34 protein-coding genes and 1 tRNA gene are annotated in these 45,281 nt (G+C 50.0%); 24 read left to right on the top strand and 11 right to left on the bottom strand.

Translation table 11 applies throughout. The annotated features are described in order from the left end of the window. Positions 1 to 238: 238 nt before the first annotated feature. From HMPREF1548_RS22155 to HMPREF1548_RS22140, 4 genes are all read right to left on the bottom strand, one after another. Complete coding sequence (locus HMPREF1548_RS22155; RefSeq protein ID WP_021638853.1) at positions 239 to 664, bottom strand: VOC family protein; 426 nt, start codon at positions 662 to 664, stop codon at positions 239 to 241. Positions 665 to 757: 93 nt separating this feature from the next. Next, entirely contained in the window at positions 758 to 2,470 is a 1,713-nt protein-coding gene (locus HMPREF1548_RS22150) for a [FeFe] hydrogenase, group A (RefSeq protein WP_025490439.1), read from the bottom strand. 132 nt (positions 2,471 to 2,602) lie between these two features. Next, complete coding sequence (locus tag HMPREF1548_RS22145; protein ID WP_021638848.1) at positions 2,603 to 4,540, bottom strand: NADH-quinone oxidoreductase subunit NuoF; 1,938 nt, start codon at positions 4,538 to 4,540, stop codon at positions 2,603 to 2,605. Further along, on the bottom strand, positions 4,530 to 5,018 hold the full coding sequence (locus tag HMPREF1548_RS22140; protein ID WP_021638847.1) for an NADH-quinone oxidoreductase subunit NuoE family protein: 489 nt from the start codon (positions 5,016 to 5,018) through the stop codon (positions 4,530 to 4,532). Before HMPREF1548_RS22140 ends, HMPREF1548_RS22145 begins: the two co-directional genes overlap by 11 nt. Before the next feature lie 605 nt (positions 5,019 to 5,623). On the opposite strand from HMPREF1548_RS22140, the gene HMPREF1548_RS22135 reads away from it, so the two are divergent. The 5 genes from HMPREF1548_RS22135 (at position 5,624) to HMPREF1548_RS22115 (ending at position 10,187) form a co-directional block, all read left to right on the top strand. After that, the gene (locus HMPREF1548_RS22135; protein WP_021638844.1) at positions 5,624 to 6,382 is read left to right on the top strand and encodes an alpha/beta hydrolase; all 759 of its coding nucleotides are present in this window, start codon (positions 5,624 to 5,626) and stop codon (positions 6,380 to 6,382) included. 159 nt (positions 6,383 to 6,541) lie between these two features. Continuing rightward, complete coding sequence (locus HMPREF1548_RS22130) at positions 6,542 to 7,069, top strand: RNA polymerase sigma factor (protein ID WP_021638843.1); 528 nt, start codon at positions 6,542 to 6,544, stop codon at positions 7,067 to 7,069. Continuing rightward, positions 7,059 to 7,814: a hypothetical protein gene (locus HMPREF1548_RS22125; protein WP_021638842.1), complete on the top strand. Its 756-nt coding sequence runs from the start codon at positions 7,059 to 7,061 to the stop codon at positions 7,812 to 7,814. The genes HMPREF1548_RS22130 and HMPREF1548_RS22125 overlap by 11 nt, the downstream gene beginning before the upstream one ends. A gap of 184 nt (positions 7,815 to 7,998) precedes the next feature. Beyond that, positions 7,999 to 8,943 carry an ABC transporter ATP-binding protein gene (locus HMPREF1548_RS22120; RefSeq protein ID WP_051358457.1) on the top strand — a complete coding sequence of 315 codons (945 nt, stop codon included), beginning with the start codon at positions 7,999 to 8,001 and terminating at the stop codon, positions 8,941 to 8,943. Then, positions 8,940 to 10,187, top strand: coding sequence for an ABC transporter permease subunit (locus tag HMPREF1548_RS22115; protein ID WP_021638840.1), 1,248 nt, complete (start codon positions 8,940 to 8,942; stop codon positions 10,185 to 10,187). Before HMPREF1548_RS22120 ends, HMPREF1548_RS22115 begins: the two co-directional genes overlap by 4 nt. Before the next feature lie 99 nt (positions 10,188 to 10,286). Here HMPREF1548_RS22115 and HMPREF1548_RS22110 read toward each other — a convergent pair whose 3' ends face one another. Continuing rightward, positions 10,287 to 10,883 (bottom strand): uracil-DNA glycosylase family protein, encoded by a 597-nt coding sequence (locus HMPREF1548_RS22110; protein WP_021638839.1) that lies wholly within the window; start codon positions 10,881 to 10,883, stop codon positions 10,287 to 10,289. Between the two features lie 252 nt (positions 10,884 to 11,135). On the opposite strand from HMPREF1548_RS22110, the gene HMPREF1548_RS22105 reads away from it, so the two are divergent. Next, entirely contained in the window at positions 11,136 to 14,396 is a 3,261-nt protein-coding gene (locus HMPREF1548_RS22105) for a DEAD/DEAH box helicase (RefSeq protein WP_021638838.1), read from the top strand. Between the two features lie 81 nt (positions 14,397 to 14,477). Continuing rightward, positions 14,478 to 16,646: a glycoside hydrolase family 95 protein gene (locus HMPREF1548_RS22100; RefSeq protein WP_021638837.1), complete on the top strand. Its 2,169-nt coding sequence runs from the start codon at positions 14,478 to 14,480 to the stop codon at positions 16,644 to 16,646. An 85-nt stretch (positions 16,647 to 16,731) separates the two neighbouring features. On the opposite strand, the gene HMPREF1548_RS22095 is transcribed toward HMPREF1548_RS22100, so the two are convergent. Beyond that, positions 16,732 to 17,505: a helix-turn-helix transcriptional regulator gene (locus HMPREF1548_RS22095; RefSeq protein WP_021638836.1), complete on the bottom strand. Its 774-nt coding sequence runs from the start codon at positions 17,503 to 17,505 to the stop codon at positions 16,732 to 16,734. A 201-nt stretch (positions 17,506 to 17,706) separates the two neighbouring features. Between HMPREF1548_RS22095 and HMPREF1548_RS22090 the strand changes: the two genes are divergently transcribed. From HMPREF1548_RS22090 to HMPREF1548_RS22075, 4 genes are all read left to right on the top strand, one after another. Next, positions 17,707 to 18,957 (top strand): extracellular solute-binding protein, encoded by a 1,251-nt coding sequence (locus tag HMPREF1548_RS22090; RefSeq protein ID WP_021638835.1) that lies wholly within the window; start codon positions 17,707 to 17,709, stop codon positions 18,955 to 18,957. 27 nt (positions 18,958 to 18,984) lie between these two features. Continuing rightward, the gene (locus tag HMPREF1548_RS22085) at positions 18,985 to 19,896 is read left to right on the top strand and encodes a carbohydrate ABC transporter permease (RefSeq protein ID WP_276945963.1); all 912 of its coding nucleotides are present in this window, start codon (positions 18,985 to 18,987) and stop codon (positions 19,894 to 19,896) included. A 34-nt stretch (positions 19,897 to 19,930) separates the two neighbouring features. After that, complete coding sequence (locus tag HMPREF1548_RS22080; RefSeq protein ID WP_021638833.1) at positions 19,931 to 20,773, top strand: carbohydrate ABC transporter permease; 843 nt, start codon at positions 19,931 to 19,933, stop codon at positions 20,771 to 20,773. Between the two features lie 98 nt (positions 20,774 to 20,871). Further along, a complete protein-coding gene (locus HMPREF1548_RS22075) occupies positions 20,872 to 22,938 on the top strand; it encodes a beta-glucosidase family protein (RefSeq protein ID WP_021638832.1) in 2,067 nt (688 codons plus the stop codon). A gap of 399 nt (positions 22,939 to 23,337) precedes the next feature. Here the strand turns inward: HMPREF1548_RS22075 and HMPREF1548_RS22070 are convergent. Beyond that, positions 23,338 to 23,411 (bottom strand) — tRNA-Arg (locus tag HMPREF1548_RS22070). Positions 23,412 to 23,806: 395 nt separating this feature from the next. Between HMPREF1548_RS22070 and HMPREF1548_RS22065 the strand changes: the two genes are divergently transcribed. Further along, on the top strand, positions 23,807 to 24,652 hold the full coding sequence (locus tag HMPREF1548_RS22065; protein WP_021638829.1) for a hypothetical protein: 846 nt from the start codon (positions 23,807 to 23,809) through the stop codon (positions 24,650 to 24,652). Positions 24,653 to 24,767: 115 nt separating this feature from the next. Here the strand turns inward: HMPREF1548_RS22065 and HMPREF1548_RS22060 are convergent, their stop codons facing one another. From HMPREF1548_RS22060 to HMPREF1548_RS22050, 3 genes are all read right to left on the bottom strand, one after another. Further along, on the bottom strand, positions 24,768 to 25,226 hold the full coding sequence (locus tag HMPREF1548_RS22060; RefSeq protein WP_035323403.1) for a hypothetical protein: 459 nt from the start codon (positions 25,224 to 25,226) through the stop codon (positions 24,768 to 24,770). Between the two features lie 96 nt (positions 25,227 to 25,322). Continuing rightward, positions 25,323 to 26,009 carry a M56 family metallopeptidase gene (locus HMPREF1548_RS22055; RefSeq protein ID WP_157065727.1) on the bottom strand — a complete coding sequence of 229 codons (687 nt, stop codon included), beginning with the start codon at positions 26,007 to 26,009 and terminating at the stop codon, positions 25,323 to 25,325. 196 nt (positions 26,010 to 26,205) lie between these two features. Next, positions 26,206 to 27,579, bottom strand: coding sequence for an MATE family efflux transporter (locus HMPREF1548_RS22050; RefSeq protein WP_035323401.1), 1,374 nt, complete (start codon positions 27,577 to 27,579; stop codon positions 26,206 to 26,208). Positions 27,580 to 27,804: 225 nt separating this feature from the next. Here HMPREF1548_RS22050 and HMPREF1548_RS22045 point away from each other — a divergent pair, with 225 nt between their 5' ends. The 8 genes from HMPREF1548_RS22045 to HMPREF1548_RS22005 all read left to right on the top strand — a co-directional run bounded on the left by HMPREF1548_RS22045 (position 27,805) and on the right by HMPREF1548_RS22005 (position 37,693). Next, positions 27,805 to 29,160, top strand: coding sequence for an MATE family efflux transporter (locus HMPREF1548_RS22045; RefSeq protein ID WP_021638824.1), 1,356 nt, complete (start codon positions 27,805 to 27,807; stop codon positions 29,158 to 29,160). A 415-nt stretch (positions 29,161 to 29,575) separates the two neighbouring features. Then, on the top strand, positions 29,576 to 30,526 hold the full coding sequence (locus HMPREF1548_RS22040; protein ID WP_035323400.1) for a family 43 glycosylhydrolase: 951 nt from the start codon (positions 29,576 to 29,578) through the stop codon (positions 30,524 to 30,526). Between the two features lie 235 nt (positions 30,527 to 30,761). Continuing rightward, positions 30,762 to 32,252, top strand: a complete 1,491-nt coding sequence (locus tag HMPREF1548_RS22035) for an alpha-N-arabinofuranosidase (protein WP_035323399.1) — start codon at positions 30,762 to 30,764, stop codon at positions 32,250 to 32,252. Between the two features lie 26 nt (positions 32,253 to 32,278). Beyond that, positions 32,279 to 32,536 (top strand): DUF6171 family protein, encoded by a 258-nt coding sequence (locus HMPREF1548_RS22030; RefSeq protein ID WP_021638821.1) that lies wholly within the window; start codon positions 32,279 to 32,281, stop codon positions 32,534 to 32,536. 104 nt (positions 32,537 to 32,640) lie between these two features. Next, complete coding sequence (locus tag HMPREF1548_RS22025) at positions 32,641 to 33,561, top strand: ArsR/SmtB family transcription factor (protein WP_021638820.1); 921 nt, start codon at positions 32,641 to 32,643, stop codon at positions 33,559 to 33,561. A gap of 442 nt (positions 33,562 to 34,003) precedes the next feature. Beyond that, the gene (locus tag HMPREF1548_RS22015) at positions 34,004 to 34,363 is read left to right on the top strand and encodes a BlaI/MecI/CopY family transcriptional regulator (protein ID WP_035323397.1); all 360 of its coding nucleotides are present in this window, start codon (positions 34,004 to 34,006) and stop codon (positions 34,361 to 34,363) included. Positions 34,364 to 34,367: 4 nt separating this feature from the next. Next, complete coding sequence (locus HMPREF1548_RS22010; RefSeq protein WP_021638817.1) at positions 34,368 to 36,044, top strand: M56 family metallopeptidase; 1,677 nt, start codon at positions 34,368 to 34,370, stop codon at positions 36,042 to 36,044. Between the two features lie 98 nt (positions 36,045 to 36,142). After that, on the top strand, positions 36,143 to 37,693 hold the full coding sequence (locus tag HMPREF1548_RS22005; RefSeq protein WP_021638816.1) for a hypothetical protein: 1,551 nt from the start codon (positions 36,143 to 36,145) through the stop codon (positions 37,691 to 37,693). A gap of 103 nt (positions 37,694 to 37,796) precedes the next feature. Here HMPREF1548_RS22005 and HMPREF1548_RS22000 read toward each other — a convergent pair whose 3' ends face one another. Further along, positions 37,797 to 40,226: a glycoside hydrolase family 94 protein gene (locus HMPREF1548_RS22000; RefSeq protein ID WP_021638815.1), complete on the bottom strand. Its 2,430-nt coding sequence runs from the start codon at positions 40,224 to 40,226 to the stop codon at positions 37,797 to 37,799. A gap of 518 nt (positions 40,227 to 40,744) precedes the next feature. Between HMPREF1548_RS22000 and HMPREF1548_RS21995 the strand changes: the two genes are divergently transcribed. From HMPREF1548_RS21995 to HMPREF1548_RS21980, 4 genes are all read left to right on the top strand, one after another. Further along, the gene (locus HMPREF1548_RS21995) at positions 40,745 to 41,758 is read left to right on the top strand and encodes a LacI family DNA-binding transcriptional regulator (protein ID WP_025490463.1); all 1,014 of its coding nucleotides are present in this window, start codon (positions 40,745 to 40,747) and stop codon (positions 41,756 to 41,758) included. A gap of 31 nt (positions 41,759 to 41,789) precedes the next feature. Then, positions 41,790 to 44,165, top strand: a complete 2,376-nt coding sequence (gene yicI / locus HMPREF1548_RS21990; protein WP_021638810.1) for an alpha-xylosidase — start codon at positions 41,790 to 41,792, stop codon at positions 44,163 to 44,165. A 152-nt stretch (positions 44,166 to 44,317) separates the two neighbouring features. Beyond that, a complete protein-coding gene (locus HMPREF1548_RS21985) occupies positions 44,318 to 44,794 on the top strand; it encodes a DUF1700 domain-containing protein (protein ID WP_035323396.1) in 477 nt (158 codons plus the stop codon). An 82-nt stretch (positions 44,795 to 44,876) separates the two neighbouring features. Then, positions 44,877 to 45,086, top strand: coding sequence for a hypothetical protein (locus HMPREF1548_RS21980; RefSeq protein WP_021638808.1), 210 nt, complete (start codon positions 44,877 to 44,879; stop codon positions 45,084 to 45,086). Positions 45,087 to 45,281 lie beyond the last annotated feature (195 nt).

Raw genomic sequence — 45,281 nt, 5'->3', positions numbered from 1 at the left:
CACGGCTCCTACGCGGATGCGTTTATCCTGTTTAAGCTGCATGATATTGTAATAGTAACGGAACATAAAAATAGTATCTTAAAAAAAGTTAAGACCTCCGGTGCGTATTTTTATTAAATACATGACCGGAGGCCTTATTATTTACGTTCTGCCGATAAATGGAAGTTTGCTGAAATGTAATTATCACGGAGGCAAATTACAAGAAACATATAAAATCTATTGCTGGACAGTTCTGTTTTTAACGAAGCGTCTGTTCTGTCATGATTTCCCACCGGTTCCCGAATCTGTCTATCAGAGAAAGAAAACAGGAGCTGTAGGTGGTGCTTTGCGGCGGCGAAAGGATTTCTGCACCGTCCTTCATTGCCTCAAATGCCTGCATTACCTGCTCCTTCGTGTCCATTGTCACGACCAGGGAAAGCGGCAGATAAGACGGACGCTGCGTCGGTACCGCAGGCTCCATATCCGACAGCATGATTCTTGTGCCGTGCAGAAGCATTTCCGCATGGTATATATAATCGTCCCATCTGCTGTCGGCGGAATAATCCTCCGGATTGGCATCCCGATAGCGGAGCATGCAGGTGATTTCTCCGGAAAAAGCCTTCTGGTACAGCAGCATGGCTTCTTCACAGTCTCCATGAAAATGAAAATTCGGTGTAACCAGCATTTTTTTATCCTCCCGGTATATGATGGGAATCCATGGATGCAGTGTATGAAAGCACCTCCCGCCATTTTTCCCACCACTTTCTTCCTGCGGCTATTATTCCTGCGGCTGTGCCCCTTTATAGTGCACATGCAACAGCTCATGCTCTCTGCCTTCCAGTAGCCCGCCGTGATACAGATTGTAAATCACGGGGTTTTCTTCACTTCTCTTGATGGGGGCGGCTTTATCGGAGCGGTACATGCCTGCCATACGCTCTTTTTTGTCCACCTTATGGCAGAAGGGCTGGCCGGCGCCGGCAATACATCCGTAAGGACAGGCCATGACTTCCACAAAATCAAAATGCTCTTCGCCGCTCTTAATTTTTTCAATGAGGTTATCGGCATTTCCCAGCCCGCTTACCACGCCGATACGGAGGGTGCGGCCGTTCAGCTCCAGGACGGCTTCTTTGACGCCTTCCATGCCGCGGATGCCGGAAAACTTGATATCACGCAGCGACTGGGTGCTCTTTTCCTGAACCAGGCGGCGGAGTGCGGCTTCGGTTACGCCGCCGGTTACGCCGAAAATAACGCCTGCGCCAGAGGAGATGGAGAAGGGCATGTCGGGGGCCTCCGGATCGATTTCATCAAACTGGATGCCGCTTTCACGGATCATGCGGATCAGCTCCTTGGTGGTGATGACATAGTCGATGTCCGGCACGCCGTCCCGGATGAATTCTTCGCGGACCGCTTCCATCTTTTTGGCTACGCATGGCATAACGGCCATGGAGATAGTTTCTTTTCCTTCCTCTTTATCTTTATCCTTATAATACTCCTTCAGGACAGCGCCGAACATTTCCATCGGGGATTTACAGGAGGATATGTAGGGCATGATGTCGGGATGCTTCGTTTCTGCAAAACGGATCCAGGCGGGGCAGCAGGAGGTGAACAGCGGGAAACGGTCGTCTCCGCTTTCCAGTTTTTCACCCAGCTCCTTTGCCTCTTCCATAATGGTCAGGTCAGCGCCCACGCAGGTATCGTACACAGCGTCAAAGCCCAGCATACGGATGGCGGTAAAGATTTTGCCAATGCTGTCTTCGCCGGGAGCAAGACCGAAGGCTTCGCCCAGGGCGACACGGACGGCGGGAGCAACCTGTACGACGACACGTTTGCCTGGATCGTAGAGCTGACGCCATACCTTATCCAGGTTGGTTTTTACCTTGATGGCGGCGGTGGGGCATACGGCGGCGCACTGGCCGCAGTTTACGCAGTTGGTTTCCGCCAGCTTCTTGCCGAAGGCCGGGGTGACAATCATGGAGGAACCGCGGTTTGCAAAATCAATTGCCCCTACGTGCTGTACCTCATTACATACCCTGACGCAGTCGCCGCAAAGGATGCATTTGCTGGGATCCCTGACGATGGAAACTGAGGAATCATCCACGGGCTGTGCTTCTCTCGTATTGGGGAAACGGACATCAGTAAGGCCAAGGCGGCCCGCCAGCTCCTGAAGACGGCAGGTCTGGTTTTTCTCACAGATGGTGCAGTCGCGGCAGTGGGCGGCGAGCAGCAGCTCCAGAATCATTTTCCGGTGGTGCTGCAGCCTGGGGGTATTGGTGCGGATGACCATTTTATCCTTGGGAGGAGTGGAACAGGAAGCAATCAGATTGCCCCGTTCGTCCTCCACCATGCACATACGGCAGGCGCCGTATATGGAAAGATCGGAATAATAGCAAAGGGTGGGAACATGGATGCCTACGCTGTTGATTACCTGCAGGATGTTTTTTTCCTGATCGAAATCCGCCCTTATGCCGTCAATTATCATGTATTTTGCCATTTCAAATTCTCCTCTTAGCTTTTCATAACGCGTGCAAATGTCTGATTATGTACCGCAGCCGTATCTGTGGGTAACTGTCCAATACTTTCACAGTTACCGGTGAAGATACCAACAGTATACCTGCGGCCCAAATCAGCTGATTGCATGGAACGGGCAGCCTTCCTTACAGGCTCCGCACTTGATGCATTTGCTGACATCGATGGTGTGAGGCTTTTTCAGTTCTCCGGTAATGGCGGAGACAGGGCAGAGCCTTGCACATTTGGTACAGCCCTTACACAGCTCGGGATCGATCTGCAGGTTAACAAGCGCCTTGCATTGTCCGGCAGGGCATTTTTTATCCACAACATGGGAGATATATTCGTCCCTGAAATATTTCATGGTGCTGACAACAGGGAATGCCGCGGTTTTTCCAAGGCCGCAGAGCGCGGTATCGGAAATGGTCTGGGACAGTTCCTCCAGCATATCCAGATGCTCCATGGTTCCCCGGCCTTCCGTGATATCCGTAAGCAGCTCCAGCATACGCTTGGTGCCTTCACGGCAGGGTACGCATTTGCCGCAGGATTCGTTCTGGGTAAAATTCATGAAGAAGCGCGCAACCTCTACCATACAGCTTTTATCGTTCATGACCACCAGACCGCCGGAGCCGATCATGGCGCCTACTTTTTTGAGGGAATCAAAATCCAGGTGCATATCCAGGTGATCCTCAGTGGCGCTGATGCACAGGCAGCCGCCGGAGGGGCCTCCGATCTGGACGGCCTTAAAGCTGCCGCCTTTTACGCCGCCGCCAATGTCGAAAATAACCTCGCGCAGCGTCGTACCCATGGGAACCTCAATAAGCCCGGTGTTATTTACGTTTCCGGTGAGGGCGAAGGCCTTGGTGCCGTGATTGTTTTCAGGCCCCATGGTCTTATACCAGTCCGCGCCCTTTAAGATAATGGGGGCGACGTTACAGAAGGTTTCCACGTTATTGAGTACGGTAGGCTTCTCAAACAGGCCTTTTTCCACGGTCCTGGGGGGCTTTACGCGGGGCATGCCGCGGTTGCCTTCGATGGAGGAGGTGAGGGCGCTGCCTTCACCGCATACAAAGGCGCCTGCGCCCTGGCTGATTTTCACGGTAAAGCCGAAGCCGGAGCCAAGGATATTATCTCCCAGAAGCCCCATTTCCATAGCCTGGTCGATGGCGTTCTGCAGTCTGGAAACGGCCAGCGGGTATTCCGCACGCACATAGATATAACCGTAATGTGCGCCGGTGGCAATTCCTGCAATGATCATGCCTTCCAGGACGCGGTGGGGTTCGCCTTCCATCATGGAACGATCCATGAATGCGCCCGGGTCGCCTTCATCACCATTGCAGACAACGTACTTGATTTCTTCAGGCTGACGGAGCACCTGCGCCCATTTCCGGCCGGTGGGGAAACCGCCGCCTCCTCTGCCCCGCAGGCTGGAGTCCGAGATCTCGTCCACGATCTGCTGGGGCGTCATATCAAAAAGCGCCTTTGCCACGGCGGAATAACCGCCTACGGCTATGTATTCCCTGACGGATTCCGCGTTGATATGTCCGCAGTATTCCAGGGCAACGCGCGTCTGCTTTTTATAGAAGGGAATGTCCTCCTGTCTGGGATAGGATTTCAGGGACTGATCCTGATAGACGAGACGTTCCACAATTTCATCCTTAAGGATGCTTCGTTCAATAATTTCTTCGCAGTCCTCCACCTTTACCTTAATGTAAAGAAGGCCTTCCGGATCGATGCGCAGAAGGGGGCCCATTTCGCAGAAGCCGTGGCAGCCGCTTTTTTTCAGGCCGATACGCGCGCCTTCGGGGGCGGATTCTTCACAATGGCAGGTGTGTCCGGCGCCGTCTGCATGTTCGTGGGGCTCTTCCTCAAGAACTACCTCACAGCGGATGCCCTGTTCCTCCATCAGCTCTTTTAAGCGGGCATAGATTAAAAGGGAGCCGCCCGCAACACAGCCGGTGCCGGCACAGACGAGAATCCTTTTAGTCTGCGCATGAAGCCTGCTGCTGTAAAATTCCTGCAAGTGGTTTAATTCTTCGCGGCTGTTAATTTTCATCTGCTGCTTCCTCCCTCAGTTCTTTAATGAGTTCCCGTGCTTTTTCCGGTGTCATGGCGGCATGGACCTTGTCGTTTACGGTGCATACCGGCGCCAGGCCGCAGGCTCCCAGGCAGGATACGGTTTCCAGGGTAAAAAGCATATCGTCCGAATTATGCTTGGTTTCGGACAGCCCCAGGATATTCCGGAATTCCTCCAGGATGGGAATTGATTTGCGGACATGACAGGCTGTGCCATCGCATACTTTGATGACATATCTGCCCTTTGGTTCCAGAGAAAAGTTTTCATAAAAGGTGGCTACGCCATAAATTTTGGCTTCGCTCATCTTCAGCTTCCCGGCGATATAGGTCAGCGCCTCCTGGGGAAGATAGCGGTACGTTTTCTGGATGTCCTGCATGATTGCAATAACGGATGCGCTGTCGTAATCATGGCTTGAAAGAATCTCATCGAGGCTGGTGATTTCTTCGTGCGTCAACATGTGAACTCCTTTCGTTCTTGCGGACAAATCTGTGGGATGGGCGGCGAATGCCGCGCTGTGATAAATATAAGAATCCCGGCAGCTGCCCGCAGGGTAACTCCCTGCTTTACATTATTATTCCAGCTGTCAATACATAAACGCCTGACCTTGATGAAAAGGCAGACGGACGGCAACAGCTCAGATCACTGAACTGTCTGTTACGGTGACTAACAACGGTTTTAATATTTTACCATGAATAAGTGGAGTAAGCCATAAAATTTCTATGAATTTTGATAAAAAAACTCATTTTATACACAAATTAAAGAAGAATATACAATAAATACAATCAAAATATAAAAAAATATGCATATTGCACTAATGTTAAAAAAGGAGAAAACGGGTATCGTTCTGGCGGGATTCCCTGGCTGTTGGAATATGCAGCAAAAGCAGGTATCGGGCCCATCGCACATCGATTTTAAACGGCAGGATGCCTGTAACAGTCCGGTTGCCTGAACTGTTATGGAGGTTGGTGTTGCCCGAACGCCTCTTTTTCTATAGAATAATAAAAAAATAGTTAACTGTGAACTGGGCGGACAGTTACAAAAAATGAAAAAGAGGGATCAGACGTGAAGGAAAGAAAACATGGCACAGGAAGAAAAATCATCATGGGAGCACTGGCTGTCCTGTTATTTGCGGCGGCAGGAATTTTTATTTATATCCAGGCTTATTACCATGCGCTGCCGGATATTCAGGAGGTTTTTGCACAGGGCGGCGGGGAGCAGATACAGGTGGATGCATTGGATGCGTGGATTACGTATGGGGATACAAAAAGCGGGCGCGGTTTTATTTTTTATCCCGGCGCAAAGGTGGAGGAAGAGGCTTATGGCCCTCTGATGCGCGAAATTGCAGCTGAGGATTTTTTCTGCGTGCTTGTGCGGATGCCGGGACGGCTGGCGGTGCTGGGAAGCGGCGCGGCTGAGGACGTGATGTCGGCATATCCTGAAATAGAAGTATGGTACCTGGGCGGGCATTCCCTGGGCGGAGCCATGGCAGCGGGCTATGCGGCGGAGCACGCAGAGGAGCTGTCCGGGCTGGCGCTTTTGGCCGCTTATTCCACAAAGCCGCTTCCGGAGGCTCTGCCGGTGCTGTCTGTGTATGGCAGCCGGGACAGGGTGCTGAACCTGGAAAAGTATGAGGAGTGCCGGGTAAATCTTCCAAAGACGGCAGAGGAGTATGTGATTGAGGGTGGCAATCATGCCGGCTTTGGCTGGTATGGGGAACAGAAGGGCGACGGCAGTGCGGAAATTACGCCGCAGGAGCAGTGGAGGCTGACGGCGGCAGAGATTGGCAGATGGGCCGGGGACAGCAGGCAGCGGGAGCAGTGACCTCAGGATTACAGCCGGGAAGCGGTCAAAGATGTCGATTGAAAAGCCTGGAACAATAACAATGCTTCGTAAGCTTTGAAAAAAATAAATAAAAAAGTAATCATTTACATTCCTCCCATACGTTTCAATCTATGAGGGGACGCCCTCAGGAGGAAAAACTTGACGCGTGAAGATGAAATATTCAGAAAAATAGAACAGGGGGACAGCGGCGGGCTGGATGAGCTGGTGAGCCTTTATTACCCTGAAATACTGCGGTACTGCAGATGGCATACGCCGGATCAGGCAACGGCGGAGGATGCGGCGCAGGAAACCTTTCTAAAGGCGGTGCGGCATTTTGACCGGTATGTACATAAAGGCAGGTTCAAGGCCTTTCTTTATCAGATTGCCGCCAATACCTGTGTGGACATGTGGCGGAAAAAGAAACCGGAGGCCCTGCCGGAGGAGCTGGTATATACGGAACGGGAATTTGACCGGGCCGAGCAGGAGGCAGATCTCGCCCGGCTGGTGGAACGGCTGCCCGAAAAGCAGAGGGAAATCGTGCTGCTCCGGTTTGCCCAGGATCTTACGCTGCGGGAAACCGCCGATGTCCTGGGGCTTCCGCTGCGGACGGTACAATCGCGGCTGCGCGCCGCATTGAAGTACCTTAAGAAAATTCTGAAGGAAGGAGGAGAGACAGATGCAAAATAACTGGGAAAAAGAGCTGGGAAGGGCATTGAAGGAGAGCGTCGGGGAACCGGACGCCGAACGGATGGCCATGACAGCGGAAGCGCTGCATAAAGCTTACCGGGGAAAACACAGGGAGCGAATCGGTTTTACAGGCTTTCTGCTGCGGCAGATCCGGTTTAACAGCTGGAAAATATGGCTGATGCAGGGTGTGCTTCTTGGCCTGCTGCGCTTAGTACTGACCTTTACTTATGGCAGCCTGAAGGTGGTGAATCAGGAAAAAATCCCGCTGCTTCTTTGCTGTATATCCGTTCTTATCGTGATGACGGCGGTACCGTTTTTATGGCGTTCCCTGCGTTATCGGATGTTTGAAACTGAAATCGCCACGCGGATGTCCATGGGCAGGCTGACAGGAGCATGGCTTGTTCTTGCGGGGCTGGGGGATGCGGCAGTTCTTTCCTGCGTATTTTGGTACACGGTGCGCAGTACCGCCATAAGCCGGAGCGGCGCGGTATTATATTTGCTTGTGCCGTTTCTTCTTGCGGCGGCGGGACTATGCTATCTGCTGGGCCATGTGAGGCCGGAACGGTTTTGTGCGGGCTGTGCGGGAATGTGCGCTGCGCTTCTTCTTCTTTTTCTGGCTGCCGGCGAGTATTGCCCGGTGGTGTTCCGGCAGAACTTCAGCCTTGGCTGGGGCGGTATCTGTCTCTGCCTGCTGGCCTTTGGGGCACGGCAATGCCGCTTTATCCAAAAAAGGTATGCGCTGTAACCGTTCAGGCCGGTCTGTGCATTCACTGCACAGACCGTGAGAAAACGTGGAGGCATCAGGCGTCCGCCCCTCGCCGAAGGCGACTCTCATGGGCGGATGCAGTAACAGTTCGGCCGAAGGCTGAACTGTTACTATGCGTTCTGTGGTATGGATTTATAAGCGGTAAACGGAAAGGAGAATGGAAATGGAATTATGCTTGGAGCATGTATCCAGGGAATTTAAAGATAAAAAAGCAGTGGATGATGTGAGCCTGCGGATCGGTCCCGGCGTCTGGGGGCTTCTGGGAGCCAACGGCGCGGGAAAAACAACGCTGATGCGTATGATAGCCGGTATTTTAAAGCCAGGTTCAGGACAGATAACCTATGACGGCATCAGAATAGAAGCGCTGGGGGAGGCATACCGGGATATTTTCGGATATCTGCCTCAGGAATTCGGCTTTTATCCGGAGTTTACAGTAAAGGATTATCTGGAATATATTGCGGCCCTGAAAGGGCTGACTGTAAATAATACAAATAAAAAAATAGCTGAGCTGTTAGAAACACTGACGCTGTATGAGGTGAGGAATAAGAAGATAAGCAAGCTGTCCGGCGGTATGAAAAGAAGGGTGGGGATTGCCCAGGCGTTGCTGAACGAGCCGGAAATCCTGATTCTGGACGAGCCTACCAGCGGGCTGGATCCGGGGGAGCGCGTGCGTTTCCGGAACCTGCTTTCGGAGTTCGCCCATGACAGGATCGTCCTGATTTCCACACATATTGTGCCGGATGTGGAATATATTGCCATGCAGAACGCCATCATGAAGGACGGGCGCATTATTGAAACTGGGACGACGCAGGAGCTGGTGGAGCGGATGAAGGGGAAGGTTTGGGGCAGCACGATTTTGGCCCGTGAGCTTCCTTCCTGTGAAAAACGCCTTCGCATCGTCAATCTGAAGAATGAACCGGACGGCCGGATAACGATCCGTTATCTTTCCGAAGAGCCGGAAACGGAAACCGCCGTGGCTTTGGAGCCAAGGCTGGAGGATCTGTATCTGTGGCTGTTCCCGCAGGGAATGTATCCTGAGGATCAGGCTGCTGCGGAAAAAGAATCCGGGATAAAGAAACCAGGAAAAAAAGGAGGAAGCGGCAGATGAAATTATTTACTCTGGAAATCAAACGGGTCCTCAGGACGAAAACCACCTGGCTGCTGCTTGCGGCATCGCTGGCGCTTTCCGGAATCATGGCATGGCTGCCGGTCACTTTTGAATCCCGCTATATCGGCGGGCTGGACGGTATAGAGCAGACAGAGGTCAAAGGCATGGCTGCCATACGGCTGGTCAGGGACGCACAGGCGGATCTGGGCGGCGTGATCACCCAGGAGCAGCTGAGAAATGTGCTGGAAACGGCGCAGAAAACGCTTAATGATTCCGGAAAAGCCTATACCTATCAGCTGTCTCCCAGTATTTATCAGGAAAATATCCTCCCCATAGCTCCTTTGCTGTCGCGGATTACCGAGGTCTATGCAGATCCGGAAACCGGGATGGCGCCAGGGCTGACAGACATTGCACCGAAGCAGCTGGATCATTATTATGAAAGCTGCGCCACACATCTGGATGATTTAATGAAGCTGGAGCAGAAGGAGCACCCGGCTGCACAGGAAAAGGCCAGGGCCTTATATGCGAAGGTAAAAATGCCCTTTGTGTTCTATCCGGGCTACAATACGAATGCCTATGACTATCAGATGCTGCTGATTTTCCTGGTGGTTCTATTTTGCACCGTCATTGCTGCGCCGGTATTTTCAGCGGAATACCAGACCCAGGCGGATGACATCCTCCGGTGCACCAAATATGGAAAAGCCAGGCTGGCAGTGATTAAGCTGCTGTCAGCGCTTTTCATAACATCGGCTGCCTTTCTTTGCTGTGCGGCGCTGTATCTGGTGCTGTCCAACAGCTTTTACGGCTGGGATATGCTGAAAACCTCCATACAGCTTATCTTTTCCTCTGTAAGCCTGGGCAGCATGAACATCGGGCAGCTGCAGCTGGCGGTGACGGCCGCGGGATGGGCCAGCCTGCTTGCCACCATCAGCTTTACGCTGTTTCTTTCCTCACGCTGTAAAAATACGGTCACAGCCCTTTCCCTGGCCCTGCTGTTTTTCCTCGCGCCCATCATCCTTTATATGGCTTCCTCCGGAAACGCCGTATCCTGGCTGAGATGCCTTCTGCCCTCCGGCGGCGTAAGTATACTGGGGGGATTTGCGGGAGAAATGACGGATTTCAATTTCCTCCACCTGGGAAATTTCAGCGTATGGTCCCCTTATGTGATAGCAGCGGCATCACTGATTGAAATCCCGGTATTTCTTGCGGCGGCGTCCTGGTCCTACTGCAGGCATTCGCAATAATAAGGAAAACTGGACAGCAACAGGCTGTTCGGGACATGGGATTATTGGAATTATCTCTTTCCCTGGGTAACCGTTACCTGCCGGTTATCCAGGGATTTTTTACTGCGCAATAATCCGCCCCATAATGGCAAGATCCTCTGATGCCATTTCCACCTTTGACTTTTCAATCAGAATATTTCCGCCCGTCATAATATAAGACGGCATGATGCGGATGCCGTTATAATATATTTCACTGCTGCGCAGCTTATATGTGGAAACGGCAGGAACCGCATTTTTCTTTGACTCTTTTTTGGTTATCATATTAAAGGCTTTTTTGGCCACATCGCCCATAAGCATAATCACTTTTTTATTGGGGAACAGGGCCAGTTCCTTTTCCAGATAGGGCAGGCTGCCTTCTATGGTGCTTCGGGCAATTGCATACTCGGTTTTCGGTGTTTTGACCGCGTTGGTAATGTAGATTCCCAACTGTAAGATATCCTGGATGCTCTGGACCTTAAAACCTGCCTTTTGAAACAATGGTATCGTTGTTGAAAGGTAGGCGGCATCCTGCCGGCCGTAGAAATCCTGGGAAGGATCACAGGGAACCGCTTCATTTATCAGGATTGCCCTGATTTTCAGAGGGTCAAGTTCCAAATCATTCAGCTGTATATGCTGCGCCGCCCCCAAGGCGTTTTCCAGTTCTTTTCTGACATTCATGTGATATCCTCCAGGTTGGCCCCATTGTATTTTTACAGTTCTAAAGAAATGTTATACACAGCCGTCTGTTCTGCATACCATCAAGCGGCTGCGGCCGGTGTATTTATGATTTGAATTATAGCATGGTAAACCTGACAACAGTATGTCATATTTTATGCCAACAAGGATATTTTTCTGGTGGATGTTTGTGCATGAAAATGGTATGATTAATCCGTCCCTGACAAAGGAGAAAATCACGAAAGGAAGCAAGCCATGCTGAGCAGAACCGATATCCGCCGCGAATGCCATAAAGTTACGTTTCTCAAGGGAGATGATCTGAATCAGCGGGGAGCAGTGCAAAATCTGCACTGGACAAAGGAGCTGGAGGACGGCTTTGAGGTGGTATCCATGGAGGCCAGCGTCAGCGGAAGCCATGGAAATCTGTACGATGTTAAATTAAAAATAGATGAGGATTACAGAGAAGTTCTGGAAAGCGACTGTGAATGCCCGGCGTTTTACAGCTACAGCGGACTGTGCAAGCATTGTGTGGCTGTGCTTCTCGATTATATAGAAGAAAGAAAGGAACAGAGAATGCGGCCGCGCGCGCTTTCTGCGGTTCCTGCGGCGCCCCGTCCCAGAACCTCAACCTATGGCTTTGACGGGATTCTCAACCAGTATGTTTACCGCGACAAGGTGAATCTGATGCAGCCGGATATTCTGGGCAGGGTGCGGCTGGAGCCGTATTTTTATCTGCCTGCGGAAAACATGAGGGTGGAATTTAAGATCGGATGCACCCGGATGTATGTGCTGAAAAATATCGGTGATTTCGTGAATGCTGTTGCCAGGAATGAACAGGTATTCTATGGTAAGGAGCTGGAATTCTACCACCATCCGGAGGCCTTTACCCCGGAGAGCAGGCCGTTGGTACGTTTTCTCCAGTATTCGCTGCTCAAGGGCAGCAGCTATATGGGCAATTATCTTTCCACCGTATATAAACGGGATCTGAATGTCACTCCGGAACTGATCGATGATTTCCTGGATGCCGCTGGCGCAGGGCCGCTTATGGGAGAGACGGCGGATGGGATTGCCAGGGAATGGTCGTTCCGGGAAGGGGAGCCGGTGCGGCGTTTGGAAATAAGCGGCGATTCTTACGGGATTTCCGTAAAGCTGCAGCGGATGCAGATGGTGACCGGGAAGCGGTATGGGTACTTTTTCGACGAGGGAACCATATGGAAAACGGATCGGGAACGGATAGAGGAAATCAGGGAGTTCCTGATTTATATGGACAGCTTCGGCAAAAGCGGCCTGTATGTGGCAGGCACGGAGCTTCCGGCTTTTGCCAGGGACATGCTGCCGGTCCTGCAGGAGCATTTTGAGGTGGAAATGAGGAATTTTTCACCGGAGGAATACCTGCCGGAGGAGGCGTCCTTTGAAATCTACCTGGACGCGCCCCAGAGGGATCTGCTGACCTGTGAGCTTTACGCGGTGTACGGGGAGGAAAAATATAACCTGTTTGACAGCCTGGATCTGACCGAGCGGAGGGATGCGCGGCGGGAAATGCTGATGAAGGGCCTGGTGGGGGAATTTTTCAACGCCTATGATCCCGGCAAGCGTCAGATGGTGCTCTCTTCGGATGAGGAGCGGCTCTTTCTCTTTTTGCAGGAAGGGATCCCCAGGCTGCAGGAGCTGTGCGAGGTATATATTTCCGATGCAGTCAGAGCCATGCGCGTGCTGCCCGCGCCGCATGTGAGCGTGGGCGTATCCATAGCGGGGGATTTGCTGGAGCTTACGCTGCAGTCGGAAGAAATGCCCATGGATCAGCTGATTTCCATTCTGTCCCGTTATGACAGGAAAAAGAAATACTACCGGTTGAAAAACGGCAGTTTTGTGGATTTGGGCGATGAAGGGATCCGCACGCTGGCACAGCTGAAGCAGGAGCTGATGATAGCCGATTCCGCCATGGAGGACGGCGTAGTCAGCCTGCCCCGCTACCGGGCCATGTATCTTGACGGCAGCCTGAAGGAAGACAGCGGCCTGTCCCTGCAGAAGGGAAAAAGCTTCCGCGCGCTGGTGCGGAATATGAAGACCGTGGAGGACAATGATTTTGAGGTGCCTCCGGAGCTGGACGGTATTCTGCGCGGATATCAGAAGCAGGGCTTTCTGTGGATCAAAACCCTGAAGGCCAATGGTTTCGGCGGGATTCTGGCGGACGATATGGGTCTGGGAAAAACACTGCAGGTAATTGCTTTTCTTTTATCAGAGTGGAAGGAGAGCGGGGGAAATCCGGGACGGCCCTGGCTGATCGTGTGTCCGGCTTCCCTGGTCTTCAACTGGAAAAGCGAAGTGGAACGCTTTGCCCCTGTGCTTCCGGTTTATGCGGCGGCAGGCGGGGCCGGAGAGAGAAAGCAGCTTCTGGAGCAGGCGGCGCGGGAGAAAAAAGGTGTGATAATCACCTCCTATGAGCTGCTGCGCCGGGATATTGATATTTATACCGGCATGGATTTCGCCTGCGAGGTAATCGACGAGGCGCAGTTTATCAAGAACCATTCCACCCAGGCGGCCAGGGCTGTGAAACAGGTCCCCGCAGGCTTCCGGCTTGCGCTGACGGGAACGCCGGTGGAAAACCGGCTCAGTGAGCTGTGGAGCATTTTTGATTACCTGATGCCGGGCTTCCTGTTTTCCTACAGCCGTTTCCGGGAGGAGCTGGAAACGCCAATCGTATCCAGGGAGGATGAGGAAACCGCGGTGCGCCTCCATAAAATGATCCGTCCGTTTGTGCTGCGCAGGCTGAAAAAGGATGTGCTCACCGACCTTCCGGATAAGATCGAAAAGCCCATGATGGCCGTGATGGAGGGCGAGCAGAGCAGCCTGTATGACGCCCATGTGCAGCGTCTGATAGCTGTGCTCACCAAACAGACGGATCAGGAATTTGCGGGAACGCAGATACAGGTGCTTTCGGAGCTTACCAAGCTGCGGCAGATCTGCTGTGATCCGGGGCTTTTGTTTGACGGCTATGAAGGGGACAGTGCCAAAACAAGGCTTTGTATGGAATTGATACGTAATGCGGCGGAGGGCGGGCATAAGGTGCTGCTTTTCTCCCAGTTCACCTCCATGCTGGAACGGCTGAAGAGCGCGCTTGCCAAAGAAAAAATCTCTTATTACACGCTGGACGGCAGCACGCCCAAGGTAAGGCGCCTGGAGCTGGTGGAGAGCTTCAACAAGGATGACACGCAGGTTTTCTGTATTTCCCTTAAGGCAGGAGGGACAGGCCTGAACCTGACGGCGGCGGACATCGTGATTCATTTTGATCCCTGGTGGAACGTGGCTGTGCAGAACCAGGCCACCGACCGGGCGCACCGTATCGGCCAGAGGAACGTGGTGACCGTTTATAAGCTGATTGCAAAGGGCACCATAGAAGAAAAAATAACAGCCCTTCAGGAAAAAAAGAAGGCGCTGGCGGACAGCATTCTGGGCGGGGAGGAAATGGAAAGGGCATCCTTTACCAGGGAAGAGCTGATGGAAATTTTAAAATAGCCAAAGACCCGCTGCGGCCGTAAAAGGCAGACAAGCCTGCGCCTGGCTGGATACCTGCGGGAATAAAAAGGAGTACGGACGATGAATGAAATGAAGCTGTGGTACGTAAGGAGCGCAGAAAAATGGGAGGAAAGCCTGCCCATTGGAAACGGGAGCCTGGGCGCCATGATTAAGGGCGGGACCGACGAGGAAATCCTGGGATTAAATGAAGAAAGCCTGTGGTCGGGCTATTATAAGGACAAAAACAACCCGGGAGCAGCCGCGCAGCTGGAGGAGGTGCGCCGCCTTATTTTTGCCGGGAAAAATAAAGAAGCGGAGCGCCTGATCCAGAAAAGCATGCTGGGGGAATTCAATGAATCCTACCTGCCCCTGGGCAGCCTCAGCCTCCGGTTTTCCTATGAAGGGGAGACTGCGGCAGCGGATTACCGCAGAGAGCTGGATATTGATCATGCATGTGCCCGGGTAGCCTATAGCTGTTGCGGCACGCACTATGAAAGAGAGTTTTTTGCCAGCTATCCGGCAAGGGCCATCTGCATCCGTCTGAAGGCGGATCGGGCGGCGATGGATTTTACCATGTCCTTTGCCTCCGAACTGGAGCACACCTGCGAGGCAAAGAAGGGGGGACTTGAAATCGCAGGAAGATGTCCGGAGCATGTGGATCCTTCCTATATTCCCCTCCGTGAGGATTCGGTGGTTCAGGGAACCAGAGGGAAAGCGTTTACGGCAGCTGTCCGCATTCTGGAATGCGACGGCCTTGTGGAAAATACAGGGGACAGGATCCGTGTAAGCGGCGCATCCGTCTGTGTCCTCATTTTGTCGGCGGTAAAGGAGCCGGCCTTACCCGAAAATGCTTCCTACGACTCTTTGAAGGCGGAGCATATCCGGGATTATGAAGCGCTTTACGGCAGGGTGGAGCTGTATCTGGGAGAGCAGAAGGCGCTTCCCACGGATGAACGCCTGGAGCTGTTAAAAAAGGGAGAAGAGGACAATGGTCTTTACAGCCTGTTTTTCCAGTACGGAAGGTATCTGCTCATTGCTTCCTCCAGAGAAGGAAGCCTTCCCGCCAACCTGCAGGGAATCTGGAGCTGGGAGCTGCGCGCCCCCTGGAGCAGCAACTGGACGATCAATATTAACACCCAGATGAATTACTGGCATGCCCAGAGCTGCAACCTGGGAGAGTGCGCGGAGCCTTATTTCCGCTTTATGGAAAAAATCTGTGAGGAAGGAAAGAAAACGGCTTCCGTCAACTATCACTGCAGAGGCTTTGTGGCGCATCATAACATCGATTTCTGGGGGAATACCAACCCGGTGGGACTGCTTCCCGGACAGACAGAGGGCGGCGACGGCTGCGTGAACTGGGCATACTGGCCCATGGGCGGCGCATGGCTGACCCAGGAGCTGTTCCGCGCTTATGAATACAGCCAGGATGAACGCTATCTGAAGGAGGTGGCGGCGCCGATTATCCGGGAGGCCGCGCTGTTCCTGAATGACTGGCTGGTGGAATATCAGGGCGAATACGTGACCTGTCCCTCCACCTCTCCTGAAAACCAGTTCCGCCTTCCTGACGGACGGACCACAAGCGTAACCTATGCTTCCTCCATGGACATGGCCATTGTGCGGGAGGTATTTGGGAACTATATGAAAATCTGTGAAATTCTGGGCACACAGGATTCCCTGCTGGATGAAATCAGGGAAAAGCTGCCCCGCCTGGCCCCCTTTCGGACAGGGAGCTTCGGACAGCTTCTGGAATGGCATGAGGAGTATGAAGAACCGGAACCCGGCCATCGTCATATTTCCCATTTATATGGATTGTTCCCTTCAGAGCTGTTTGCAGGAAATGAAAAGCTGACGGAGGCCTGCAGGATATCCCTGAAGCACCGGCTGGAAAACGGAGGCGGGCATACCGGCTGGAGCTGTGCCTGGATCACCAACGTATTTGCCATTCTGGAGGATTCGGAAAATGCCTATGCCTACCTGCGCACCCTGCTCACCAGATCCACCTATCCCAATCTCTGGGACGCCCATCCGCCGTTCCAGATTGACGGGAATTTCGGCGGCACGGCTGCCATTGCCAACATGCTGGTGCAGGACAGGGGCGGAGAGGTGAAGCTGCTTCCGGCGCTGCCCAGGCAGTTTAAGGATGGCTATGTGAAGGGGCTTTGCATTAAAGGAAGAAAATGTGTGGATATTTCCTGGAAGGACGGGAAAGAAGAAACGCATAGGATTTACAGCAGGGAAGAAGCCAGATAACACAATAAATATAAGCGGGAAAAAGATTCTTTTGAAAAAGGGGCCGGATACAGTGATTATCGCTGTTTCCGGCCCTCTTTATGATCTAATACTTCTTTTTGTAAGCGGTTGGAGAGATCCCATTAATCTGCGAAAAAACACGGTAGAAGGTACTGAGACTTTCAAAGCCTGCCAGATAACAGATTTCAGTAACCGGAAAATCGGTGGCTGTAAGCAGTTTTTCCGCGTGCTGTACACGCAGGGCATTCAGATATGTGCTGAAATTACACCCGATTTTCTGGGAAAAGAAACGGGAGATTTGGTATTTGCTCACACCAAGATGATGCGCCAGATTATCGAGAGTCAAAGGCTCCATAAAGTGCTTTGACAGATAAGTCAGCAGCTCAGGTAAAAAGGAAACTGTTTTTTCCCTTTCAACCAGTTCTGTATGATTTAGAATCTGTCCCAGAATTACGGAAAGATAACCCTGCAGAAGACGTTGATCTAAAGTCCAGTAACGTTCTACCGCAATGGTATTAAATGCGTTAATTATATCAGGATGAATCTGTCCGGCAGACAGAAAAGGGCATTTTGGCTGCCGGGAAAAAAGCAGCTGGTGATAATTTTCAACCAGTTCAGGTGAGAATATTACCGTGAGTACATAATTAGGCTGTGTGGAGTGATAGGAATGTACGATATTAGGAAATACAATGGAGAGTTCCCCTGCATGCAGGGTTTTGCTGCTGCTGCCGATCGTGATTGTGACTTCCCCTTCGCATAAGTAAATAATTTCCAGTGTTTCATGGATATGAGGATAGAAATCCATGGGGACAAAAAAAGCCTCAAAGCTGATATCCCTTTTTTCATATATGATAGCCATGTTTCTTCCTCCACGCAATATTTGGGAAAGTTAAAATTTGATTTAAGAAGAATTCTACTATAAAAGTATTATATAGTAAAGGCACAAAGCGAAAGAAGCACAGGCGAATAAAGGTAAAGTGCAGGTGCGGATTCTAATTGTCTATAGAAACTGTGCACAGTAAGGGGAACATGTAAAAAGATTCAGGTGGGAGGATACATAATGTTTTTAAAGAAGATTAAAAAAATATTTTGCGGGGCGGCTGTCATGACTATGATGGCTATGATTATAAGCGGCTGCGGAGAATCCAAGGAAATTGAATTCTGGAATCTTTGTACAGGGCCGGACGGAGAAAATATGGTGGCGTTAATTGATGGTTTTAATGCCACAAATCCGGAGTATAAGGTCAAAAATGTTACAATGGAGGGAGGTGATTTATACACCAAGATTCCTACCGTTGTAAATTCTAAAAAGGGAATACCGGACCTGGCTTTAATAAATGATATATCCAGGCTGCGTATGTTTTATGAGCAGGGTCTGCTGGAACCGGTGGATGACACACTGACGGTTCACGTGCCGGAGCTTTCCGGGGACAGCTACAGGGCAGCCGCCTGGGATGTGGGGACCTGGGATGGAAAGCAGTATTCTATTCCGCTGGATGTAGGTGTGACAGGAATTGTATACAATAAGGATCTTGTGGATAAATATGCGCCGGGTGCGTTGGATGATAATGTGATTACAGTAGCGGAAATGATGGAAATCCTTCCGAAGGCCAAGGCTGACGGGCTGAGAACCCATACGCCTGCATTTTTCCCATATGAACAGATGGTATCCCTGGCAAAACAGCAGGGGGGAGAGCTTTTTGATGAAAATGACAATCCTACAATAAACACACCTGAATTCAAACAGGCGCTGCAGACATTAAAGGATATTATTGACGCCGGCGGCGGAAGTGACAATGGTGAGGATAACCTGCAGCTGTTTATGTCTGAAGGATCCGTATTCACCCATACCGGTGTATGGGATAAAAACTCACTTGATAAGGCGGAGAATCTTAATTGGGGAATGTGCAATACTCTGGCTTATGATCCGAATGTTTATTATAATGTTTCCTTTACAAATCAGTTCATTATGCTGAAGGATGATAAGAGAAGCGAGGAAAAAGAAAAGGTAATTGCAGATTTCCTGAATTATGTGAGAGAGCATTCCGATGTCTGGGCAAGATCCGGGCAGGTTCCGGCGAGTAATGCCGTGGACAATATGGACGAATTCAAGAGTATGAAGCAGTATCTGTTTATTGAATCTCCCGCAGAGGAAGAGGCAATCGTTATCAATACCTTCCGTTACGGCGGATATGCAGGGGATGCTTTCGGCGCAGTTCTTAATGATGTGTTATATGGAAATATGGACATTGATGATGCGCTTGTACAGGTTCAAAAAGAGGTGGAAGATAAAATAGCGCAGGCCCGGTAATGGGTCTGCAGAACAGGAGGAGCCGCCTTGAGGGCAGAGTCTGATAAAACATCAAAACAGATATCGATGAAGACAAGACGCAAGATTTTACCAATTATGTTTATTACGCCTCATTTGATTTTATTTCTTGTCTTTGCAATGATTCCGATTATCTATGGATTGTATATTTCCTTTACAAAATGGAACTTCTTAGGCGCACCGGAATGGGTTGGACTGGCAAATTATAAAGAGATCCTGCTGAATACGGAATCTACCTATTACCGCCAGTTTATGAACGGCCTGAAAAATACATTCCTTGCGGTACTCTTCAACGTGCCGCCCAGTATTGTGATTCCGCTGATACTGGCAATCGCACTGAATGTAAAGGTGCGGGGAAATAAAATATTCCAGTCCATATTCTACCTTCCCTGTCTGCTTTCCTTGTCAGCAGTGGCCATTATATGGATTCAGATATTGAATAAGCGTTTTGGTGTTCCCAGCGTTTTTGGCATCAATGCGGCTCTGACTGTCGAACAGCCGTGGGCATGGCTGACGATTGTAGTGATGTCAACCTGGTGGGGAATCGGGACCAATATGGTTATTTTCCAGGCAGCGCTTGGCGGCGTACCGAAGGAACTATATGAATCAGCGGCTATGGACGGGGCAGGAGCGGTGAAGCGTTTCTTTTACATAACAGTGCCGTCGATCCGTTTTCAGCTTCTGTATACCATTGTAATGACTACGATTGCCGGTTTCAATATTTACGGGCAGCCCCTGATGCTGACGGAAGGAGGACCGAATGGGTCCACTACAGTTCTGATTATGGAAATACGAAAGCTGGCCTTTGGCACGGGGCAGCCGATTGCCGGTATGGCTTCTGCCATGGCAATATGTCTGGGAATTGTAATTCTGATTATATCAGCCATACAGTTTTTTACGATAACCAAAAAGGATGATTGACGTTGGCGGCAAAATAGGAGCGTGAAATAAAGTCATGAGTAAGCATGCAAAAACAGTAAAAATCCTGACCTTTCTTTTTCTGGCGGTACTGGCCTTTATCTGGGTATTTCCTCTTATATGGGGAGTATGTACTTCCTTTAAGCCGGAGTCGGAAATTAAAACCATGGGCTTCCATGTAATTCCGGTGGAATGGGTGCTGGATAATTATATAAAGGTAATATGGAACAAAAATAATTTTCCGGTGATAAGGTGGTTTTTCAATTCCACGCTGATGGCCGGTGTATCCACTGTAGTATCCTTATTCCTGGTTTCCATTACGGCATATGGATATACAAGGTTTGATTTTCCATTCCTGGACAAAATGTTTTACCTGATAATGGCGGTATCCCTGTTTCCATCTATTGTAAACCTGATACCCATGTATCAGATCGTATCCTCGCTGGGATGGGTTAATACCATACTGGCCGCTATTGTTCCCGGGTTTGCCGGAGTGACGAATATCTTTCTGGTACGGCAGTTTCTGCTGGGTATTCCAAAGGAATTTGATGAAGCTGCGCGGACGGATGGAGCGAATGAGATTAAAACCTTTGCGTTCATTCTCGTGCCAATGCTGAAACCGGTGCTGACAGTGGTTGCTCTTTTTAACTTTACCGGTGTATGGAATGATTTCCTGTGGCCCACAATTGTTTTCAATGATGTGGAAATGATGCCCATTACGGCGGGCCTGCAGCTGATGAGAGGACCCTATAAAACCTTTGATATGGGAGTAATACTGGCAGCCGCTATTATTGCAATCGTTCCTACATTTGTCATTTACCTGTTTTCACAGAAGTATTTCCTTAGTTCCCTGTCTCTGGGAGCAGGAATTAAAGGATAAAATCAGTAAGCTGGAAGGGAAAGTCTCCGGTGTCAGGTGTCTTAGCAGGACAAAGGCATCGGGGACTTTTTGTCTCAAAAAATGAAAGGATTTGAATTATGAAATGTACAAAAAAATACAGACTTTCCTATACGGAGCGGGCGGAAAGAATTGTTGCGGGGCTGAGTCTGGAGGAAAAGGTCAGTCTGATGGGAGGAAACAGCGGCAGGATGGAGAGTCCCGCAGATTCCGGACAGGATCATTATAATTATACTCCGTTTCCGGCAGGGGGCATTGATAAGGCGGGAATTCCTGCCATGCTGTTTTGTGACGGACCCAGAGGAGTGGTATGTGGTACCGGAAAAACAACATGCTTTCCGGTAAGTATGCTGAGGGGAGCCACGTTTGATGTGGAATTGGAGGAAAAAATCGGCAGGGCAATCGGCAGGGAGACACGTGCTTCGGGAGGAAATCTGTTTGCGGGAGTATGCATCAATCTCCCCTATCATCCGGGCTGGGGCAGGAGCCAGGAAACGTATGGGGAAGACAGTTTTCACATAGGAGAAATGGGGAGCGCCATGGTGCGGGGCGTACAGGAAGAAAATGTAATTGCCTGTCTGAAGCACTTTGCATTTAATTCCATGGAAATTTCCCGTTTTAAGGTGAATGTTTCCTGCAATGTCCGTACGGAGCGGGAGATTTATCTGAGGCATTTTGAAAAATGTATCAGAGCCGGCGCAGGAGCAGTTATGAGTTCTTATAATAAATACCGCCAGGTATTCTGTGGACATAACCAATATCTTCTCAATCAGGTTTTGAAAAAGGAGTGGGATTTCGACGGTTTTGTTATGAGTGACTTCAACTGGGGCGTTCGGGATACCGTAGAGGCTGCCAACGGAGGGCAGACGATGGAAATGTGTGATACCAGGTATTTTGGACAGAAGCTGGTGGCCGCAGTACGGGAAGGTAAGGTGCCTGAAAGCCGGATTGACGACGCTGCCGTACGGATTGTGCGGACACTTCTTTCTTTTACGGAGGCAGATAGAAGAACCTATTCCAAAGAACTGCTGGGCTGCCGGGAACATGTGGACTTGGCGCTCCAGTGCGCGAGGGAAGGCATCACTCTGATTCAGAATAGAGGAAGGGTACTGCCCTTTCAGGAGACGCATACGAGGACTGTTGCTGTGATTGGCGGGCTGGCAGCCAGTGAGGTGACGGGAGATCATGGCTCCAGTAATGTCTTTCCGCCTTATGTAGTGACTATTCTACAGGGAGTAAAGGACCGCATGCCGGAAGCAGAAATAATATATGATGACGGTTCAGATCCAAAACGCGCCGAAAAGACTGCAGCACAGGCTGACGCCGTGGTTTTTGTAGTCGGCTTTGATTACAGAGATGAGGGCGAATATGTGCTGAAGGATGAAAGAAATACAGAGCTGGGCGGTTACGGAGGCGACCGGACGGAGACACTCGGACTGCACAGTAAAGATATCGAACTGTTGAAGCAGGCAGGTCCCGCCAATTCCAACAATGCGGTGGTTCTGATTGGAGGAAATACGATTCTGACAGAAGAATGGAAGGACTTCGTGGGAGCTGTTCTGATGGCCTATTATCCCGGCATGGAAGGAGGAAGGGCAGTTGCGGAAATATTGTTTGGTGATGTGAATCCCAGCGGAAAACTGCCCTTTGTTATTCCGGTTAGGGATGGAGATCTTCCTGCTGTGGTATGGGATACAAGGGAACAGTGGTATTCATATTACCATGGCTACAGAAAGCTGGATAAGGAAAAAAAGGAACCGTCTGTTCCTTTCGGCTTTGGGTTGTCCTATACGGAATTTGCTGTTACCTCTCCTTTGTTTACGGTTGACGAGGAAGCTGTGGAGGCAGAATGTGAGGTAGAGAATACCGGTGGCAGGGAGGGAACGGAAGTGATTCAGTTTTATGTTGGATTCAGCGCTTCCCGGCATAAACGTCCTGTCAAAACATTATGCGGTTTTCAACGGGTAACAATCCAACCCGGAGCGCGGAAAAAAGTCGGAATTATATGTCCGCTTGATGAATTGGCCTGGTATAATCCGGAATATGGCTCCTGGGAAGTAGAAGAGATGGTTTATGAAGGCTTTATTGGAACAAGCAGTCTGGAACGTGATCTGCTCAGCGGCTGTTTTGAAATCCGAAAAAACTAAGACTTGAATCCGTAATATATAACACGGAAAGACAAGCTTTAAAATCAGATAAAAAACGTTGGAAGGCTGAAGATAAAAGGCGGTATATCAAAGCTTTCCAGCGGCTTTTTATTCCCGCAAGCAACGAGCCAAGTAGCCATGCTTGCATGGATATTTGGCGACTGCCGCGAGGGGTGCTATGTGCCAGTGGCACATGTTTTGCACCGACCGAAGCGGAGTGTAGACCAAATACCCCGCTGCTCTGTAGCGCTGTAAGTTTGAAACCTCGTTGCTTGCAGTGGGGTCTTTGATTTAATCAGTTTCGTATATGTGAGGTGAACCGGTATTGTCGCCTTGAAAATAAAAAAACCATTCCTTCATGACCGATTCAACAGCCAATCCACAATGGTTTTTTATAAGCGTGCGCGAGAAGATTCGAACTCCCGGCCTTCTGATCCGTAGTCAGACGCTCTATCCAGCTGAGCTACGCGCACATCTTGTTGCCAATTAACTCCGACAACGTTTTATATTCTAACCGATGTGGAAGAGAATGTCAATAGGGTTACAAGAAAAAAATAAAAAAGGTAGAAACTGTTGTAACAGTCCAGACAGGACTGCGCATTTACTGTGCAAACCGTGAGAAAACATGGTGGCAGCAGGCATCCGGCCATACGCGTGGCAATTTCATTAGCCGGGTGGGTAAGGATTCAGCAACCTGCGCTGTTAAGCAGCAGCCTTAAATGCTATCCTGATTTATAATATTGCAAAACGTACAAAATATCGTAAATATTTTTGCTTGACACTCTTGCAGACCCATGGGAAAATAATAAAAGAACGGTTGTTTTTTTTCTGACTTTTTTAGAAAAATAATTTTCAAAGATCAGGGAAAATGGCTGAAAATGTTAAGAAGCGGAGTTATGACATCATGCCAATCCATTTGAATACCAAAGAACTGACCAAGCTGACGGAATGCTATAAGGAAGCGAGAAAGTCTACGGCGGCAATCCTTTCAGGAAACAGAGGTTTGGGAAAGTCCTGGGTCATCCAGAACTTCTGCCAGCAATGTGAGAATGTCATCAACATTTCCCTTTTGGGAGAGGGGAACTACGGGATAAGGTCGTTTGCCAATGACATTAATGCCTACATACTCACCACTCCGGAACTGGAGGGCAGCATCCCCCTGATTTCCATGAACTCTGCGGATGAGACCCAGCTTACGGATGAAATAAAATACACGGTGCTTAAGCTTTGCACCAGGAAAAGAACCGTGCTCTGCTTTGAGAATATCATGGGGCTGGAGCATTCCCTGCTTTTATATATCTGTGATCTCATCAAAATGATACTGACTTATTATTCCCGGTTGAACACTTTTGTTTTAATGGAGATCGATACGAACAGGGAAGGGGAAAGTGTTTTTAACGAGGTGACGAGACATCTGTATTCCATTACCCCGGATTTTGTATTCATTCCCTTCCGGCCCCTGGAGTATCAGCAGATGAAGGATTATTTTTATGCCTCCTTCCGTAACCTGATCCGGATTGAATCCGAGGATCTGAATATCATCCTTACCTCCTCCTTCGGTAATATTATGTGCCTGAATGCGATTATCAATTATCTGAAGCAGTCGGGGATCATAGAAAAGGAAGAGGGCCATTACATCTGCAAAAGGCTGAGCAGGGGTTATCTGGATCAGTTTATGAAGACTTATCGGGAGAAGCCGGAGACGGACAGATAGGCGGATGCGTTTAACCCGGGTAGGGAACGGGAAAAGGAAAAAGCTATTGCAAGGATCAGACTTTCCGGATCCACAATAGCTTTTTTTTATTAATAACAGTATGGCTGACGATAAGTTAATGAATACATTTCGGATAGTAGGCTTCGCTAATAAAATTTCCAATAATCAAAGTTCCGCATTCCTTACATCGCTTTGCATTATAATTTTTAATTTTGCAGCTCCCGTCATTATGTAATTCATGTTTTTGATAAGTTCCGTCAACAGTGACAGTGTGGGAACAGGAGTTCCTGACAGTTTTATCCGCCTCAAATATGTTGCCGTTTTCATCTACAAATTGCTCTTCCAAATTCTCTTCCTGGCCGACCATTTTCAGCACCTCAATCGGTTCTCCATAAGCTAATGCAGTCATTGAACAGCTGACAACAAGAAATATAGAAATAAAACAAGTTAGATATTTCACTATTTGGGGTACATAATTATCATTCATCAGATAGGTGAGTCTTCTTTTTATTTCCTTGTAACCTCCTTTTAATGGTGAAATAAATAAAATCTGCTTCTGTTTACTTGTCGCCATTTCAATAATTAACTCGCAATATAACCGGCATTCTTCCTTGCTTAAAGTTTTCGAAGCTTTCTTGTCACAGCAAATTTCGTTTGATTCATTTATCATTTAAAAAAACAAATAGGCAAGCGGATTAAACCAATGAATGCATAGAATTAGCAATGCCGCTCCCTTTACCAGTAAATCTTTGTTTTTTATATGTATAAGCTCATGGAGAAAAATCAATCTCAATTTATCTTTATCCATATTTGCAGGCAGCACTATCAGAGGATGAAGAATGCCCATAGAAAAGGCTTCTTTTCTAAAAGGAACTATATATAACTGGATTTTGGTGTTTATCCCTGTTTCTTTTTGTAAACTGCTTAACATTGCAAACAGTTCCTTATCTGATACTCTCGGGAACTCAATAAAAATCAGGGTTTTGTATTTTTTGTATTGCCAAATATATTTAACAAGGATAAAGAAAGCCACTATTAACCAGATAACCACAATTCCTATGTATATTTTCCCCGGGATATTTACCACCCATTTTGTATCGTAAAACAGTATTGCGGCATGCTTTCCTGTAATTAGAATAGCTTCGGATTGGGCAGAACTCTCTGGAATAAACAAATGCCGCAGTCCCTGATAGAACCATTTCACAAATGGCAGCGGAATCATAAAAAAGACGGCAGAAAGCTTTAACAACAATGCCTGCCATTCAATTAAGCCATACTTGTTTATAAATGGTTTTAGTAACTGAATGGCTATTACTATTATACTGCCCGTCAGTGACATAATGAAAATGGTTTTCACTCCTTCTCACCAATTATTCCCATAAGACCAGAGGATTTTTTACCATGACAAAAAATGTGGAGGATGCTGTCAAGGAATTTGAAGAAATTGTTAAGAAATCAGGGCTGGATTATGTTTATTTTCCATTGCCTGAGTAAATCCCTGGTTATAACCAACGGATACTTCTTAATATTTTTTTCAGTAATGGGATAAAATATTATTCTTTCTGTTCCGCCATTTTAAGTTCTTTCCGGACAACAATCAGCATAGTAACAAAACAGGCAGTGCCGCCGATAAAGTTGGAGATGGGTTCTGCCAGGAATACGCCGTTTACAGCAGGGGAAATCCATCTTGGCAGCAGGATGGTAAGCGGGGCGACAATGACAACCTTACGCAGGACGGAGAAGAAAATGGCATATTTCGCCTTCCCCAGCGCCTGAAATACAGTCTGGCCTGAAAATTGCAGGGACATCATAAAAAAACCAAAATAATAAATCTGCATGGAGGGGACCGCCGCTTCCACCAAATCCGCCTGGGTATTGAAAATATGGATAAAAAAGACGGGGAACAGGTGCAGGATACCCCAGATTGCGGTAGTATAAACGATACAGCTGACGGCCATGAAACGGATGGCCGTTTTTATCCGATCATATTTATCCGCGCCGTAGTTAAAGCTGATAACCGGCTGGGAGCCGTTTGTAACGCCGGACACAGGCATGGAGACGATTTCGCGGATGGAGTTGATAACCGTCATGACGCCTACATAAAGATCCCCACCGTAGATGGAGAGCGTGGCGTTGCAGACCACCTGCACAATACTGTTGGTGATTGCCATCATGAAATTGGACAACCCCAGAGTGGTGATATCGCGGATGGTTTTGCCGCAGGGACGCATACAGGATACGCGGATGCGCAGGATGGCCTTCGGGCTGGTAAGGAATCGCACGGTCCAGGCTGCGGAAGCTAACTGTGAGATAACGGTGGCGATTGCCGCCCCCTGAATTCCCATACCCAGTGTAAAAATAAAAAAGGGATCGAGAATTATATTCAGCACAGCGCCGATGAGCGTGGTGACCATACCCACCCGGGCAAAGCCCTGGGCATTGATATAGCTGTTCATTCCCAGGCTTACGGTGACAAAGACGCTGCCCAGCAGGTAAATGGAAAGGTAGCTGTCCGCAAAGGGAAACGTAGCGTCACTGGCGCCGAAGGCGTATAAAAGAGGTTTTTTAAACAGCAGCCCTATGATGGTGAGCAGCAGCCCGGTGCACAAAAGCATGGTAAAGGCGTTGCCTACAATTTTTTCCGCACCCTTTGTATCCCCCTTGCCTCTGGCGATGGAGCAAAGCGGCGCGCCGCCCATCCCGAACAGATTGGCAAAAGCGATGACTACCGTGATGATGGGCATGGAAAGCCCCAGTCCGGTAAGGGAAAGCGTGGCATGCTCAGGGATGCGTCCGATATACATACGGTCAACGATATTATAAAGAATGTTAATCAGCTGGGCGAGGGTCATCGGAAGTGCCAGTGAAACGATATTTTTAACTACGCTGCCTTTGGAAAAATCATTTTTTGTATTTTCGGGAATCATAATCAGCCTCTTTTGTTTTTTTATAATTTCTGTTATAGTGTGATTATATGCTTGCATTTTGCCTTTGTAAAGGCGGTGCAGGTTTCCTTTTGCCCGGAAGCGTGACGGCAGTGCGGGTTCTCTTTGTAGCTTACGGTAGCTGAAGATACCGCAGCCGTGTGGGGGAAGGGCCTGTATCCTATGGGGCGCTGCATAGATAACACATCAGAAAGACGAGGTTTTTAAATGGCAGCACGTGTTCAGAATATGACGGAGGGAAAGCCCTTAAGGCTTATCCTGGCTTTTTCCCTTCCGTTGATGATAGGGAATGTTTTCCAACAGCTGTATACCGTGGTGGATACCATGGTGGTGGGACAGGCGCTGGGGGTCGGGGCGCTGGCGGCACTGGGGGCGGCGGACTGGCTGAACTGGATGATTCTGGGAACCATTCAGGGCTTTACCCAGGGCTTTTCCATAAAAATGTCCCACGAATTCGGTGCAGGGGATTACCGGAGGCTGCGCAAGACGGTGGCCAATTCCATCCTGCTGGCAATTCTTACCTCACTGGTGCTGCTTGTAGCGAGTGAGTTTCTGGCCAGGCCGGTCCTGGAGCTTCTGCAGACGCCGGATACGATCATTGATGATTCGCTGAAATATCTGCGCATCATGTTTGCCGGGATTCCGGTGGTGATGGCTTATAATATTCTGGCGTCCATCCTGCGTGCGCTGGGCGATGGCAGGACTCCTCTGTATGCCATGATTGTGGCCGCGGTGATAAACGTGGCGCTGGATCTTTTGTTTGTACTGGGCTTTCACTGGGGGATTCAGGGTGCGGCGGCAGCGACGGTAATCGCACAGCTGTGTTCCGGAATTTTCTGCCTTCTTGCCATCAGCCGGGTGGAGGTGCTGGCTTTTACCAGGGAGGACTTCAAAATGGAAGGGACTCTCTGCCTGTACCTGATGAAGCTGGGGCTTCCCATGGCATTCCAGAATGCGATTATTGCGGTGGGCGGCATGATTGTCCAGTTCGTAGTCAATGGCTTCGGCGTATTATTTATTGCCGGCTTTACGGCAACCAATAAGCTTTACGGCATTCTGGAGGTGGCGGCCACCTCTTATGGTTATGCCATGGTTACCTATGTGGGACAGAATCTGGGCGCGAAAAAAATAGACCGTATCAGCAAGGGAATGCGCTCCGCGCTGATCGTGGCCATGGTTACGTCTGCCGTGATTGCGGCGGCCATGCTCCTTTTCGGCAAAGCGGTTCTGGGCTGTTTCATTTCCGGTTCGCCTGAGGATGTGGCGGTGACGATGAATATCGCATATCATTACCTGGCTATCATGAGTGTTTTCCTTCCTATCCTTTATGTCCTGCATGTTACCCGTTCGGCCCTGCAGGGGATGGGAGATACGCTGCTTCCCATGGCCTCCGGCATTGCGGAGTTTGTTATGAGAACCGGCACGGCAATTCTGCTTCCTGTGTTCCTGGGAGAGGAGGGCATCTTTTATGCGGAAATTCTTGCCTGGATCGGGGCGGACGTAATCCTGGTAACCAGCTATTATCTGCGGATGAAAAAAATGAAGGCCTTACAGAGTGCCTGATATGAAATACGGCGGAGCTATACTGCCAAAACCGATTGAAAAAACGGGCGGCTTCCATCGATGGGTGGAGGCTGCTTTTTTGTAACAATTCAGCCTTCGGCCAAACTGTTACTTTTTTTCTATACTTATTTATTTTCTGACTTGCAAAATGCAGGCATTAATTATATAATTTAGAGAGAACTCAATTATTTTAATAAAATCTAAATTATGCATCATGAATGCAGACTGATTCCTGTATAATTTTAGTCATGTGCGCCAGAGCGCACGGATGGGAGCAAAGTTGAAAGAAGTACACTTTCAACCTCCCTGAATGAAAAGTGCGCCAGAGCGCACAGATGGGAGCAAGGTTGAAAGAAGTGCACTTTCAACCTCCTTGAATGAAAAGTGCGCTAAAGCGCACAGATGGGAGCAAAAAATGGAGAAACAGCTTAAATTCAATGAACCCTGGATTGCACAGCGGGCGGACCCGTATATCTGCCGCCATACGGACGGTATGTATTATTTTACCGCATCCGTACCTGCTTATGACAGAATCATCCTGCGCAGGGCGGACAGTCTGGCCGGGCTTGCGGACGCTGAAGAAATCACTGTCTGGAAGAAGCATGAAAGCGGCATCATGTCGTACCACATCTGGGCGCCGGAGCTGCATTATCTGGAAGGAAAATGGTATTTGTATTTTGCGGCGGGCGAAGCGGAAGATATCTGGGCAATCCGTCCTTATGTGCTGGAATGTGCGGATGCGGATCCAATAACCGGTACCTGGAAGGAGCTGGGGAAAATGCAGTGCGCGCCGGAGGATGAATTTTCTTTCAGGGCCTTTTCACTGGATGCCACGGTATTTGAATGCAAAGGAAGCCATTATTATGTCTGGGCGGAAAAAGTGGGCGTGGGCAAAATGATTTCCAATCTGTACATAGCGCGTATGGCTGCGCCGAACCGTCTGGAAACCGTGCAGGTGCTGCTTACCACACCGGACTATGACTGGGAGAGAGTAGATTTCTGGGTGAATGAGGGACCGGCCGTTATCAAACGCGGCGGCAGGATTTTTCTCACCTATTCTGCCAGCGCTACCGGAGCCTGCTATTGCATGGGCATGCTGAGCGCTTCTGAGGACGCGGATCTCCTTGATCCGGCTTCCTGGACAAAGGAACGGTATCCGGTGCTGGCTTCCGATGAAGCCCTTGAAATTTACGGGCCGGGGCATAATTCCTTTACCACGGATGAAGAAGGCGGCGATATCTGCGTTTATCATGCCAGGAAGGAAGCTGTCATTGAAGGCGATCCGCTGTACAATCCCAACCGCCATACCATGCTTATGAAGGTACAGTGGAGTGAAGAAGGAAAACCGGTATTTTCTTACCGCTAAACAAACTGCGGCAATTCAGATCTGCCTGACCAGTTACAAACTGCGGGGCAGCTGTTCCGGCGCCGGCGGCGGTAAAGCCCGGGAAAAGCAGCCGGACACGCTGCACGTGTAAAATCAAATACCCCGCTGCAAGCAACGGGGTATTTGACCCTCGCGGCAGTCGCCAAATATCCATGCAAGCATGGCTACTTGGCTCGTTGCTCGCGGGAATAAAAAGAAAAGGGAGAACAAGGCAATGGCAAAAATTTTCATCAACGAAAAGAAGAAACAGGGACACATCAATCCAGAAATTTACGGACATTTCAGCGAGCATCTGGGACGCTGTATTTATGAAGGCCTCTATGTAGGGGAAAACTCGGATATTCCCAATGTGAACGGCATGAGAACGGACGTGGTGGAAGCGCTGAAGGAAATGCAGATTCCGGTACTGCGCTGGCCGGGCGGCTGCTTTGCTGATGAATACCATTGGAAGGATGGCATTGGGCCTAAAGAAAAACGGAAAAAGATGATCAACACACACTGGGGCGGCGTCGTTGAAGACAACAGCTTCGGAACCCATGAGTTTTTTGAACTGTGTGAGCAGCTGGGCTGCAAAACCTATGTAAACGGCAATGTGGGCAGCGGTACGGTTCAGGAAATGTCCGAATGGGTGGAGTATATTACTTTTGAAGGCGTATCCCCTATGGCGGATCTGAGAAAGCAGAACGGCCATGAGAAGCCCTGGAAGATTGATTTCTTCGGCGTAGGCAATGAAAACTGGGGCTGCGGCGGTAACATGACGCCGGAATATTACGCGAATCTTTACCGCAGATATCAGACCTATGTGCGTCAGTATCATCAGGACGCCCCTATTTATAAGGTGTGCGGCGGCCCTAACGTGGCTGATTATCACTGGACCGAAAAGGTGCTGGATACCTGCGCGCCCACACCGTCCCGTCTCATGAACGGTCTTTCCCTGCATTATTACGTACATCCGGACGGATGGGATGAAAAGGGAAGCGCAACAAAGTTTGACGAGAAAACCTGGTTTAAAACTATGGCTAAGGCCCTCTATATGGAAGAGCTGGTTACCCGTCATGGCGCGATTATGGATCAGTATGATCCGGAGAAAAAAATCGGCCTGATTGTGGACGAATGGGGCGACTGGTTCGATGTGGAGCCGGGCACAAATCCGGGCTTTTTATATCAGCAGAACACCATGCGTGATGCGCTGGTTGCCGGAATCACGCTGGATATTTTCAACAAGCATTGCGACAGGGTAAAGATGGCCTGTATCGCCCAGATGGTGAACGTACTGCAGTCCGTAATCCTGACGGAAGGCCCTAAAATGCTCAAGACTCCCACCTATCATGTATTCCATATGTATAAATACCATCAGGATGCGGATCTGGTGGAAAGCTATATTGAAGGACTGAAGGAAGTGGGAGAGGATGAAATCCGCGTTCCTTCCCTTCATGAATCCGTATCCGTATCCGCAGACGGGACCGTCAACCTGACTCTGAATAACCTTTCCGTGACGGAGGAGAGCGAGGTGGAGGTAAGCTTTGCAGAATTGAAGCCCTCCAGTGTTACTGCCAGCATCCTTGCGGAAAAAATGGATGCCTATAACACCTTTGAAGAGCCGGATCGCGTGAAGGAAGTGGAATTCACCAATTATGAGATTACGGAAAACGGCGTGAAATTCAGCGTTCCCGCATCAAGCGTGGTACTGCTTCGCATCCGTTAAGCAAAGGAAAGCAGGCAGGAGCGGCTATGGAAACAGACGGTAAAAAGCATTGCCTGAAATGTCTTCTCCGGGAGATGGATCAGGATGCATATTTTCAAAACCTGCATGATTACATTGCCAACCTGGATGAGGATATCAAAGCGGACGGCGTGCTTTATGAAGAAAGGCTCGCCGTCTGCAAGCAGTGTGACATGCTGCTTCAGGGGATGTGCAGGGCCTGCGGCTGCTTTGTGGAGCTGCGGGCCGTGATTGCTGTGAACAGCTGTCCCTATGACAAGTGGTGAGATGCAACAGTCCGAACGGTTACGGGGGCTGCAAAACAAAAGGAAGCTGTGCCAGACAGGCTTGACGCGGCGGAAGAAAAAAGGAATTTCCGCGGGGGTAGAGAATGCTTCATATCAAATCACTGGAGGAGGGGCTGGATATTTTTAAGGCCCTTGGCTCCGACATCCGTATAGAAATCATCAGAATCCTTCTTGAAAACAGGGATATGAATATGAATGAGCTGGCCTCCAGGCTTAAGATTACCAACGGGGCGCTGACCAGCCATGTGAGGAAGCTGGAGGAATGCGGCATTATTACCGTAACTAGCGAGTCGGCAGGGCATGGCAACCAGAAGAAGTGCTCAGTAGCCCTGGATAAAATTCTGATAGAGGTGGACAGCCCCGCACAGAATAAGAATGTATATGATACGGATTTGAAGGTGGGGCATTTTACCGGCTTTGAGGTGTATCCCACCTGCGGGATGGCATCGGCGTCAGCGTTGATTGGAGAAGTGGACGATACCAGGTATTTTGCCCATCCGGACAGATATAACGCAGATATTCTGTGGTTTACCAAAGGATATGTGGAATATGTGATACCCAATTTTATCCCCTTCGGAAATAAAATTGATCAGATATCGGTATCCCTGGAGCTGGGAAGCGAGGCTCCGGGTGTGAATAATGTATGGCCGTCGGATATCAGTTTTTACCTGAATGATGTACTGCTGGGAAAATGGACTTCCCCGGGGGATTTCGGGGATGTAAGAGGCGTATTCACGCCGGACTGGTGGTATCCCAACTGGAACCAGTACGGCCTGCTTAAGTTCCTTGTCATTAATGATAAAGGGACCTTCATTGACGGGATTCAGATTTCCAAAGTTGATATCAGCCGTTTTCACCTGGACTATAGGAGCAATATCCGCCTCCGCTTCGCCGTGGACGAAGCGGAGGAGCATGTGGGCGGCCTGACGATATTCGGGAAATCCTTCGGTAACTACAACCAGGATATTCATGTGAAGATGAGCTACAGTGAACCGGAGGAATAAGCGCTTTAATAAAGCAGAATTGTTGGAAACGTTTTTGCGCGGAGGCAACTGTTGTTCGCAGAAAATCACCTTTCAATAAAAAACAGTCTAAATATTCAAAAAATATATGGATAGGGAGGCCGAAGATTTCCGGCTTCCTTTTTTGTTGCCGGAAAACTCCCAGTACTGTACTGGAAAAATGTTTCTGTAGTTTCTCGGATGAAAAATATCCTCCTGAAATGCCTGGCTTTTCTGCCGCCGAGACCATTTTTTCATTTTTTTATTTATCACTAAAATCATTTATTTGCTCCTACAAAGTTTCTTCTTGACACACTCGTTTTACTGGAGTAGAATAAAAATATATTCTACTGGAGTAAAATGAAAGGTAATGAAAGGCATATCATTTTTACTCCGCTTGCGAAAATTAATGACAGCGCGGAAGCATGCGCAGACAGGAGTGGATATGAACGGAAAATTATTTGATTCGGAACGCCGGGTAATGGAATGTCTCTGGGACGAGGGAGATCTTTCCGCAAAGGAGATCGCGGAGCGTCTGAATAAGAAGGTTGGCTGGAGCAAGACCACCACCTATACCATCATCAGGAAATGTGTGGAAAAAGGAGCGGTTGCCCGTAAAGAACCGGGATTTATCTGCCATGCGCTTCTCAGCAGGGAAAGCGTAAGGGAACAGGAAACGGAAGAATTAATCCAACGGAATTACGGCGGTTCGGCGGATCTTCTGGTAGCCTCCCTTTTGGGGAGCAGGAAGCTTTCCTCTGAGGAAATCAGCCGGATGAAGGAAATGATTGAAAAGTGGAGGTGATGTCATGGATGTATTGGTCAAAATGAGCGTAAGCGGGGCGGTATTGATAGCGGTAATCGTCATCGTCCGCGCTCTGGCAGTCAACCGGCTGCCGAAAAAGGCTTTTCTGTGGCTTTGGGCCGCCGCATTTTTCTGCCTGATGATTCCGGTAAGGCTTCCGTCGCCGATAAGCGTTTACAGGCCGTCGGGACAGCTGGAACGGCTGGCAGTCCGCCCGGGGCTGCTTTTGTCGGAGGCTGCGGGCCAGGCGGCGTCTGAAGCTTCGGGGGCCGCGGCGGTAATGGCGTCACATTTGTCCGTCTGGCATGGGATCTGGATTGCCGGGGCGGTATTGCTGGCAGCTTTCTTCCTTGTGGGACACCTGAGGGGCCGCAGGGTTTACAGTGCGTCGCTGCCTGTGGAACAGCCCTTCGCCAAGGCCTGGCTGGAAGAAAACCGCATCAGGCGGCCGGTACAGATACGATATTCAGACAGAATTGAATCACCGCTGACTTATGGTTTTTTATGGCCTGTACTTCTGGTCCCTGCGGATATGGACTGGGCGGATGAGGAGACGGCGGCCTTTATTCTGTCTCATGAAATGTCCCATATCCGAAGATTTGATGCGTTTACCAAATGGCTTCTGGCTGCGGCGCTGTGTATACACTGGTTTAACCCGCTCGTATGGGCCATGTATATTCTTGCCAACAGGGATTTGGAGCTGGCCTGTGACGAGGCGGTAATCAGGCAGTACGGAATGCAGGCCTGTCCCTCCTACGCGCTGGCGCTCCTTGGCATGGAGGAGAAGAGGAACCGTCTGTCCCCGCTGGCTTCCAGCTTCAGCAAAAGTGCCCTGAAGGAACGGATTGAAGCCATCATGAAGGCGAAAAAGCTGACGAAAGGAAGCATTGCGGCGGCGCTCCTGGTTGTGGCGGCGGTTATCAGTATTTTTGCCACCGCTGGAATTGGTTCAAATCGCCCGGCTGTCAGAATCGAGAATATGGATAAGGAGCCGGTAGCGGAGGCCGAAGAAAACAGTCATACGCTGAAAAATACCTTATACCAGGAGTATGGCTGGGAAGACAGATACGACCGGGATTATCCGATGGAAAAAGAAGGCTATACACAGGAGGAGTACGATAAGCTCATGAAGGCATTAAAGCCGGAGGGTTATGAGGAAATGTCCATCGCCGCATTCAACAGCTTTATTAACAAGGCGCTTACGGAGGATGAAAAAGGGAGGGACGGCCTGTATTATCTGTTTGAACAGGTGGCTTCTTACATAGAAAATACAGATCCGAATGCGGGATATCTGCGTAATACAATACCTGCTTCGCTGGAGGAATACCAGACCCGCCTGAACGAGGTATATTCCGGGAAACAGATGGATCCTCAGTTTTCAGCAACGGCGGAGGCTGTCAGGACGGAGGACGTTTTTGGTGATGCGTATCCGGCAGGAGGGCTGTGGCTGGAATATTCCTTCACCTACCGGATTCTGGATCAGGACAGCCTGACCGTAGGAGAACGGGATGCTTTCCTGCAGCAGGTGATGCAGGCGGCGCAGACTCTGCTGGAAGAGGAACAGGAGCAGGGGCATACGGAACAGGAATTCCAGGCCCTTCTTGACACGGCGGGAAAAGAGCTTGCCAATGAAAAAATCGGTTTTACGGGCTGCGAAGTAAATTATTTGGAGAAAGAATAAAATGTGCGCTAAAGCGCACGGATAGGAGCAAGCTGAAAGAAAGACGCTTTCAGCTCCCTGAATAAAAGGTGCGCTAAAGCGCACAGATAGGAGCAAACATGAAGAACAGAAAAGCAGCGGGCGCGGCTGCCCTGGCCGTTGTGCTTTCCATACTGCTGACCGCCTGTGCATCCTCGCCGGGGACATCCGGAAAACTGGAGATAGATCCGGAACAAACCGCGCAGGCTGATAGCGCGGCGAACAGCAGTGCAACAGGACAGACAGAGGAACAAACCGCGCAGCCGGAGACGGAACAGGCTGGGAGCGGGGAAGCGCCGGATACCTGGACGGGCAGCACAGGCTACCGTCCGGGCCGGAACAGTTTTTTCTTTAGAAGCGGCAAATATAAATATACGGAAACAGACTATGCGCTGATACAGTCCTTCCATACGGCGGACTATGGACAAATGAGTGTGGAGGAGTTCAACCGCATGGTCATGGACTGGGATGACGAGGAGGCGTATCACAGGACGGAGGAAAGCTTTCAGCGCATTTTTACCACCCTTGAGGAAGAGGACGCCCTTTACGGCTTTGTCCATGGAACGCTGTCCAATACATGGGACGAATGTGACCGCAGGCATTATGAAACGTGTCAGCAGGAAAAAAATCCCTGGCATTCAGGGGAAGCATATTGTGAAACCTATGGAGATGTTTTTGGGGATGAGGTGCTGCTTACCGGGGCTTACTGTGATATTTCATATGATTATGAAATCCCGGATACATCAGCCATAACAGTGGAACAACGCGACAGCCTGCTGGAAAACGTCGAAAAGGAAATGCAGACGTTTCTGGAAAAACAGGATGCCGGGAAGCTGAGGGATGAAAAAAACATGGAAAAAACGCTGGATGCCGAGCTGGGCCGTATCCTGGAGAAGCTGGAGGGCGGCCTGGCCTGGGGCGGACAGAAGGAAATCTGCTATTATTGGGACAGCAGATATGATGAGCGGGACGATTCAGAGGACTGGGAGGATGAGGGGGACGAAGAAGAAAAGTATACGCCTCAGGAAAAATACGACCTTGTGCTGAAAGCCCTGAAACCGGACGGCTATGAAAAGATGTCCCTGGCTGAATTCAACCGGAAGACCCATGCGGCATTATCGGAATATGACGAGATTATGGATATTTCTTATTTATATGAAATGGTTTTGATGGAGCTGGAGGAAGAGCAGAGCCGGATCACCAATAAGACGGATGCCGATGTGAAATTCCTGCAGACCACGGTCAGCAACTCCATGGATGAATATTATGCCGCAGAAAGGTCACTGTATGCCAGGAAACAAATCGATCCCGAATATGCCGTGTCCATCAACGCTTCCCGAAAGGAGGATGTATACGGCGATGAGGTTGTGGTGGATCTGGCGGAAGGCTATTATTCCTTTACCTATCATATCCTGGATGCGGATAAACTCACCGTTGCCGAAAGGGATAAGTTCCTGGAGGATGTGGTTTCAGAGGTGCAAAAACGGGTGGACAATGCGGAACGTGGACAGAAGCTGGATGAAGCCTTCCTGAAAAAGACGGTTGACGAGGCCGGAAAAGCCGCGGGGAACGCATATATCGAATATACAGGCTGCACCATTGATTATATGGAACAGTACGAATGGGATTAAATACGGACACAGCTATATAATAATGAAGTGATAAAAATAAAATACACAAACAATACAGCCCGGAGGCCTTGCCCCCGGGCTGTGCTGCTTGCTATACCTCAGATTACCCCATAACTGCAGTTACATGATACTCTTTCTTGCCTTCTACGAAAGGAACCACATTTCCTTCGATGGTTTCTCCGTCTACGATAAGGGAGGAAACACCTTTTTCCAGATGGCCGGGGTTCTTTACCTCAATATGGTAAACTGCGCCGCGGAAACGTCTGGTGATGGTGAAATCACCGAAATCTGCGGGCACGCAGGGATTGATGCAAAGACCGTCCAGGCTGGGCTGGATACCCAGGATATACTGGGAAATATTCACGAAGGTCCAGGCAGCGGTGCCGGTGAGCCAGCTGTTCTTGGCTTCGCCGAAGGTTGCCGCGTCGCGGCCGGCGATCATCTGGGAATAGCAGTAAGGCTCGGTCCTGTGGATTTCACTGATTCCCTCCAGATAAGCCGGACAGGTCTTTTTGTATATTTCAAACGCCCTGCCGCCTCTTCCGATAACGGTTTCCGCGATGGATACCCAGGGATTGTTATGGCAGAAAATACCTGCGTTTTCCTTGTATCCCGGCGGATAGGAGGTGATTTCGCCAAGCTCCAGATGATAACGGGTATAGGCGGGCTGCAGAAGCATGATGCCGTACTTGCTGTCCAGCCGCTCCTTTACGCTGTCAAGCGCCTGCTGCGCCTTGCCTTCCTTAACACCCACGCCTGCCAGGACGCAGAAGCCCTGAGGCTCGATGAAAATCTGTCCCTCTTCACATTCGGAGGAGCCCACCTTCTGGCCATAAGCATCATAAGCGCGCAGGAACCAGTCTCCGTCCCAGCCGGCCTGAAGAAGCGTGTCATACATAGCGGCTACCTCCCTGCGGGCATCCTCCGCAATCTCCTTTTTGCCAAGGCTTTCTGCGAGCGCAGCGTATTCCTCTCCGTATTTTACGAACATGCCGCCGATGAAAACAGATTCCGCAACAGGCCCTTCGCTGGGGCCGAAGGTCTGGAAGGATTCTCCGGGCTGTGCGGAGAAGCAGTTCAGGTTCAGACAGTCGTTCCAGTCGGCGCGGCCAATGAGGGGAAGCCCATGAGGACCCTTATGGGTTACGGTAAAACGGAAGGAACGTGTCAGATGCTCAAACAGGGTGCCTTCGCCGCCGTCGTCAAAGGTTACCACCTCATCCAGGATGGAAAAATCTCCGGTTTCTTTAATATAAGCGCTGGTGCCCGCAATCAGCCACAGAGGGTCGTCATTGAAGCCGCCGCCGATATCCGCATTTCCTTTTTTGGTAAGCGGCTGATACTGATGATAGGTGCTGCCGTCGCCAAACTGTGCGGAGGCGATATCCAGGATACGTTCCCTCGCCCGTTCGGGAATCAGATGCACGAAGCCTAGCAGATCCTGACAGGAATCACGGAAGCCCATGCCGCGGCCGATGCCGGATTCATAATAGGAAGCGCTGCGTGACATGTTAAAGGTTACCATACACTGATACTGGTTCCAGATATTTACCATGCGGTTGACTTCTTCACAGCCGGACTGAATCTGATATCCGGAAAGCAGCTCCTGCCAGTATTCCTTAAGCTGTGCAAAAGCTTTTTCCACATCATCGTCGGACTGATAACGGGAAAGCAGCTCGTGAGCTTTTGTTTTGTTGATGATGCCGGGAGCTTCCCATTTTTCTTCCTCTTTGTTTTCCACATAAGCCAGGACGAAAATAAAGGAGCGGCTTTCGCCGGGAGCAAGGGTTACATTGATCTGGTGGGAAGCGATGGGGGACCAGCCGTGGGCAACGGAATTGGAAGCCTTGCCGTTCATGACAACCGCCGGATCGGAGGGGCTTCTGTAGGCGCCCAGGAAGGCGTCCCTGCTGGTGTCAAAACCGTCCACCGGACAGTTGACGGAATAAAGCGCATAATGGTTGCGGCGCTCTCTGTACTCTGTTTTATGATAAATGGTGGAGCCTTCAATCTCCATTTCCCCGATGCTTAAATTCCTCTGGAAATTCTTCATGTCATCGTCCGCATTCCACAGACACCATTCCACATAAGAAAACAGGGAAAGCTCTTTCGCCTCGCTTCCGTTATTGGTCAGGACCAGACGGCTGACCTCGCAGGAATCATTCAGCGGAACAAAGGAAAGCACCTGGGCGCTGACCTGGTTCAGGCTGCCGGTAAAACGGCTGTAGCCCAGGCCGTGGCGGCATTCATAGGAATCCAGAGTGCGTTTCACAGGCTGCCAGCCCGGATTCCACACATCCGCGCCGTCTTTGATATAGAAATACTGACCATTGTTGTCATAAGGCACGTTATTGTAACGATACCGGGTCAGACGCAGAAGCTTGGCGTCCTTATAAAAGGAATAGCCTCCGCAGGTATTGGAAACCAGTGTAAAGAAATCCTTGCAGCCCAGATAGTTGATCCAGGGCAGCGGTGTTTCGGGGGTGGTGATGACATATTCACAGCTGGCGTCATCAAAAAAACCGTATTTCATGCTTGACCTCTCATTCCGCCGTCATCCGGCAAATAATAATCCTGTTTTGCAGCCGCGCCTTATTTCCATGGCCGTCTGCTTCCCTGCTATGTTTACGAAAACGATTAAGTAACGGAGTGGAAAATCCTCCTGTAGTTTGGATTATATAGAATACCCCGGGCATTTTCAAGAGGGAAAACTTAAAATTATAAAATTTTACCGGCCTTCATGCAGGTTCCTGTTCCCACGGAATAAAGAGAGGGTGAAGGCAACGGAAGAATAAAAAGAAAAACAGCTTGGAGAAAATGTATATTTTTTATAGGTTCTTTTGGCTATATATAACAAAAATAGGCAAGGTTACGGAAAAAGAAAAAGTTGCTATTGAATTACCCTGTAAAAATGATATATGATAGTATTGCGAAAACGATTAAGGTAAGTAGAACGGCGGAAGGGCAACAATTTGACCAGGACTGGACGGTTTCGGCGGAAGGGCACAAGCCAGTCCCGCCTGCACTGTTACAGCAAAAGGAGAGTGGCATATGGTTTCCATGAAAGATATCGCAGAAGCCTGCGGCGTTTCCGTGGCGTCCGTGAGCAAGGCGCTCAATAACCATACCGATATCGGAGAAGAGACCAGGCAGCTGATCCGCCGGACGGCAAAGGAAATGGGATACTTCCCCAATTCCGTAGCCAGGGCCCTGAAAACGAACAGAAGCTATAACCTGGGCGTCCTGTTTACCGATGAGGCGAACAGCGGGCTGACCCATGATTATTTTGCCAGCGTGCTGGAGAGCTTCAAGGAAACAGCGGAAAAAAATGATTATGACATCACCTTTGTCAACCGGAACAGGGAACGGCGCAGGAAAATGACCTATCTGGAGCATGTCCGATACAGAGGCTTCGACGGCGTGGTCATCGCCTGTGTGGATTTTGAGGACCCGGAGGTGGCCCAGCTGGTGGCCAGCGACATTCCGGTGGTCACTATCGACCATATTTTCAACAACAGGATTGCCGTGATGAGCGACAACGTGAAGGGCATGCAGTCGCTGCTGCGCTATATTTACAGCTGCGGGCACAGGCGCATTGCCTATATCCACGGGCATCCCTCTTCGGTTACAGGCAGCCGTCTGTCTTCCTTTTACAAGACGGCGGAGGAGCTGGGGCTTAAGGTGCCTGATGAATATGTGCTGGAGGCAGGCTACCGGGATACCGACGGGGCCGCGGCGGCGACGCAGCAGCTTCTCGCGCTTCCCTGCCCGCCCACCTGCATCCTGTATCCGGATGATTTTGCCTGCCTGGGCGGCATGAATATGCTTCGGGAAAAAGGCCTGCGCATTCCGGAGGACATTTCCATCGCGGGCTACGACGGCCTGCGCATCGGACGGCACATGGATCCGAAGCTGACCACCCTGAAGCAGGATACGCAGAAGCTGGGAGGCTATGCTGCCGAAAAGCTTATCAGCCTCATTGAACACCCCAAAACCAGCGTGCCCGAAATCCTTGTGGTGGAAGGCGAAGTTTACGAAGGCAGATCAGTAGGGAATATCGGATAATTTTTTTAAAAAAGAAAGAGAGGAAAAGAACATGAAATTTACGGAAGGGTATTGGCTGCGCAGCGAGAAAGCGAACATTCTTTACGCATCACAGGCCTATGAGGTTCAGGAAATCCCCGGCGGCATGCGTGTGCTGGCTCCGGTGGGCTATATCAGCTCCAGGGGAGCCACGCTGAACATGCCTACGATCACAGTGGAGTTCACCGCGCCCATGGAGAACATCATAGCAGTGAGAGCCTGGCATCACGAGGGCTATGAAAAAAGAGAGCCTGTCTGCCCCAAGCATCCCCAGGCACAGGCTGTACAGGTGGAAATCGGCGAAGAAGAAGCCGTAATGACCGCAGGAAAGGTTTCCGTGCACGTAAACCTGAAGGAATGGGGCTACCATTTCGAGGCGGACGGCAAGGTGCTGACAAGATGCGGCTTCCATAACCTTGGCTATGCGCGCTGGGACAGGACGCCGTCCACCATGTTCCCCGCGGACAATTATATGATGGAAAACGGAAAGCCTTATATGGTGAACGAGCTGTCCCTGCAGGTAGGGGAAAACGTATACGGCTTCGGCGAACGTTTTACCTCTTTTGTGAAAAACGGACAGGTAGTGGACACCTGGAACGAAGACGGCGGCACCGCTTCCCAGGTTGCCTACAAGAGCGTACCTTTCTATATGACCAACAAGGGCTACGGCATTTATGTGGACCATACAGACAATGTTTCCTTTGAGGTTGCCAGTGAAAAAGTGGAATATGTGGGCTTTTCCGTACCCGGCGAAGAACTGAAATACTGCTTTATCTACGGCCCCACACCCAAGGAAATCCTCAATGCCTATACCTCCTATACCGGACGCCCCGCGCTTCCTCCGGCATGGAGCTTCGGCCTTTGGCTGTCCACCTCCTTTACCACCAACTATGACGAAGAAACAACCAGCTCCTTTATCCAGGGAATGGCCGACAGGGATATCCCCTTAAGCGTATTCCATTTTGACTGCTTTTGGATGAAGGAATTCCAGTGGTGTGATTTTACATGGGACAAGAGAGTGTTCCCCGACACCGAGGGAATGCTGAAAAGATATCATGACAGAGGCCTGAAGATCTGCGTATGGATTAACCCCTACATCGCACAGGGAACCCCCTTCTTTAAGGAAGGCGCCCAGAACGGCTACCTTGTAAAAAGAGCGGACGGCAGAGGCGTATGGCAGACCGACAACTGGCAGGCCGGCATGGGACTGGTTGATTTCACCAACCCGGATGCCTGCAGATGGTATGCGGATAAGCTGAAAACCCTGCTGGATATGGGCGTTGACTGCTTTAAAACAGATTTTGGCGAAAGAGTTCCCGTGGATGTGGAATGGTTCGATGGAAGCGACCAGGGAAGCATGCACAATTACTATACCTACCTGTACAACCAGTGTGTATTCAACCTGCTGAAGGAAGTGAAGGGAGAAGGCGAAGCCGTCCTCTTTGCAAGAAGCGCGGCGGCGGGCGGACAGCAGTTCCCTGTCCACTGGGGCGGCGACTGCTCCGCGAATTATCCGTCCATGGCGGAAACACTGCGCGGCGGCCTTTCCTTTGCCATGTCCGGCTTCTCCTTCTGGAGCCATGATATTTCCGGCTTCGAAAGCACCGCAACACCGGACCTGTACAAAAGGTGGGCGGCCTTCGGACTGCTTTCCTCCCACAGCAGGCTTCACGGTTCAGGAAGCTACAGAGTGCCGTGGGTGTTTGACGATGAGGCGAGCGATGTGGTACGCTTCTTCTCCAAACTGAAATGTACCCTGATGCCCTACCTGTACGCAAAGGCTGTGGAAGCCCATGAAGACGGCACCCCCATGATGCGCCCCATGGTATTCGAATACCCCTGCGACCCGGTGGCGGCATACCTGGAAACCCAGTATATGCTGGGAGATGCACTGCTGGTAGCCCCGGTTCTCAGAGAGGACAAAAAGGTACAGTACTACCTGCCTGAAGGAAGATGGACGGATTACTTTACCGGCGAGGTAAAAACAGGCGGCCGTTACTACGAAGGCGAATACGATTACTTCTCCCTGCCTTTGTATGTAAAGGAAAACACCCTGCTTGCCACAGGCGCGGTAAACGACAGGCCCGACTACGACTACAGGGACGGCGCAACCCTTCACCTGTATGAGCTGGCTGACGGCGCTTCCTGCACCTGCCGCATGGTAGACGTAAATGGCGCAGACGTATGCGCCATTACCGCAGAAAGAAAAGGCGGCGTTTACAGCTTTAAGGCGGACGGGGACATGAAAGGCCTCACCGTGATCCTCCACGGAATCTGTGCGGAAGGCGTAAAAGCAGAAAATGCACAGATACACACCGATTCTGTAAGCGGCTGTGTATCTGCAACAATCAGCACAAGCACCCGCGAAGTCAAAATAACCGTTGAATAAAACAGAAATTTACACACAGCCTGGCCAGCAGCCCATTACCGGCCAGGCTGTTTTTAGTTTTTTTTAATCCTTTTTTCATAAACCGTTTCCTTGTAATATACGTCCTTGTGGGGTATGATACGAATAGGAAGCAAAATAAGGAGAAAAAACAGATGACAAAATCAGAATTCCTGGACGCTCTGCGGCGTGCGCTGAACGGGAATATGGCGGCTGCATCCGTAGACGATAACATCAGATTTTATGACAGCTATTTTTATACAGAAGAAACAAAAGGAAGAAGTGAGGCGGAAATCCTTTCCGAGCTGGGAGATCCCAGGATTCTTGCCAGAACCCTGATAGATGCGGCTGACCGCGCAGGAGACGCCTACGCCCACGAAGCCAACGAGACACAGTTCAGGGGCGCATCGAGTACGGGCCCCCAGGATTCCTTCAATGAAGAAACCTTTACCCGGAGAGGCGCCGGCACCGTCCATAAGGTACGCATGCCCGGCTGGCTCATAGCCATCCTTGTCCTCTTGGCAGTGGTAGTGGTTATCAGCGTGGTAGGCTCCCTCATGTGGGCTATCCTCCCCTACCTCATTCCCATCATCCTGGTAATCTACATCGTAAAGCTCATCCGACGAAATTAAAAATAAAAAAATTCTTTGCATAAAAAAATGATTTTTTCAAATACTACTCCTGTAACAAAAATGAATCAGGAGGTTTACAATTATGTCTAAGAATGATTACAACCAGAACAGTGAAAAGCAGAACCAGCAGAACAAGTCTGAGAATTCCAGCAGCAACAGCCAGAAGAATCAGAACCAGAACAAGAACAGCTACTCTGACTGCCACGACAACAACAGCAGCAACAGCAACAACAACAATAACAGCAACAACAATAACAACAGCAAAAACAGCAGCAAAGAAAACAACTACTAATCAGTACACCTGAAAAGTAATCTCCGCCGCCCAAGCCCAACCGCAAAGGCCCGGCGGAGCTTAAAAACTGCAAAAAGCCGGGAAGCCCTGTGTAACCACACACCGCTTCCCGGTTTTTTATTTATTTTCAAGCCTTTTAAAAATCAGCGGCCTGCCACTACCCCAGGAATGAATCATTGCGCGTGGGCTGTCCGG

The sequence above is a fragment of the Clostridium sp. KLE 1755 genome (assembly GCF_000466465.2).
Classification (GTDB): Bacteria; Bacillota; Clostridia; order Lachnospirales; family Lachnospiraceae; genus Eisenbergiella; species Eisenbergiella porci.
This window is presented reverse-complemented; position numbering and strand designations above follow the sequence as displayed.

Bases quoted from the DNA above. Each gene is read 5' to 3' on its own strand.
- HMPREF1548_RS21980 (WP_021638808.1), top strand. From the start codon at position 44,877: ATGTCTAAGAATGATTACAACCAGAACAGTGAAAAGCAGAACCAGCAG.
- HMPREF1548_RS22025 (WP_021638820.1), top strand. From the start codon at position 32,641: ATGCTTCATATCAAATCACTGGAGGAGGGGCTGGATATTTTTAAGGCC.
- yicI (WP_021638810.1), top strand. From the start codon at position 41,790: ATGAAATTTACGGAAGGGTATTGGCTGCGCAGCGAGAAAGCGAACATT.
- HMPREF1548_RS22110 (WP_021638839.1), bottom strand. From the start codon at position 10,883: ATGAATGTCAGAAAAGAACTGGAAAACGCCTTGGGGGCGGCGCAGCAT.
- HMPREF1548_RS22045 (WP_021638824.1), top strand. From the start codon at position 27,805: ATGGCAGCACGTGTTCAGAATATGACGGAGGGAAAGCCCTTAAGGCTT.
- HMPREF1548_RS21985 (WP_035323396.1), top strand. From the start codon at position 44,318: ATGACAAAATCAGAATTCCTGGACGCTCTGCGGCGTGCGCTGAACGGG.
- HMPREF1548_RS22125 (WP_021638842.1), top strand. From the start codon at position 7,059: ATGCAAAATAACTGGGAAAAAGAGCTGGGAAGGGCATTGAAGGAGAGC.
- HMPREF1548_RS22015 (WP_035323397.1), top strand. From the start codon at position 34,004: ATGAACGGAAAATTATTTGATTCGGAACGCCGGGTAATGGAATGTCTC.
- HMPREF1548_RS22090 (WP_021638835.1), top strand. From the start codon at position 17,707: ATGTTTTTAAAGAAGATTAAAAAAATATTTTGCGGGGCGGCTGTCATG.
- HMPREF1548_RS22145 (WP_021638848.1), bottom strand. From the start codon at position 4,540: ATGAAAATTAACAGCCGCGAAGAATTAAACCACTTGCAGGAATTTTAC.
- HMPREF1548_RS22095 (WP_021638836.1), bottom strand. From the start codon at position 17,505: ATGGCTATCATATATGAAAAAAGGGATATCAGCTTTGAGGCTTTTTTT.
- HMPREF1548_RS22120 (WP_051358457.1), top strand. From the start codon at position 7,999: ATGGAATTATGCTTGGAGCATGTATCCAGGGAATTTAAAGATAAAAAA.
- HMPREF1548_RS22050 (WP_035323401.1), bottom strand. From the start codon at position 27,579: ATGATTCCCGAAAATACAAAAAATGATTTTTCCAAAGGCAGCGTAGTT.
- HMPREF1548_RS22005 (WP_021638816.1), top strand. From the start codon at position 36,143: ATGAAGAACAGAAAAGCAGCGGGCGCGGCTGCCCTGGCCGTTGTGCTT.
- HMPREF1548_RS21995 (WP_025490463.1), top strand. From the start codon at position 40,745: ATGGTTTCCATGAAAGATATCGCAGAAGCCTGCGGCGTTTCCGTGGCG.
- HMPREF1548_RS22100 (WP_021638837.1), top strand. From the start codon at position 14,478: ATGAATGAAATGAAGCTGTGGTACGTAAGGAGCGCAGAAAAATGGGAG.
- HMPREF1548_RS22060 (WP_035323403.1), bottom strand. From the start codon at position 25,226: ATGGCGACAAGTAAACAGAAGCAGATTTTATTTATTTCACCATTAAAA.
- HMPREF1548_RS22140 (WP_021638847.1), bottom strand. From the start codon at position 5,018: ATGTTGACGCACGAAGAAATCACCAGCCTCGATGAGATTCTTTCAAGC.
- HMPREF1548_RS22030 (WP_021638821.1), top strand. From the start codon at position 32,279: ATGGAAACAGACGGTAAAAAGCATTGCCTGAAATGTCTTCTCCGGGAG.
- HMPREF1548_RS22065 (WP_021638829.1), top strand. From the start codon at position 23,807: ATGGCTGAAAATGTTAAGAAGCGGAGTTATGACATCATGCCAATCCAT.
- HMPREF1548_RS22155 (WP_021638853.1), bottom strand. From the start codon at position 664: ATGCTGGTTACACCGAATTTTCATTTTCATGGAGACTGTGAAGAAGCC.
- HMPREF1548_RS22010 (WP_021638817.1), top strand. From the start codon at position 34,368: ATGGATGTATTGGTCAAAATGAGCGTAAGCGGGGCGGTATTGATAGCG.
- HMPREF1548_RS22150 (WP_025490439.1), bottom strand. From the start codon at position 2,470: ATGGCAAAATACATGATAATTGACGGCATAAGGGCGGATTTCGATCAG.
- HMPREF1548_RS22115 (WP_021638840.1), top strand. From the start codon at position 8,940: ATGAAATTATTTACTCTGGAAATCAAACGGGTCCTCAGGACGAAAACC.
- HMPREF1548_RS22105 (WP_021638838.1), top strand. From the start codon at position 11,136: ATGCTGAGCAGAACCGATATCCGCCGCGAATGCCATAAAGTTACGTTT.
- HMPREF1548_RS22040 (WP_035323400.1), top strand. From the start codon at position 29,576: ATGGAGAAACAGCTTAAATTCAATGAACCCTGGATTGCACAGCGGGCG.
- HMPREF1548_RS22080 (WP_021638833.1), top strand. From the start codon at position 19,931: ATGAGTAAGCATGCAAAAACAGTAAAAATCCTGACCTTTCTTTTTCTG.
- HMPREF1548_RS22035 (WP_035323399.1), top strand. From the start codon at position 30,762: ATGGCAAAAATTTTCATCAACGAAAAGAAGAAACAGGGACACATCAAT.
- HMPREF1548_RS22000 (WP_021638815.1), bottom strand. From the start codon at position 40,226: ATGAAATACGGTTTTTTTGATGACGCCAGCTGTGAATATGTCATCACC.
- HMPREF1548_RS22075 (WP_021638832.1), top strand. From the start codon at position 20,872: ATGAAATGTACAAAAAAATACAGACTTTCCTATACGGAGCGGGCGGAA.